Origin of the sequence: Mycobacterium angelicum (assembly GCF_002086155.1) — a bacterium.
In the GTDB taxonomy this organism is placed as follows: domain Bacteria; phylum Actinomycetota; class Actinomycetes; order Mycobacteriales; family Mycobacteriaceae; genus Mycobacterium; species Mycobacterium angelicum.
This window is the reverse complement of the sequence record NZ_MVHE01000045.1, coordinates 1-43,852: the sequence shown is the minus strand read 5'-3', so window position 1 is coordinate 43,852 and position 43,852 is coordinate 1. Positions and strand designations below refer to the sequence as shown.

The 43,852-nt window shown below is 66.6% G+C and carries 42 protein-coding genes and 3 pseudogenes; 21 read left to right on the top strand and 24 right to left on the bottom strand.

Translation table 11 applies throughout. The annotated features are described in order from the left end of the window. Positions 1-846 (bottom strand): PE family protein (locus BST12_RS20900; protein WP_139801811.1); only part of this gene is annotated, 846 nt, incomplete at its 3' end. Between the two features lie 155 nt (positions 847-1,001). On the opposite strand from BST12_RS20900, the gene BST12_RS20895 reads away from it, so the two are divergent. After that, on the top strand, positions 1,002-2,471 hold the full coding sequence (locus BST12_RS20895; protein ID WP_083115033.1) for a flavin-containing monooxygenase: 1,470 nt from the start codon (positions 1,002-1,004) through the stop codon (positions 2,469-2,471). A gap of 7 nt (positions 2,472-2,478) precedes the next feature. Here the strand turns inward: BST12_RS20895 and rraA are convergent, their stop codons facing one another. The 9 genes and pseudogenes from rraA to BST12_RS32145 all read right to left on the bottom strand — a co-directional run bounded on the left by rraA (position 2,479) and on the right by BST12_RS32145 (position 7,938). After that, a complete protein-coding gene (rraA, locus tag BST12_RS20890) occupies positions 2,479-2,964 on the bottom strand; it encodes a ribonuclease E activity regulator RraA (protein ID WP_083115032.1) in 486 nt (161 codons plus the stop codon). Between the two features lie 3 nt (positions 2,965-2,967). Beyond that, on the bottom strand, positions 2,968-3,399 hold the full coding sequence (locus BST12_RS34965) for an Rv3852 family protein (protein WP_083115031.1): 432 nt from the start codon (positions 3,397-3,399) through the stop codon (positions 2,968-2,970). 91 nt (positions 3,400-3,490) lie between these two features. Then, positions 3,491-3,706 (bottom strand): hypothetical protein, encoded by a 216-nt coding sequence (locus BST12_RS20880; protein ID WP_083115030.1) that lies wholly within the window; start codon positions 3,704-3,706, stop codon positions 3,491-3,493. Further along, the gene (locus BST12_RS20875; RefSeq protein ID WP_083115029.1) at positions 3,703-4,371 is read right to left on the bottom strand and encodes a DUF6474 family protein; all 669 of its coding nucleotides are present in this window, start codon (positions 4,369-4,371) and stop codon (positions 3,703-3,705) included. The genes BST12_RS20880 and BST12_RS20875 overlap by 4 nt, the downstream gene beginning before the upstream one ends. Before the next feature lie 103 nt (positions 4,372-4,474). Further along, positions 4,475-4,873 carry a transcriptional regulator gene (locus BST12_RS20870; RefSeq protein WP_083115040.1) on the bottom strand — a complete coding sequence of 133 codons (399 nt, stop codon included), beginning with the start codon at positions 4,871-4,873 and terminating at the stop codon, positions 4,475-4,477. A 496-nt stretch (positions 4,874-5,369) separates the two neighbouring features. Further along, positions 5,370-6,041: pseudogene (locus BST12_RS20865) on the bottom strand (TMEM165/GDT1 family protein); the annotation flags it as partial. A gap of 227 nt (positions 6,042-6,268) precedes the next feature. Beyond that, the gene (locus tag BST12_RS20860) at positions 6,269-6,802 is read right to left on the bottom strand and encodes a peptidase (RefSeq protein WP_083115027.1); all 534 of its coding nucleotides are present in this window, start codon (positions 6,800-6,802) and stop codon (positions 6,269-6,271) included. A 197-nt stretch (positions 6,803-6,999) separates the two neighbouring features. After that, positions 7,000-7,623: a superoxide dismutase gene (locus BST12_RS20855; RefSeq protein WP_083115026.1), complete on the bottom strand. Its 624-nt coding sequence runs from the start codon at positions 7,621-7,623 to the stop codon at positions 7,000-7,002. Positions 7,624-7,782: 159 nt separating this feature from the next. Beyond that, positions 7,783-7,938, bottom strand: coding sequence for a hypothetical protein (locus BST12_RS32145; RefSeq protein ID WP_170062171.1), 156 nt, complete (start codon positions 7,936-7,938; stop codon positions 7,783-7,785). 517 nt (positions 7,939-8,455) lie between these two features. Between BST12_RS32145 and BST12_RS20845 the strand changes: the two genes are divergently transcribed. Further along, entirely contained in the window at positions 8,456-9,496 is a 1,041-nt protein-coding gene (locus tag BST12_RS20845) for a DUF4328 domain-containing protein (protein WP_083115024.1), read from the top strand. 5 nt (positions 9,497-9,501) lie between these two features. Beyond that, positions 9,502-10,326 (top strand): glycerophosphodiester phosphodiesterase, encoded by an 825-nt coding sequence (locus BST12_RS20840; RefSeq protein WP_083115039.1) that lies wholly within the window; start codon positions 9,502-9,504, stop codon positions 10,324-10,326. Between the two features lie 6 nt (positions 10,327-10,332). Here the strand turns inward: BST12_RS20840 and BST12_RS20835 are convergent, their stop codons facing one another. The 3 genes from BST12_RS20835 to BST12_RS20825 form a co-directional block, all read right to left on the bottom strand. Further along, the gene (locus BST12_RS20835) at positions 10,333-10,878 is read right to left on the bottom strand and encodes a ferritin (RefSeq protein WP_083115023.1); all 546 of its coding nucleotides are present in this window, start codon (positions 10,876-10,878) and stop codon (positions 10,333-10,335) included. 112 nt (positions 10,879-10,990) lie between these two features. Next, positions 10,991-12,196: an LCP family protein gene (locus tag BST12_RS32930; RefSeq protein WP_083115022.1), complete on the bottom strand. Its 1,206-nt coding sequence runs from the start codon at positions 12,194-12,196 to the stop codon at positions 10,991-10,993. A 30-nt stretch (positions 12,197-12,226) separates the two neighbouring features. Further along, the gene (locus BST12_RS20825) at positions 12,227-13,012 is read right to left on the bottom strand and encodes a DUF2470 domain-containing protein (protein WP_083115038.1); all 786 of its coding nucleotides are present in this window, start codon (positions 13,010-13,012) and stop codon (positions 12,227-12,229) included. Positions 13,013-13,104: 92 nt separating this feature from the next. On the opposite strand from BST12_RS20825, the gene pheA reads away from it, so the two are divergent. Continuing rightward, entirely contained in the window at positions 13,105-14,046 is a 942-nt protein-coding gene (gene pheA, locus BST12_RS20820; RefSeq protein ID WP_083115021.1) for a prephenate dehydratase, read from the top strand. After that, a complete protein-coding gene (locus tag BST12_RS20815) occupies positions 14,043-14,732 on the top strand; it encodes a histidine phosphatase family protein (protein WP_083115020.1) in 690 nt (229 codons plus the stop codon). The genes pheA and BST12_RS20815 overlap by 4 nt, the downstream gene beginning before the upstream one ends. 185 nt (positions 14,733-14,917) lie before the next feature. On the opposite strand, the pseudogene BST12_RS20805 reads toward BST12_RS20815, so the two are convergent. Both BST12_RS20805 and BST12_RS20800 read right to left on the bottom strand, forming a co-directional pair. Beyond that, a pseudogene (locus BST12_RS20805) lies at positions 14,918-15,337 on the bottom strand (metallopeptidase family protein). A 4-nt stretch (positions 15,338-15,341) separates the two neighbouring features. Then, positions 15,342-16,706: a septum formation family protein gene (locus tag BST12_RS20800; RefSeq protein ID WP_139801809.1), complete on the bottom strand. Its 1,365-nt coding sequence runs from the start codon at positions 16,704-16,706 to the stop codon at positions 15,342-15,344. A 109-nt stretch (positions 16,707-16,815) separates the two neighbouring features. Between BST12_RS20800 and serS the strand changes: the two genes are divergently transcribed. Then, positions 16,816-18,075, top strand: a complete 1,260-nt coding sequence (gene serS / locus BST12_RS20795; RefSeq protein ID WP_083115016.1) for a serine--tRNA ligase — start codon at positions 16,816-16,818, stop codon at positions 18,073-18,075. Here serS and BST12_RS20790 read toward each other — a convergent pair. Next, positions 18,072-18,859: pseudogene (locus tag BST12_RS20790) on the bottom strand (AraC family transcriptional regulator). The gene serS and the pseudogene BST12_RS20790 sit on opposite strands and share 4 nt — an antisense overlap. Positions 18,860-18,914: 55 nt before the next feature. Here BST12_RS20790 and BST12_RS20785 point away from each other — a divergent pair. Next, a complete protein-coding gene (locus BST12_RS20785; RefSeq protein WP_083115014.1) occupies positions 18,915-19,490 on the top strand; it encodes a class I SAM-dependent methyltransferase in 576 nt (191 codons plus the stop codon). On the opposite strand, the gene BST12_RS20780 is transcribed toward BST12_RS20785, so the two are convergent. Then, positions 19,487-19,969: a DUF2834 domain-containing protein gene (locus BST12_RS20780; RefSeq protein WP_083115013.1), complete on the bottom strand. Its 483-nt coding sequence runs from the start codon at positions 19,967-19,969 to the stop codon at positions 19,487-19,489. The two genes, BST12_RS20785 and BST12_RS20780, sit on opposite strands and share 4 nt — an antisense overlap. A 70-nt stretch (positions 19,970-20,039) precedes the next feature. Here BST12_RS20780 and BST12_RS20775 point away from each other — a divergent pair, with 70 nt between their 5' ends. Further along, positions 20,040-20,666, top strand: a complete 627-nt coding sequence (locus BST12_RS20775; RefSeq protein WP_083115012.1) for a TetR/AcrR family transcriptional regulator — start codon at positions 20,040-20,042, stop codon at positions 20,664-20,666. A 35-nt stretch (positions 20,667-20,701) separates the two neighbouring features. Further along, positions 20,702-22,258 (top strand): phytoene desaturase family protein, encoded by a 1,557-nt coding sequence (locus BST12_RS20770; RefSeq protein ID WP_083115011.1) that lies wholly within the window; start codon positions 20,702-20,704, stop codon positions 22,256-22,258. Positions 22,259-22,330: 72 nt separating this feature from the next. Here BST12_RS20770 and BST12_RS20765 read toward each other — a convergent pair whose 3' ends face one another. The 3 genes from BST12_RS20765 to BST12_RS20755 are packed head-to-tail and all read right to left on the bottom strand — an operon-like array spanning position 22,331 to position 24,997. Further along, positions 22,331-22,669 (bottom strand): hypothetical protein, encoded by a 339-nt coding sequence (locus BST12_RS20765; RefSeq protein WP_083115010.1) that lies wholly within the window; start codon positions 22,667-22,669, stop codon positions 22,331-22,333. Next, entirely contained in the window at positions 22,666-24,225 is a 1,560-nt protein-coding gene (locus BST12_RS20760; protein ID WP_083115009.1) for an MBL fold metallo-hydrolase, read from the bottom strand. Before BST12_RS20760 ends, BST12_RS20765 begins: the two co-directional genes overlap by 4 nt. A gap of 37 nt (positions 24,226-24,262) precedes the next feature. Continuing rightward, positions 24,263-24,997 carry a phosphotransferase gene (locus BST12_RS20755; protein ID WP_083115008.1) on the bottom strand — a complete coding sequence of 245 codons (735 nt, stop codon included), beginning with the start codon at positions 24,995-24,997 and terminating at the stop codon, positions 24,263-24,265. 87 nt (positions 24,998-25,084) lie between these two features. Between BST12_RS20755 and BST12_RS20750 the strand changes: the two genes are divergently transcribed. The 7 genes from BST12_RS20750 (at position 25,085) to BST12_RS20720 (ending at position 30,704) form a co-directional block, all read left to right on the top strand. After that, on the top strand, positions 25,085-25,864 hold the full coding sequence (locus BST12_RS20750) for a lysophospholipid acyltransferase family protein (protein ID WP_083115007.1): 780 nt from the start codon (positions 25,085-25,087) through the stop codon (positions 25,862-25,864). 3 nt (positions 25,865-25,867) lie between these two features. After that, positions 25,868-26,623, top strand: coding sequence for a lysophospholipid acyltransferase family protein (locus BST12_RS20745; protein ID WP_083115006.1), 756 nt, complete (start codon positions 25,868-25,870; stop codon positions 26,621-26,623). Between the two features lie 20 nt (positions 26,624-26,643). Next, entirely contained in the window at positions 26,644-27,438 is a 795-nt protein-coding gene (locus BST12_RS20740) for a lysophospholipid acyltransferase family protein (RefSeq protein ID WP_083115005.1), read from the top strand. Beyond that, a complete protein-coding gene (locus BST12_RS20735) occupies positions 27,431-28,267 on the top strand; it encodes a Cof-type HAD-IIB family hydrolase (RefSeq protein ID WP_083115004.1) in 837 nt (278 codons plus the stop codon). Before BST12_RS20740 ends, BST12_RS20735 begins: the two co-directional genes overlap by 8 nt. 67 nt (positions 28,268-28,334) lie before the next feature. Continuing rightward, positions 28,335-29,009: a hypothetical protein gene (locus tag BST12_RS20730; protein ID WP_245850461.1), complete on the top strand. Its 675-nt coding sequence runs from the start codon at positions 28,335-28,337 to the stop codon at positions 29,007-29,009. After that, on the top strand, positions 29,006-30,172 hold the full coding sequence (locus BST12_RS20725; RefSeq protein ID WP_083115003.1) for a glutathionylspermidine synthase family protein: 1,167 nt from the start codon (positions 29,006-29,008) through the stop codon (positions 30,170-30,172). Before BST12_RS20730 ends, BST12_RS20725 begins: the two co-directional genes overlap by 4 nt. 73 nt (positions 30,173-30,245) lie before the next feature. Next, the gene (locus BST12_RS20720; protein ID WP_083115002.1) at positions 30,246-30,704 is read left to right on the top strand and encodes a DUF350 domain-containing protein; all 459 of its coding nucleotides are present in this window, start codon (positions 30,246-30,248) and stop codon (positions 30,702-30,704) included. A gap of 12 nt (positions 30,705-30,716) precedes the next feature. On the opposite strand, the gene BST12_RS20715 is transcribed toward BST12_RS20720, so the two are convergent. From BST12_RS20715 to BST12_RS20695, 4 genes are all read right to left on the bottom strand, one after another. Continuing rightward, a complete protein-coding gene (locus BST12_RS20715; RefSeq protein WP_083115001.1) occupies positions 30,717-32,231 on the bottom strand; it encodes a PE family protein in 1,515 nt (504 codons plus the stop codon). A gap of 121 nt (positions 32,232-32,352) precedes the next feature. After that, positions 32,353-34,275: a spermine/spermidine synthase domain-containing protein gene (locus BST12_RS33590; protein ID WP_170062168.1), complete on the bottom strand. Its 1,923-nt coding sequence runs from the start codon at positions 34,273-34,275 to the stop codon at positions 32,353-32,355. A 21-nt stretch (positions 34,276-34,296) separates the two neighbouring features. Beyond that, positions 34,297-35,928 carry an LGFP repeat-containing protein gene (locus tag BST12_RS20700; RefSeq protein WP_211281318.1) on the bottom strand — a complete coding sequence of 544 codons (1,632 nt, stop codon included), beginning with the start codon at positions 35,926-35,928 and terminating at the stop codon, positions 34,297-34,299. Between the two features lie 166 nt (positions 35,929-36,094). Next, positions 36,095-37,072, bottom strand: a complete 978-nt coding sequence (locus BST12_RS20695) for a hypothetical protein (RefSeq protein WP_139801808.1) — start codon at positions 37,070-37,072, stop codon at positions 36,095-36,097. Between the two features lie 219 nt (positions 37,073-37,291). On the opposite strand from BST12_RS20695, the gene glf reads away from it, so the two are divergent. The 5 genes from glf to aftB all read left to right on the top strand — a co-directional run. Beyond that, entirely contained in the window at positions 37,292-38,500 is a 1,209-nt protein-coding gene (gene glf / locus BST12_RS20690; protein WP_083114998.1) for a UDP-galactopyranose mutase, read from the top strand. 47 nt (positions 38,501-38,547) lie between these two features. Continuing rightward, positions 38,548-40,443 carry a glycosyltransferase gene (locus BST12_RS20685; protein ID WP_083115035.1) on the top strand — a complete coding sequence of 632 codons (1,896 nt, stop codon included), beginning with the start codon at positions 38,548-38,550 and terminating at the stop codon, positions 40,441-40,443. Next, on the top strand, positions 40,436-40,969 hold the full coding sequence (locus BST12_RS20680) for a phosphatase PAP2 family protein (protein ID WP_083114997.1): 534 nt from the start codon (positions 40,436-40,438) through the stop codon (positions 40,967-40,969). The genes BST12_RS20685 and BST12_RS20680 overlap by 8 nt, the downstream gene beginning before the upstream one ends. Beyond that, entirely contained in the window at positions 40,969-41,883 is a 915-nt protein-coding gene (locus BST12_RS20675; RefSeq protein ID WP_083114996.1) for a decaprenyl-phosphate phosphoribosyltransferase, read from the top strand. The genes BST12_RS20680 and BST12_RS20675 overlap by 1 nt, the downstream gene beginning before the upstream one ends. Then, positions 41,870-43,852: terminal beta-(1->2)-arabinofuranosyltransferase (gene aftB / locus BST12_RS20670; protein WP_372511053.1), on the top strand; the 1,983-nt coding region annotated here is incomplete at its 3' end. The genes BST12_RS20675 and aftB, both read left to right, overlap by 14 nt.

The following is a 43,852-nucleotide window of genomic DNA, read 5'->3' as shown; positions in this document are numbered from 1 at the left end:
GCCGGCCCCTCCGCTGGCACCGAACCCGCCGCCACCGCCGGTGCCGCCGTGATTGCCGAAGAATCCGGCGGCGCCGCCGGTACCGCCGCCGCCGCCGCTAGCCGCAGCGTTTCGGGCGTACCCGCCGGTGCCGCCCGCGCCGCCGTTGCCGAACAGCCCGCCGGCCCCGCCGGCCCCGCCCGCACCGGCCGTCACCGTAGATGCGGCGCCGCTCGTCCCGCCGATTCCGCCGGCGCCGCCAGTGCCGAACAACGCGCCGCCGGCCCCGCCGGCTCCGCCGGCTCCCGCCGTGCCGGTGGTCGATTCCCCGCCGGCTCCACCCGCGCCGCCGTTGCCGAACAGACCGGCAGCTCCGCCGGTTCCGCCACGTTGGCCGTCGGCGCCGGACGCCCCGGATCCGCCCGCACCGCCGTTGCCCCACAACCAGCCGCCCGAGGTGCCATTGCCGCCGGTGCCGGGAGCTCCGTTGGCGCCATTGCCGGTCAATGGCCGCCCGGTCAGCGCCTGTACCTGCCCGTTGATCACGTTGAGCAGTTGTTGCGCCGGGTTGTTCGCGGCCGCTGCGTTAACGGCCTCCGCCGCGGCATACGCCGCCGAGCCGGCCGTCAAGCCGTGTTGGAATTCGGCGTGGAAGGCCGCGGCCTGTCTGCTGAGCGCCTGATATCCCTGACCGTGGGCGGAGAACAATGCGGCGACGGCCGCCGAGATCTCATCCTCGGCCGCGGCCGTTAGCCGGGTTGTTTGCGCCGCCGCGACGGCATTTGCTGCGCTCAGCGCCGAACCGAGGCCAGCCAGATCGGTTGCCGCGGTTCCGAGCGAGTCCGGCACTGCGATTAGGAACGACATCTCACCCACCTCCTGCAATTGCGGCGGACTATAACGTGGTGATCGAACCGCAGTGACCAGGTTGGCGATATCCATTTACTTGGCTGTCAATTGTCGGAAGCGACGTATTCGACATACCGTTGGCGAATTCGACACACTGTTGATAGCTTGGTGCCATGACTGAGCACCTTGACGTCGTCATCGTGGGCGCCGGCATTTCGGGGGTGAGTGCGGCCTGGCATTTGCAGGACCGCTGCCCGACCAAGAGCTACGCCATCCTGGAAAAGCGCCAGGCCATGGGCGGCACCTGGGATCTGTTCCGCTACCCGGGCATTCGCTCGGACTCCGACATGTACACGCTCGGCTTCCGCTTCCGCCCCTGGACGGACCGCCAGGCCATCGCCGACGGTAAGCCGATCCTCGACTACGTCAAGAGCACCGCGGAAATGTATGGCATCGACCAGCACATCCGGCTCAACCAGAAGGTGCTCAGCGCTGATTGGTCGAGCAGGGACAATCGCTGGACCGTGCAGATCGAAAGCGACGGCGTGCCGAGTTCGATCACTTGCTCATTCCTCTTTCTGTGCAGCGGCTACTACAACTACGAGGAGGGCTACTCGCCCAAGTTCCCCGGTGCCGAGGATTTCAGCGGCCCGATCATCCACCCCCAGCACTGGCCGGAGGATTTGGACTACGCCGGCAAGCGGGTGGTTGTCATCGGCAGCGGAGCTACCTCGGTCACTCTTGTTCCGGCCCTGGCGAATTCGGGTGCGGAACATGTCACCATGTTGCAGCGCTCGCCCACCTACATCGTGTCCCAGCCAGAAGAGGACACCATTGCCGAGCGGCTCAATCGGTGGTTTCCGCAGAAGATGGCGTACACGGCCGTCAGGTGGAAAAACGTACTGCGTCAGCAGGCTGTGTATGGGGCATGTCAGAAGTGGCCGCGCCGGATGCGAAAGATGTTCATGGGCCTGGTGCAGCGCCAGCTTCCCGAGGACTTCGATGTGCGCAAACACTTTGGGCCGCACTATAACCCGTGGGAGCAACGGTTGTGCCTGGTGCCCAACGGCGATCTGTTCCGGGCCATCCGGCACGGCAAGGTCGACGTGGTCACCGACACCATCGACCGGTTCACCGCGACCGGAATCCGGCTGAACTCGGGCCGGGAGCTGCCGGCCGACATCATCATCACCGCAACGGGTTTGAACCTACAGCTGTTCGGTGGCGCGAGCGCGACCGTCGACGGCCAGCCGGTGGACCTGACCAAGACCATGGCCTACAAGGGCATGATGCTGTCCGGGATTCCGAACATGGCCTACACCGTCGGCTACACCAATGCGTCGTGGACCTTGAAGGCCGACCTGGTTTCGGAGTTCGTCTGCCGTCTGCTCAATTACATGGACGACAAGGGTTTTGACACCGTGACAGTGGAGAATCCGCCCGCGGATGTCGACGAGCGCCCGTTCATGGAGTTCACCCCGGGATATGTGTTGCGCTCGCTCGACGAACTGCCCAAGCAGGGTTCGCGCACCCCATGGCGTCTGAACCAGAACTACCTGCGCGACATCCACCTCATCCGGCGCGGCAAGATCGACGACGAGGGTCTGCGGTTCGCCAAAAAGCCTGTCCCAGTGGGAGTTTAGGGGCAGTTCAGGACCCTGTAGCGACGACGACAACGCCGTCGTCGTCGCTGTAGGCGATGTCGCCGGGAACGAATGTCACACCGCCCAAGGTGATTTCGACGTCGCGTTCGCCGGCGCCGGTCTTGGTGCTCTTACGCGGGTTGGTGCCCAGCGCCTTGATGCCGATATCGATGCCGCGCAGTGCGGCGGAGTCGCGGACCGCGCCGTTCACCACCAGCCCGGCCCAGCCGTTGGAGCGGGCCAACTCGGCGATCACATCACCGACCAATGCCGAGTGCAGGGAGCCGGCACCGTCGATGACAAGCACGCCGCCCGCGCCGGGCTCCGACAGTATGGACTTCAATAATGCGTTGTCCTGGAAGCAGCGCACGGTGCTGATCGGACCGGCGAATTCGGTGCGGCCGCCAAACTGCCGGAATTGCAGGTCGCAGCTGCGCACGTCCGGTCCGATGTCGTCGACGAGATCGGCCGTCGGCCGAAATGACAAGGTCATCGATCAGCGGCGCCGCAATTGGCGGACCAGCAGCAGAGCCAGCAGGCTGAGCGCGAGGGCGACTGCCAGCGGCACCGGAGACTGCAGCGGCGACGGTGCCGATGCTTCGCGGGGGAGTGGGTTGTTGGCGTGGTCCACCGTCGACTTGGCTTGTGCCGCTGCATCTTTGGCGGCAGCGGCCAGCTGACCGTTGGTTTCGGCTCGATGCGCTACGCCGAGCACTTCGTCGGCCAGATTCGGAGGCGCGGGTTCAGCCGCCTTGGCCGGTGCCTTCTTGGCCGGTGCCTTTTTCGCGGGCGCCTTCTTGGCGGGCGCCTTCTTTGCGGGTGCTTTTTTCGCGGGCGCTTTGGCGGCCTTCTTAGCGGGTGCCTTCTTAGCCGGGGGTGGCGGTGTGCCTTCGGGTTCGCTGTCGGGTCGATCCTGCGGGTCTGCCATGCGGCCGCTCCTTTGCAGCTTTGTCGTGTTTGTCGTCGCGCACTAGGTCGCTGAACACTCGGGTCCCATCATGCCAGCCCAGCCGGCTGCGCTAAGGCTTGCGCCGCATGGCCCACAGCGCACCCGCGCCGACGGCGATGATCGTGGCCAGCGCGAACGGCCAGACCGGGACATCGTCGCCCTCGTTCGGGGGCGCCCCGACGGGTGTAGCACCGTGGGCCCACACCGGCTGCGCCGTAACGGTAGACATCACCGTCAGCGCGGTCACCGCCACGGCCAGCCACACGATCGGTAAGAGGCGCCTCATGACAGTCCGAGACGGGCCATCAGGTCGCCCTCGACACCGTCCAATTGCGACGAGATCGCCGCGTGGGCGGTGCGCCGCCGAGCGGCCGGCATGTGCTCTGCGGCGGTGATAGCCGCCGATAAATCGGAGAGCCGATCGCTGACCGCCGCCACGAATTGTTTGGTCTCGGCGTCCTTGGGCTTCTTGTCCTGCACCGTCCGCAGCGACTGCTCACATCCGGCGATCCGGGCCGACAGTCGCGCGCCGTGTCCCGAGAACTGACCGACCTGAGCCAGCGGGATGCCGAGTTGGTCGGCCCGACGCTGATCCATCACCCCGCGGGCGGCGATAGCCGCGCGGTATATCACCGGCGTCAGTATCGGCGCGAGCAGCCGCGAGACCGTCAGCGTGCGACGAATTCGGGTGGGGGACAACAACTTACCTTCGCGCACCGCCTTCAGTTCGGTCTCGGCGGCCTTCAATGCCGCGCGGTCGCTGTCGCGTTGGGCTTTGAGTTGCGCCTTGAGGGTCTTGTCCTGGGCCTTTCGGGTGGCCTTTTGGGCGGCTTTGAAGCGGCGCGCCTCGTTCTTGGCCGACAGCTTGGCTTCGAGCTTGGCGCGGCTCTTGAGAGCCCGGGCCTCGGCGCGACGGGTCGCGCGGCTCTTTCGCTTGCGGAACAGGCCCATTGCCGGCCGCCTCCCGGTATCTCGTGAACTATCGCGTGTGCGCGAGCGCTGGGCCAACCCTAATCGGAGCGGGGCGACCCCGGCAGATGGGGCTAAGACGGGATTAGGCGTCGAGCCGCTCCGCACGGCGCAACTCATCGATCCGGTCCACGACTTCCTGCTGTGCCTGGGCGGACAATCCCTGGGCCCGGACCGCGATGCGGCGGATGCCATCCTCACGGCTGGTGGCCAGCCACTGCAGTTCCTTGTCGAGCTTTTCGTAGTAGTCGTCGTCGGTGAAGTAGGCGGGCTTGATCCGGAAGAAGTTGGCGAGGGCGGCCATGGTCGCTGTGGACGGGTTCGTTCGGTTGCCGGAGCGTAGCTGCGACAGGTAGGGAGCCGACATCGTGATGCCCTCCGCCTTGAGCGCCGCGATGACCTCCGCGGAGGTGTGCGGCCCTCTCCCCGGTGGATACACCGTGTCAAACAGGCGGTTAAGGCGAGCAGCGAACGTCGTGCTCATCGATATGACCTCCACTGGGCGGTAGAGCGAACACTTGTCTAGTTGTATTTGCTGATCATGGTAGCGACAGTTATGTCGACAACCAAGTGCAAACCTACCCGCATTTGGTACCCGCGTGCCGGGCGGACGGCCGAGACCCCCCCGACGAGCATCCAAACGATTCGGCCAGGTGTCCACAAAATGAACGGATTTCACAGGTTATCCGCAGAATACACGTCGAGAACGCGCGCGACGACGGGCCCTGGCGGTCGGCGCGGAAACACCGCGACGGCCGGTGCGAGCCGCACGCACACGACCTCGGGCAACCAGCCGACGGCGCCGATTCGCCGTCAGACTCCTTTGCTGTCTACCTTTGCTCGGCCCATCTCCGATGACCTGCGGTGCGCTCCGGAACTCACCGGGACGGCGCCCGGGCGGCCGCCCGGCGAACCCGGAAGGTTCGGCCGCCACCGGTCAGCCCTCAGGCGGCATCCGGTGATCTCCCGGCGGCGAGCACCGCCTCGCGCCGGCCCCGGCGAGTTTGCGCCACCTTCACCGCGACGCTCGCTGCAACCGCGGCCAGTGCGACCGCGGCGGTCACCGCGACGGCAACCCAACGCCACCCGAGCGCGTTGTCGAACAGCATCCACAGTCCGAATTCCAGGAACAGCAGACTGGCCAGGACGTGCAGCAGGTGCTCGGGGAGCCGCTGGTGCAGCAGCAGTCCGGCCGCAATCGCGAGCCCGTCGGCCAGGATCATGCCCAAGGTGGTGCCGATCCATACGCCCACCCAGTCGTGATCGCTGGCCAAAGTGACCGTCGCCAACGTCGTCTTGTCGCTGAGTTCGGCCAGCATGAACGAGGAAACCACGGTGAGCAGCGCGAATCTGGGTTGACGGGGGGCCGAGACGTCCTCGTCGCCCGCCGCCCCCTCCCGCCACGTCCAGACCGCGAAGACCAGAAAAGCGAAGGCGGATACAAACGCCATCGGTCGGGCCGGCAGGGCGGTGCCCAGAAAGTGTCCGATCGCCACCGATACTCCGTGCACCGTGACAGAAGCGATCGTCACCCCGGTCAGCACCACCCACCAGCGATAGCGCAGCGCGTAGGTCATGGTGAGCAATTGCGACCTGTCGCCGAGTTCGGCGAGGAATACCACTCCGAGGCTCAGGAGTGTGGCGGCGAGCATAGGGACGACCTTTCGACGCGAATCCGACGACATCAGTCGCCGAACATCGGTCGAAGGTCTCACCCACCGTTGCAATAAACGGTTCGCCGGCCGGGCTTTCGCCAGTATGTCGACACGACAATTGGGGGCTACTCCCCTTCGCTAACGACACCAGGCTAGCGGCCGTATCGGGTGCGCGCCAGGAACCGGCGAAGTTCGGGTAGCCGTATTAATCGGTTTGAATTTCCTTATGCGGCAAGCAGCATCGCCAGAATCGCGGTGTCGGGATGGCTGATCGGATCAACACCGACCCGGCTCACCATCGACGTGATGGTGCCGTCGGCTTCGGCTTCGACCCACGCGGCCCGGTGCTCCAACCCCAGGTAGGGCAGTCCCGGCAGCAGGACACAGCCCGAGGCGGCGCCGGTGCATTCCGGCAGGGACGGCATCGTCTCGGAAGGCGGATGCAGCATCAGCAGTGCCGGCGGTTGGTGTTCAGCGAAATATCCTGGCTTGATTGCGGTTTCGCCGAAGACCGTGCCCTCGGCCAGGACCAGGCCGACGGTGCCCGGCTCGGGTTCGTCGGGCAGCTCCTCGCGGGCACCGAAAACGGTTGTGGTGGAGAGTAATCCCGGTAACGACGCGACGCGCACCGCGACCATTAAAAGCTGGGCCCACTCTTTAGTGGAATCGGGCCACCTTCCGGAGATGACAAACCCTTTCAGCGCACCACGAGCATGAAATGGAGCGACACCTATAGGCCCACTTGATGCAGTATCCATCTCGCTCCTCCGCGAATGCCTCCGTCCGAAATACCGACACTGGTAACGCGAATGATTAAGCATGCGCGCGGTTTCGGCGCCTTGCAACTCGACACGGCTACTAGTGTTCGTATTCACAAAATGCCCGGAAAAAGACCCGGTTAAACGCAAGGGCGCCGCGCGATCTCGCGCGGCGCCCAAGCCCTGATGCTGTGGAGTCAGCCGAAAATGAGGCCCGAGGTCTTCGTGGTTGCGGCCTCGTAGCGCGATTGCACGTCCGCCCAGTTGACGACATTCCAAAACGCCTTGACGTAATCCGCCTTGACATTTTTGTACTGCAGATAAAAGGCGTGTTCCCACATGTCCACCTGCAGCAGGGGAATGATGCCGAGTGGGACGTTGGCCTGCTGGTCGTAAAGCTGGAAAGTCAGCAACTTACCGCCGAGGGTGTCATAACCGAGCACCGCCCAGCCGGAGCCCTGTAAACCATTGGCCGCCGCGCTGAACTGCGCGCGGAATTTGTCGAACGACCCGAAAGTGTCGTCAATGGCGGCGGCCAGATCGCCGGTCGGCTTGTCGCCGCCGTTGGGTGACAAGTTCTTCCACCAGATCGAGTGATTGACGTGGCCACCCAGATGGAACGCGAGGTTCTTCTCATTCAGGAAGATGGCGGAGTGGTCGTCCTTGGCGCGGGCCTCTTCCAGCTTGGCAATGGCGTCGTTGACGCCCTTGACATAGGCCGCGTGGTGCTTGCTGTGGTGGATTTCGTTGATCTGACCGGAAATGTGCGGTTCCAGCGCTGCGTAATCCCAGTCCAAGTCGGGCAGGGTGTATTCAGCCACGGCATTCCTTCCTTCGATGATCGATGATGATCGTCTGACGCGTCATTCGCGGGGTTCCGCCGCACGGCGGCCTGACGTCTTCAACCCTGCTCCATGAGTGCGCGCGCCGCAAGGACGACCACGATGGGTTACCGGCCGCGAGTACCCCGTCGGCGCGATTTAAGACAACGCGATGACGGCGAGAACCGCCAATAATGCCAGCGCGATCAGCGCGGCACGCAGGGCGGCGATCACGTAGGCGTGGTTCCACGCAGGCGAACCGGAGCCCGGGTCCGACGGTGTCGTCGACCCTGGACCGTACGAATGCGTGGCCATGAAGCGCCTTTCGCCTGCACATTCACCTCAGTGAGGTGAGTCACAATCAAGCCTAGTGCCGCAGATCATATCGCCAAGTCGCGGGGTTGGGAAACCGAGCGGAATCGGACGCCCGGCCGGGCCCGATTGGGTTGCTTAGCGCGACAATCCATTTCGCTCGGAGTAGCCGCGGGGCTGTCGATTGACAGGTGTCGTAATCGCGTTGTTATCCACAGTCGGGGTCTAACCGGGCCGATAGATGCGGGTGCCAACGAAGCGAACCCGGCCGGCGCGTTGTGGATAAAGCTGTGGAAACTGTGGATAGCCGAAGTAGCTGTGCGGCCCTCCGCCGGTTCGCCGGCGGCCGCCGCGCTGGCTCGATGACAAACCGTCCCGGGTACAGCGCTCGATGCCGTGATGTCGCATGCGGTATCGCACTTGCAATTGGGGTATGCCGACCCGTCGTGGTGTTCGCGTGGCCGGTGTGACTCGATGCCTTGCGGCGGCGGCGCATCGTCGCCCCGGTTAGGCTGGTCCGGTGATCCAGGTGTGCTCCCAGTGCGGCACTCGGTGGAACGTGCGCGAACGGCAGCGCCAGTGGTGTCCGCGCTGCCGCGGCGCGCTGATGGCCCCCCTGGCGGATGTACCCCAGGCCGACCCGCGCTGGCGCACTCCAGCTACCCCGCAGCAGCCGACGGCTCCCGCCATTCGGATCACCGCGCCTCGTCTGCCGCCGGGTTTTCGCTGGATAGCCGTGCGGCCCGGCGCCGCGCCGCCAGTGCGCTCGGGGCGGCGCTCGCGTGGACCCACTCCCCGATATGCGGTCATACCCCGGTGGGGGCTGGGCGATCGGGTCGACCAGGCCGGGCCGGCCGCGGCGAACGCAGCACCCCCGAAGTCAGGTCCATCGGCCGTGACTGTACGCACCATGTTGTTCGCCACCTTGCTGACGCTGTGCGTGGCGGCACTGGTGTTCGTGATCCGGTACGTGCTGCTGATCATCAACCGCAGCATCTTGCTGCATTCATGGGTGGCCGCCGCGTCGGTCTGGCTGGGATACCTGGTCAGTGTGGCGGCGCTGGTGGCGGTGGGCGCCAGCGCGGTGCTGCTGATCCAATGGCTGATCGCCCGACGGGCCGCCGCTTTGCACCACGCCGGCCTGCCCGAGCCGCGTTCCGTCCGGTCGTTGTGGGCCGGCTGCCTGGTGCCGCTGGCCAACCTGTTCTGGGCACCGGTATACGTGATCGAACTGGCGAGCATCGAGGACCACTACCGCCGGCTGCGGCGACCGATCTTGGTGTGGTGGCTGGTGTGGGTTCTGAGCAACGCGATCTCGATCTTCGCCATCGCGACCAGCTGGGTTTCCGACGCCCAGGGAATCGCCAACAACACCGTGACGATGGTGCTGGCGTATCTGTGCGCGGCGGCTACCATTGCCGCCCTCACGCGGGTCTTCGAGGGCTTCGAGCTCAAACCGGTCGAACGCCCGGCGCATCGCTGGCTCGTGGTTGCCGACGACCGGCCAGCCCCGGCATCCGCCGGTGCGGTTGAGCTGGAGGGGCAGGAACCGGCAGCATAGTGAACATGACGCCGGCCGACGAGGTGCTCACCGGGCATCCGTTTGTGGTTGCTCACCGCGGGGCCTCCGCCGCGCGGCCGGAACATACGCTGGCCGCCTACGACCTGGCCCTCAAAGAGGGCGCCGACGGTGTGGAATGCGATGTACGGCTGACCCGCGACGGTCACCTGGTGTGTGTGCACGACCGCCGCCTGGACCGGACCTCGACGGGCGCCGGTTTGGTCAGCACGATGACGCTGGCGCAATTGAGCGAGCTGGAATACGGGGCGTGGCACGACAGCTGGCGTCCGGACGGCGCGCACGGCGACACCAGTCTGCTCACCCTGGACGCGCTGGTTTCGCTGGTCCTGGATTGGCACCGGCCGGTGAAGATCTTCATCGAGACGAAGCACCCGGTCCGGTACGGCTCGCTGGTGGAGAGCAAGCTGCTGGCCCTGCTGCACCGCTACGGTATCGCCGCGCCGGCGTCCGCCGGCCTGTCCCGTGCGGTGGTCATGTCCTTCTCGGCGGCCGCGGTGTGGCGGATCCGGCGGGCTGCGCCGCTGCTGCCCACCGTGCTACTGGGCAAGAACGCCCGTTACCTGGCCAGCACGGCGGCGACGGCGGTGGGGGCCACCGCCGTCGGGCCGTGGATGCCGTCGTTGCGCGAATATCCACAACTCGTCGACCGCGCCGCCGCCCAGGGCCGGGCGGTGTATTGCTGGGACGTCGACGAATACGAAGACATCGATTTCTGCCGTGAGGTCGGGGTGGCGTGGATCGCCACTAACCACCCCGGCCGCACCAAGGCCTGGCTGGAAGACGCGCGCGCGGACGAGAGCAGCGGCTAGTCCGATTTACAGCTGTCCGCCGGCGGCGTGCGGCGCGCCTGAGGTAGCCGGCGCCTTGCCCACCTCGCGAGCAACGAAGTTCTCCAGCTCGAACAGGTTGGTCCCGGCCCGATCGGCGACGCGCACCAGCGTGGACATCAGCGCCACCTCTTCGACCTGCTCCTGCAGGAACCACTGCATGAATTGTTCGCCTAGGAAGTCATTCTCGTCGCGGGCCACCGCGGCCAGCCGGCTCACCTGTTCGGTTACCGTGCGTTCCTGGTCCAGCGCCAGCGCCAGCGCATCCCGGGGCCGGCCGAAGTGGTTGCGCACCGCGTCGACGCCCGGAATCTCGACCCGCACATCGCGGTCGAGCAGATGTTGCACGAGCATCATCGCGTGATTTCGTTCCTCGACCGCCTGGCCGTAAAAGTGTTTCGCTAATTGTGGCAGGTCTTCGCCATCGAAATAAACTGCTATTGCCACGTATTGTTGGGCCGCGGTGAATTCGTTGAATATTTGCTCTTGAATTAATGCGTGAAATTTCGTTCTAGGTCCGTCGTATTCAGTCATGAAACGCAGGCTAGCCCAGGTAGAAGCCGGTCTGCAACGAAGGTAGGACTTAGTCAGGAAAGCGTTTCCTAACAAGCCGGGCGGTAAATTAGCCCAGGTTTCCCTAAGTCATTTATGGCTGGCCGTCGAGCGCGGCGGAGGGCACCGGGTTATCGGAATTCAGCGCGTCGAACAACTCGCGGGCCGCGTCGTGGTTCCACACCACGACCGCCCCGGAGTCGCCATCGGTGAACTCACCGATCGGCACGGTCAGCGAAACCGGGTGCCCGTGCAGTGCCCAGCCGAGGCGGGCCAGATCCCACGCATGGTCACCCTGGTCGACGGTCAATGCGCCGGCGGCCGCACGCGGCACGGTGTACCAGCGCCATGGATTGAGCCACATCGCCGGGGCCGCGGCGCGGTGCAGCAACGCCGACATGAGCTGGCGCTGGTTGATCATCCGGTCCAGATCCGCTCGCGGCGTGGCCCGCGTCCGGACGAATCCCAGCGCACTGCGGCCATCCAGCTGCTGGCAGCCGGCGGGCAGATTGATGCCGGCCAGCGGATCGCTGATCGGCTCCGACGGGCACATGGTCACCCCGCCCAGCGCGTCGACCAGGACGGCGAATCCGCTGAAACCCACCTCGGCGTAGTGATCCAGACGCAGGCCGGTGGCCTGTTCGACCGTCTGCGCCAGCAACGGCGCGCCGCCCATCGCAAACGCGGCGTTGATCTTGTCGCGGCCATGACCGGGAATCGGCACATAGGAATCGCGCGGGATCGACACCAACGTCGGTGGGGTGCTGGAGCCCAAATCCGGTATGTGCACCAGCAGGATGGTGTCGGTGCGACCGTCGCCGATGTCGCCACCGGTGGCCAGTTCCTGTTGCTCCTCGGCGGTCAGGCCCTGGCGGCTATCGGAGCCGACCAGCAGCCAATTCGTGCCTCGGCCCGCCGCCGGCCGGTCCCGGTAGCCGGTGAGTACCGGCTCGCGATGCAGTGAGGTGTCCAGCCACAGCGCCTCACCGAGGATGCCGGCGCTGATCAAGAGCGCGACGATCAACAGACTCAGCACCAGGATCCGTCCCCAGCGGCGCTTGCGGCGCTTCTTCCGGGCAACCGGACGCGGCGGCGGTGCCATCCGGCGGGGCGCTGAGGGCGCCGGTGCCGGGGGGACTGCCGGCGGCGCCGGCGGTGTGCGGGAATGCAGGGCACGCCGCGGCACTGTCTGCTCGGCGGCCGGCGGCGGGGTGGTCTCGCGGCGAATTACCTGCGAGGGTTCCGGGCCCGGTGGGGTCGGGTGTCGGGGTCGCCGAAAATCCGGTGACTCGTCGTTCACCTGGATAACGTACGTGCCCGGACGGGCCGGTTACTTGCGGGCGCGCAGACCGTTGACGAACGGGCACCCCATCAGCACCCGGATGGCTTGGCCGAGTCCGTTCATGTCGTCGACGGGCTTGTGAAACGGCAGCCGGATGTCGCGGTCGCCGTCGTTGCCTTCGACCCGGAAGCGCATGCCGTACCGGTCGAGACCAAGGGGCCGGACCTGCCCGTGTCGCAACGCGGCCGGCAGCCGGGACACCAGCCGCGCCACGACATCGTTGTGCATGGTGGCCAGGTGCCACAGCAGCGTCGACTCGATCTCGCAGAACGGATCGGGACGGGCCCTGAGCAGATCATCGACGGTGACCGGCTCGGCGCCGGTCGCGTCGGTCACCACCACCGAAGCGATCTCCAGCCGCAGCAGTGTGTATCGCGCGTCGTCTTCGCCCTCGCGCGGGCTGGACTTCGGCGTCTCGACTTGCAGCAGAACAGGATTGGGATCTTCGGTCGCGATCAGGTCGAGCAGCTTGGGCACCGTTCCGGCCGGAATTCGGTGCAGCCGGCCGCGGACCCATACCAGCGACCGGACCGGCTCCCGCACCGGCAGCGGCGCGTAGTCGGTCAGTTCCAGCACCGCCTGAGACCCGCACTCCATGGCCTCGGCGCGCTCGGCCGGCACCATCACGGCAAACGTCCCGTCGTACAGCAAGTGGTGCAGAGGCGTGGCTATCGGCTCCGCGCCCTCCACCGCCAACAGGGCACCGCCGGCCCGGGCGCAGGCGCTGCGGATGCGCTCGGCGGTCGTCGGCGTCGGACTTGTGACCGGCAGCACAATCACCTCCAGTGGATTAGGTAAGCCTAAGTTAACTTAGATCGTCAGGAGTGGCAAGGACCGATCGCCGTCGCGCCGTTAGGGTTGTCAGCGTGGCCCGCATCGCGTACCTCGGTCCGGCAGGAACGTTCACCGAGGCAGCGCTGCTCGAAATGACGTCTGCCGGACTGGTGCCCGGGCACGATCCGGTGAGCCTGGAGCGCTTGCCGGTGGAGAGCACGCCGGCCGCGCTGGACGCCGTCCGGGACGGGACGGCGGACTACGCGTGCGTGCCGATCGAGAACTCGATCGACGGGTCGCTGGCGCCGACTCTGGACAGCCTGGCCATTGGCGCGCCCCTGCAAGTGTTCGCGGAGACGACGCTGGATGTGGCCTTCAGCATCGTTGTCCGGCCCGGCCGCAGCGCCGGTGACGTGCGCACGGTCGCGGCCTTCCCGGTGGCCGCGGCCCAGGTGCGGCGCTGGCTCATGGCCAATTTGCCCGGTGCCGAGTTGCACCCGGCCTATTCCAATGCCGACGCCGCGCGTCAGGTCGCCGACGGTCATGTCGATGCGGCGGTGACGTCGCCGCTGGCTGCCGCGCATTATGCGCTTGCCGGCCTGGCCGACGGTGTTGTCGACGAGTCCAGCGCGCGCACCCGCTTCGTCCTGATCGGCTTGCCGGCGCCGACGCCGGCGCGCACCGGGGCAGATCGCACGTCGGCGATATTGCGCATCGACAACGTGCCCGGCGCCCTGCTGGATGCGCTCACCGAGTTCGGTATGCGCGGCATCGATCTGACCCGGATCGAATCGCGGCCCACCCGTACCGAATTGGGCACGTACATGTTCTTCGTGGACTGCATCGGCCACATCGACGACTACGCCGTCGCCGAGGCACTCATGGCGCTGCACCGTCGTTGTGCCGATGTGAGGTATCTGGGTTCCTGGCCGACCGGACAAGCTGGTGGCCTGGAGCCGCCGCCCCCGGACGAGGCTTTGCACTGGCTGGCGGGGTTGCGGGCCGGACAGCGAGTTACGGAGACGGGGGAATGAGCGGTCGTTTGGTGCTGCTGAGGCACGGCCAGTCGTATGGAAATGTCGAGCGGCGATTGGACACATTGCCGCCGGGGGCGGCGTTGACCCCGTTGGGTCACGATCAGGCCAGGGTGTTCGCCCAGGGCTGTTCCAGCCGGCCGGCCATGCTGGCGCACTCGGTGGCCACCCGGGCTTCGCAGACCGCCGCGGTGATCGCCGCTGAGCTCGATCTGCCGCCCATCGAATTCGCCGGCATCCACGAGGTACAGGTCGGCGAGCTGGAGAACCGCAGCGACGACGAGGCGGTCGCCGAATTCAACGCGATCTACGAGCGGTGGCATCACGGTGAGCTGGACGTGTCGCTGCCCGGCGGCGAGACGGCCAACGAAGTCCTGGACCGTTATGTGCCGGTGCTCACCGACCTGCGGATGCGATACCTGGACAACGCCGACTGGGACGGCGACATCGTGGTGGTCAGCCACGGCGCCGCGATCCGGCTTGCGTCGGCGGTGCTGGCCGGGGTGGACAGCAGCTTCGTCCTGGACAACCACCTGGAAAACGCGGAGTCGGTGGTGCTGAGCCCGATCACCGACGGGCGATGGAGCTGTGTGCGCTGGGGCACCCGGACACCGCCGTTCTACCCCGAACCGGGGGCTACCCCCGTGGCGGACGCGGTGGCGTCAAGCACCGACCCGATGGGCTGACCACCGGGTGGCCTCAACGTCGGCGCATCTGCAGCCGATGGCATTGCAGTCGATGACGAAGGTATGCGCGAACAACTCCGGGGCGACGCAATCCGCCTCGGTGCACTCAGGACGTCCCTCGATGTGGCAAATGATGGTGCCGTGGCAGTGCTCTAAGCCTGCCAGGCAGTCGCGGCAGGGGGTATTCATATGCCGTTCATAGCATTAGTCCCCGACAAATGCGGGATGCCGCGCCTGTTCCGGCCGGCGCAATATCAGCCCCAACCCAGTTCGTCCAGCCTGTCGTCGTCGATCCCGAAGTGGTGGGCGATCTCATGGACCACGGTGATCGCCACCTGATCGACCACCTCGTCATCTGATTCACAGACGTCCAGCAACGCGTCGCGATAGATCGTGATGGCGTCCGGCAGCGCCCCGGCGTAGTCGGAATCACGCTCGGTCAACGCCACGCCCTCATAGAGGCCGAGCAGGTCGTCGTCCTCGGGATGGCGGTCGGCGACCAGCACCACAACGTTGTCCATTGCCGCGGCCAGCTGGGGCGGGATCAGGTCGAGTGCATCGGAGACCAGCTCGTCGAACCGCTGCGGGTCCATCCGAACGGCCACGGCGCTAGCCCGCGGGCGCCGGCTCGGCGGGTGCCTGGCCTTCTGGCGCCGGCGCCGGTGCTGGTGCTGGTGCTGGGGCGCCGCCGTCGGCCGGCGGCGGGTTCTCCGCCGGCGGCTGGGCGGCCGGCGCCTGGGTGGCCGGGGCCTGGGGGGCCGGGGATGCCGGCGCCCGCGACGGCGTGACCACCGGCTGCTGGTTGGGCAGGTGCTGGTTGCCCGGGGGAGTGGTGGGGACCTGCTGCGCCGGCGCCTGGGGCACCTGTGGGGGCAACTGGACCGGAATCGGCGGCAACGTAAGCCGCTCCTCGGGGATGTCCGGCGGCGGGACGGGCGGCTGGCCGTTGATCAGCAGCTGTCCCTTGGCGCTGCCAACCAGCGTGGCCCAGCCACCGTTGCCCAGGGTCGCGCCGATGCTGCAGGCGACTTCGCGGCTGCCGGCCGACCAGCTGGGCAGCGAAAGTGTGGGGTAGATCAGGGTCAGCGTGGTGGTTCGCAACTTCAGCGGCGCCAGGTACGCGTCGGTCATCCTCGTGCAGGAGTCCTTGATGAACCCGTCCTGTTCCTGTTCGGCTGGCAGGGCGTTGGGGAATTTCTCGGCCAGGTTGACCGTGCCGGTTACCTCCATGGCGTGCGGCGCCGCGCAGTCGACAGGAACGTCGACCGGTTGATTGGTGGTCGGGTCGATACCCAGGCAGGTGCCGGCCGGCCACACCTTGGACTGGTCGATGTCGGCGACCTTGCCCTTGAAGGCGAGCTGCTGGTTGTTCGGGCCGGGCAGCTGCAGGCCACACAGCATGCGGCGTTCGCCGGCCTGGCGCCAGGCGCGGTCGCCTGACCACAGCATGCTGACGGTGAACTTGCTGTTCGGATCGAACTTCGGTCCCAGGTAGCGGCGCACAGCGGGATCGCACTGCTCCTGGCTGATCTGCTGGATACGTGCCGGCGAGGGCGGAGCGGCGTTGGGGCCGTACTCCGAGCCGGGGAAGGTCCGCATGTCGATGGATTCGGCGACTTCGAAGCGGTGGTCGTCACTGCAGTTGACGATGGTCGCCGATTCCGGGGTGCCGTCCGGCCAGTTCAGGCAGTTGCCGCTGGTGGCGCGGTTGAAGGCGGCGTTGCTCTTGGCGCCGGTGCTGGGCACCGGATTGCTGTCGATGTAGCCGGCCAGCCGGCCCGGTCCGGTGCCGACGGCAGGCAGCGCGGTCACCAGCCCGGCGATCAGTAGGCCACCCAGGGCGGTAAGCAGCAGGCCGCGCCGCGTCGCCGAGGCCTGCAGCCCGCGCGGCCAGCGCAGCTTGCCAGCCGGCTGTGTTGCCCCCTCGGTTTCGGGGTCGGCCGGTAGCAGTTCCGTCTCGGGCGCATCCAACATCGGCTCCATTCTGACAGGCGCTACACAGGGGCGTTACGAATGTTGCCGATGTGAGACCAGGTGCGGGTGCTGTGCCGTGACGGCGCCGTCAAAAAGTAGTCTGGCGCCCGTGATCGACCTCAAGCTGCTCCGGGAAGACCCCGACGCCGTCCGCCGTTCTCAGCTCAGCCGTGGTGAAGACCCGGCCTTGGTCGACGCGCTGTTGGCGGCCGACGCCGCGCGCCGCGCCGCGATATCGTCGGCCGACACGTTGCGCGCCGAGCAGAAGACCGCCAGTAAGAGCGTGGGCGCCGCGTCTGCCGAGCAGCGACCGGCGCTGCTGGCGCGGGCCAAAGAACTCGCCGAGCAGGTCAAGGCCGCCGAAGCGGGCCAGGCCGAAGCGGAGGCCGCGCTTACGGCGGCGCACATGGCGATCTCCAATGTGGTCATCGACGGGGTCCCGGCCGGCGGTGAGGACGACTACGCGGTGCTCGATCTCGTCGGTGAGCCCGCCGCGCTGGACCACCCGAAGGACCATCTGGAACTCGGCGAGTCGCTGGGTCTGATCGACATGACGCGCGGCGCGAAGGTGTCCGGTTCGCGCTTCTACTTTCTGACCGGCCGGGGTGCGTTGCTGCAGCTGGGCCTGTTGCAGCTGGCGCTGGGGGTGGCCGTCGACAACGGCTTCACGCCGATGATCCCGCCGGTGCTGGTGCGTCCCGAAATCATGGCCGGCACCGGGTTCCTGGGTGCGCACGCCGACGAGGTGTACCGGGTGGAGGGCGACGACCTCTATTTGGTCGGTACTTCCGAAGTGCCTTTGGCCGGCTATCACTCCGGCGAAATCCTCGATCTGTCCGGTGGGCCGCTGCGCTACGCGGGCTGGTCGTCATGTTTCCGGCGCGAAGCCGGCAGCTACGGCAAGGACACCCGCGGCATCATCCGGGTGCATCAGTTCGACAAGGTCGAGGCCTTCGTCTATTGCGAGCCCAGTGACGCCGAAGCCGAGCACCAGCGGCTGCTGGGCTGGCAGCGCGAGATGCTGGCGCGCATCGAAGTGCCGTATCGCGTGATCGACGTGGCCGCGGGCGATCTGGGCTCGTCGGCCGCGCGCAAGTTCGACTGCGAGGCCTGGGTTCCGACGCAGGGCGCCTACCGCGAGCTGACCTCGACGTCGAACTGCACCACGTTTCAGGCGCGCCGGCTGGCGACGCGCTACCGCGACGCAGGAGGCAAACCGCAGATCGCGGCCACGCTGAACGGCACGCTGGGCACCACCCGCTGGCTGGTCGCGATCCTGGAAAACCACCAGCAGCCCGACGGCAGCGTCAGGGTTCCGAGCGCGCTGGTTCCATTCGTCGGTGCCGAGGTGCTGGAGCCGGTTGGTTAGTGGCGATCGCGAGCGCGGCGGAGCCGGGCGAAGCGGGTCGTCACCATCGGGCAGCGGCGTGACCCGGCGTGTGCCCGAAGGCGCGCCGGTAGGTGTCGATGAAGGCGCTCGGGCTGGACCAGCCGCATTGCGCGGCCACCGAAGTGACGTCACGTCGCTCGGCGAGCAACATCAGCGCGTGTTGCAGACGCAGCTGAGTGCGCCATTGCGGGAACGTCATCGCCATCTCGTCGCTGAACAGCCTGCTCAGGGTGCGCTGGCTGACCCCGATTCGGTCGCCGATCTGTTGCAATGTCAACGGCTCGGTCAGGTTGTCGGCAATCAATGCGCACGCTTGGCGTAGCCGGCCATCGGCCGGCGTGGGAATCCAGAACGGCTCCCGGATGCTGGTTGTTCGCAGTTGATCGTGCAGCACGGCCAGCATCCGGTGGTGCTCGTCGCTGTCGGTTGCCTCGGCCTGCGAACACGCGATGATGAGCTCGCGCACCAACGGCGTGATGGCAAGGACCGCCGGTCCGGTGGGGCCCTCTCGGTAACGCCCCGGATCCAGTGCCACGCCGTGGAATTGAGTGTGGCCGTGGAACCTGTGTTCGTGCCAATACCCCGCCGGTATCCAGATCGCGCGATTGGCCGGCGTGATCCAGGTGCCCGCGGGCGTGGTGACCGAGACAGCGCCGGCGGAGGGGTAGACGATCTGGTGCAGCGGATGACGGTGCCGCTCGATCCGGGCGCCCGGAGCCAGCGTCAGCGCCGTCGTGGCCACATGTTGGCTGCTTTCTGACATATAGCGGCAGAATATCGGAAGCCTGCCGCCGTGGTGGCCGCTTACTGTCTGCGGTATGGCTATGAATCTCCTCCACCGCCGCCGCTGCAGCTCGGCGGGATGGGCCACCATGGTGGCCGACCAACTGCTGCCCTGGGCCTTGCGTCACGTCGAATTGGGCTCGCGCACACTGGAAATCGGGCCGGGCTACGGCGCCACGCTGCGGGCGCTGCTGGACCGGACCGATGCGCTGACGGCCGTCGAAGTCGACAGTTCGATGGCTGATCGCTTGAACCAGTTGTACGGGCAGCAAGCGCGCATCATCCACGGCGACGGCACCAACACCGGATTGCCCGACGACCACTTCTCGTCGGTGGTGTGCTTCACGATGCTGCACCATGTGCCCACCGCCGAACTACAGGACCGGCTGTTCGCCGAAGCGTTCCGGGTGCTGCAACCGGGCGGCGTCTTCGCTGGCAGCGACGGTGTGCCGAGACTGCCGTTTCGGCTGATCCACATCGCCGACACCTACAACCCGATCGCCCCGGGCGACTTCCCCAGCCGGCTGGCAACCGCGGGATTCACCGACATCCACCTCGACGTCGCCGGCGGCAGGCAACGATGGCGGGCCACCAAACCCGTTGCCGTTTAGGCGTTTATCGTCTCGCGTGAACGTTCGTGGCGATGCTGGCGTTCGATGGTGGCGAAGTAGAAGGCGAACGCGAAGGCAAAGCTGGTGAATAGGCTGGACACGAAATACAACCAGGGCCGCCGCAGCCCGCGCCGGTAGCCGTCCACGATCGAAAACAGCGGCAGCAGAATGACATTCGCAATGGTGTAGTCCTGGCTGGCCGAGCCGGCGGCCGGGTTGGTGAACATCAGCCGGATGTAGTCCGACCAGCTGCCGGGCCCCCAGATCGGGTTGGTCGAGCCGTGCGCGTATTCCTGCACGAAGCGGATGTTGAAGTACCAGCCCAGCGCGATCGACGCGATGCCGACGGCGTAGTAGACGTATTCCAGCGGCGAGAACCACGGCCCGTCGGCCGGCCTGGCATACACCTGCGGGTTCGACGCGACGATCCAGGCGATGACGGCGATGCCCAGTACTGCATGGGCGATGAGCGAGACCATGGGCGAAGTTTCGCGCGCGAGCCGGAGTTTTGTCAATATTGACATAACTTGTACTGGTACCTTGACTGCCATGGTCAGGCCGGCGCAGACGGCGCGCAGCGAACGCACCCGGGAGGCGCTGCGCCAGGCCGCGATCGTGCGGTTCCTGGCCCAGGGGGTCGAGGACACCTCGGCCGAACAGATCGCGGCCGACGCCGGCGTCTCGCTGCGCACCTTTTACCGCCACTTCAGCTCCAAGCACGATTTGCTGTTTGCCGACTACACCGGTCTGCACTGGTTCCGCGCGGCCCTGGACGCCAGGCCGGCCGACGAGCCCGTCATCGATTCGGTGCAGGCCGCCATCTTCGCGTTCCCGTATGACGTTGAGGCCGTGACTAAAATCGCTGCGTTACGGGGCGGCGAGCTGGACCAGGGCCGCATCGTCCGCCACATCCGCGACGTGCAGGCCGACCTCGCCGAAGCCATCGAGGCGCAACTGCACCAGCGTAGCTGTGCGGCCAGCCTCGCACCGGACGCGCGACTGCGTATCACGGTGATCGGCCGCTGCATTGCCGCCGCGGTGTTCGGTGCCATGGAGGCCTGGATGGTCGGCGACGACCGATCGCTCGGTGAGCTGGCCAGGATGTCGCACGTGGCGCTGGAGTCGTTGCGGGCCGGCCTCAGCGACAGCTGGACGAGCCGCCAAGTTTCGTCATAATTGACAAAACTTTGAGGTCGTGCCAGCCTCCGAACATGGCCGATTACGACGCGATCGTCATAGGTGCCGGACACAACGGGTTGACCGCGGCGGTGCTGTTGCAGCGGGCGGGACTGCGAACCCTGTGCCTGGACGGCAAGCTGTACGCCGGGGGTATGGCCTCGACTGTGGAGCTGTTCGACGGCTATCAGTTCGAGATCGCCGGCTCGGTGCAATTCCCGACTTCTGCGGAGGTGATCGACGAGCTGGGCCTGGATACCCTGCCGACCGTCGACCTGGACGTGATGGCGGTGGCGCTGCGTGGCGTCGGCGACGACCCGCTGGTCCAGTACACCGACCCGATGAAGATGTTCAGCCACCTCAACGAGGTGCACGGGGCCGACGCCGTCACCGGGATGGCCGGGCTACTGACCTGGAGCCAAGCGCCGACCCGGGCGCTGGGCAGGTTCGAGGCCGGGACCCTGCCCAAGACCTTCGACGAGATGTATGCCTGCGCCACAAATGAATTCGAGCGCTCGGCGATCGACGACATGCTGTTCGGTTCGGTGACCGACGTGCTGGACCGCTACTTTCCCGATCGTGAGAAGCATGGCGCGCTGCGCGGCTCGATGACCGTGCTGGCGGTCAACACGCTGTACCGCGGGCCGGCGACGCCGGGCAGTGCCGCCGCGCTGGCCTTCGGGCTGGGCATGCCCGAGGGCGATTTCGTGCAGATGAAGAAGTTGCGTGGCGGCATCGGCGCGCTTACCGCGCATCTGGCCCAACTGCTGGAAAGCGGCGGCGGCGAAATCCGGCTGCGGGCCAAGGTGACCGAGATCCTCGTCGCCGACGGGCGGGTGACCGGTGTGCGCACCGAACCCGGCGACACCTTGAGCGCCCCGATCGTCGTCTCGGCGATCGCGCCGGACGCCACGCTCAACGACCTGATCGATCCCGCGGCGCTGCCGTCGGAAATCCGGGACCGCTATGCGCGCATCGACCACCGCGGCAGCTACCTGCAGATGCACTTCGCGCTGGAGGAAGCCCCGGACTTCGCCCCGCCGTACGAGTCCCTCAACGACCCGAGCATGCAGGCGTCGATCGGCATCTTCTGTACCCCCGAGGAAGTCCAGCAGCAGTGGGAGGACTGCCGGCGCGGAATCGTGCCGGCCGATCCGACGGTGGTGTTGCAGATCCCGTCGGTGCACGACCCGGACCTGGCTCCGCCCGGCAAGCACGCCGCGTCGGCGTTCGCGCTGTGGTTTCCGATCGAAGGCGGGGCCGATTATGGCGAGGCGAAAGTCGAGATGGGACAACGGGTTATCGACAAGATCACCCGGCTGGCCCCGAACTTCGAGAAAAGCATCATCCGGCACACCACCTTCACCCCGAAGCACATGGGCGTGATGTTCGGGGCGCCCGGCGGCGATTACTGCCACGGGCTGTTGCACTCGGATCAGATCGGGCAAAATCGGCCCGGCCCGAAAGGCTTTATCGGCCAGCCGATCCCGATTCAGGGACTGTACTTGGGCAGTGCGGGATGCCACGGCGGGCCGGGTATCACGTTCACGCCGGGCTACAACGCCGGTCTGGCGGCGCTGCAAGACCGCTAGCCCTTCGCCGAATGTGCGCTCAGCGCGAAAAGACGCGCCGGATTTGACAGCCGGTGCACGCTCGACGCGGGTCTAATCGCGCTTGGTGAGCAGATCGTCGAGCAGCGCGATGAAATCGTCCGGACGCGCCGGGGTACACGCGGGCACCGGTCGCACGCCGGGCACGTCGAGGGTGATCAGCGTCGACTTGAGCGGACGGTACACGTCCAGCGGCAACCAGCGGCGCAGGTCCAGATCCGGGCTGCCCCAGATGTTGAAGCGCGCCATGATCAGACCCAGCGATTCGGCCTTGTACCCTTTCACCTGGTCGAGTGCGATGACCTTCGACGTGCCGGACGGAAAGTGGTAGCGCCGCAACGTGATCGCTTGGCGATCGAGCTGGATCACCCCGTCGTCGTAGAACTGCATCATGCGTCTGAACTCCGCGAACTCCTGAGTTGATGGCCCCGGGTGGTAAGGCACCGGCCGTCGTCCAGCCGCCACTGCCACCCGTGCAGGTTGCAGGTCAACGTATTGCCTTCTACCACGCCGAATTTCGACAGATCTGCCTTCAGGTGCGGGCAGCGGCGCTGAATCTCCCAGCCGTCCAGCGTGATCGAGGCGGAGTCGTCATGCGTTTCGGCGAACCAGCCGTCGGCGTAGGCGATCCGTTCATCGGTCAGGCACTTGAAGAAGGTGTACAGATATTCGTTGTACCCGCCGACCCGCCACGCCGTGAACCGGGTGGACAAGAATATGGTGTTGACCCAGTCCGGCTCCTGATCGCGCAGCACGGTGCGCACCAGCTCCGGCGCCACGGCGAACCCGTAGCGCACCTTCTCGTCGGGAATGCGTTCACGCACAGAACGTTTCGGGAAGTCCAGGATCACCGTCTCCGGCCCGATCACCAGCTCGACCGGATACCCGATGCCGTCGCAGATCTCGTTGCTCTGCAGCATGATCGGCTCGAACAGGGCGCGCAGCGGTTCCAGCAGCGCATCGCCGGTGGCGGGGGCCCAGGCCGCCTTCTCCGCGGCCAGCACCGGGGCCATCCGGTCGGCGTACTCGGCGATGTAGTCGGCCTTGCCGGTGGTGAAGATCGCCTCGACCTGGTCGACGGGTATCGGATGCTGCAGCGAATTCAGTTCGGAGCCGGTGAAATCGGCGGTCGACCCGGGGATCATCAGCAGCCCGCGGTCGTGGCCATGCGTGCGCATCTGGTCGAGGAACACCATCTGATCGGGGAAGATGTTGGCCGGGTCGCTGCGGTCGTCGTTGAGGTGACGCAGTTCGGCGTCCAGAAAGCACGGCGGCCCGGCCGACGGCACCACCCACGTCGCCCCCACCTGGGCGATGTACTGGCGGGCCCGGTCCATCCCTCGCTGTCGCTTCTGCGTGGCGAACGCCTCCTTGGCGCGCGCGGGCATGTCGTAGACCATGGGGTACCAGATCGCGCCGGAGTACTGCAGCATGTGGACGTCGATGTGGCCGAACTCCGACGCCAGCATGTCCAGATCGATTGGCCGGGCGTCGTTCATGTTGAAAGCCGTTGTCTGCCCGTCGAAAACGACCAGTGCCGAGTCGCCGATCGGGCCGTCGGCCGGGGCGCGCAGCGCGACGATCATGATGTCCAGCTCGCCGCCCGGACCGGTCAGCCGGTGCTTGACTGAGTCGGTGGTCTCGAAGAATCGGTGAAACCCTAGCTTCTCCAATTCATTTCGCAGATCGGGCACCGGAAAGTCGGGCAGCAGAACCACTGCGTCCTTGTTCACGTGCGCATCGAGCAGCTTGGCGTCGAAGTGGTCCTTGTGCAGGTGCGAGACGTACAGATAGTCGCAGCGGCCCAAGGCGTCCCAGTCCAGCGTGCTGTTGTCGGGAAACGGGAACCAGGATGCGAAGTAAGCCGGGTTGACCCAGGGGTCACACAGAATGCTGCCCGCCTGGGTCTGGATCAGAAAGCCGGCGTGGCCGACGCTTGTGACCTGCACATATACCTTTCAAGAGTCAGTTCGAGTGGTCTTGAGCTTAGCTTGAGTCCAGATCTTCGGCTTGCCACAGCCGCCGGTAGTAGTCGATGCGCAGTGGATCCGGATCCACGCCGTAGGCCGCGAAGAACTCCGCTTCCCAGCTTCGGCCGGGGTAGTTCCAGCTCAGCGACAAGGTGGCTACCGCCAGGTCGGCCCACCGATCGGCCACGCCGAGATCGCCGAAGTCGACGTGTCCGCAGCAGCGCCCGTCATCGCCGATCAGGGTGTTGGGCGAACATGCATCGCCGTGGCAGACCACCAGCCGATCGACCGGCGGCGGCTCGTCCAGACCGGCGCGCTGGGCCGGGGTCAACAGCGCCAGCCGGCCCGGCACCGACCAGTCGAACGGGCACGACTGCACGGGCAGCCGATCGTGCAGGGTGCGCAACCCCGCGCCGATCGCCGGCACCGCCGCCTGCGGCGCCGCCGTCCAGCGCGGGTGCACCGCACAGAGCCCGGCCAGGCCACGTGTCCGCAGCCACGTCCAATCCCCGTCGGCACCGACGTCGAGCACTTCCGGCGCCGCCAGGTACGGCGCCGCCCAGCGCAGGCGGCGCGCCTCGTCGGCGAAGTCGGCCGAGCCCGCGCGGGCCACCTTGATGTACTCGGCGCCCGAGTCGACCCGGAAGGTGATACCGCCCAGCTCGTTGATCCAGACGGCGTGCACGGGTCTGACGCCGGCGAGCCGTCGCACGACAGCGGGCACCTGGGGCGGTGACGGCGGGAAAGTCAAAGCTCACCTTTCTGGTCTGGCCGGAATTTGGCCCGGGTTTTAACCACTTCAGCAAACTGGCAGCTGGGAGCACTAGGCTGAACAGCTGTGGAACCGGTATACGGGACGGTCATTCAGCTTGCCCGCTTGATGTGGCGCATTCAGGGATTACGGATCACCGTGACCGGTGTGGACAACATTCCGGCCAGCGGCGGTGGTGTCGTCGCCATCAACCACACCGGCTATCTGGACTTCACCTTCGGCGGTTTGCCAGCCTACAAGCAGGGCCTGGGCCGCAAGGTGCGGTTCATGGCCAAGCAGGAGGTGTTCGACCACAAGATCACCGGTCCGATCATGCGGTCGCTGCGACACATCCCGGTGGACCGGCAAAGCGGCGCGGCCTCCTATGACGCGGCGGTGACCATGCTGAAGGCCGGTGAGCTGGTCGGGGTGTACCCCGAGGCCACGATCAGCCGCAGTTTCGAGATCAAGGAGTTCAAGACCGGAGCGGCCCGGATGGCCGTCGACGCCAGGGTGCCGATCATTCCGCACATCGTGTGGGGGGCGCAGCGGATCTGGACCAAGGGCTACCCCAAGAAGATCGTTCGCCCGAAGGTGCCGATCTCGATCGTCGTCGGCGAGCCGATCGAGCCGACGCTGCCCACGCCCGAACTGAGCGGGCTGCTGCACTCGCGGATGCAGCATTTGCTGATCCAGGCGCAAGAGCAGTACGGACCGCATCCCGCGGGTGAGTTCTGGGTGCCGCACCGGCTGGGTGGCGGCGCCCCTTCGCTGGCCGAGGCAAGCCGCATGGATGCCCAGGAGGCGGCCGAGAAGGCCGCCCGCCGCGCGCAAGGTACTCACCCCGCCGGGGCGCCGGAGCAGTGATCGATGGCCGAGCCCACCTACCGCGCCTGCGAAATCCTGGCCAAGCTCTTGGTCTGGGCCAGTGGAACCCGGATCTCCTACCTCGGCGAGGAGAACATCCCCGAGCAGGGCGGGGCCGTGATCGCCATCAACCACACCAGCTATGTCGACTGGTTGCCGGCCGCGCTGGCAATGAACCGGCGGCGGCGCCGGCTGCGATTCATGATCAAAGCCGAGATGCAGAAGGTGAAGATCGTCAACTTCTTGATCAAGCAGAACGGAGCGATTCCGGTAGACCGCAGCTCCGGGCACGGAGCCTATGCCGCCGCGGTGGATGCGTTGCGCCACGGCGAGGTGGTCGCCGTCTACCCCGAGGCCACCATCAGCCGCAGCTTCGAGCTCAAGGAGTTCAAGTCGGGTGCCGCCCGGATGGCCGTGGAGGCCGACGTCCCGATCGTCCCGTTGATTGTGTGGGGCTCCCAGCGGATCTGGACCAAGGGCCATCCAAAACAGCTGGGGCGCAAGAAGATACCAATCGTCGTGACGGCCGGTCCGCTGATCCACGCCACCGCGGATATCGCGGCGACCGACGAGGTGCTGCGCGAAGCGATGACCACATTGCTGCACAAGGTGCAGCAGGACTATCCCCATCCCGCGGGGGCTTACTGGCTGCCGCGGCGCCTCGGCGGCAGTGCCCCGACGCTCGACGAGGCAGCACAAATGGACGCTGAAGACGCCGCGGCGAAAGCCGCGAACCGGAACCCGCATCAGTCCGGGTAGGCGGAAGGAGTATCTACACGATGGCAGAGCCGTTTTTCCGATTCATGGAATTCTTCGTTCCGTCGGTAGTCGCGCTGAACGGAAACAAGATCACCTACCGGGGCCTGGAGAACATCCCAGCCCGTGGTGGCGCTCTGATCGCGTTGAACCACACCAGTTATGTGGACTGGATTCCCGCATCCCTTGCCGCCAAAGAACGGCGGCGCCGGTTGCGGTTCATGATCAAGGCCGAAATGCAGGACGTGAAAGCCGTCAACTACGTCATCAAGCACACCCAGCTGATTCCGGTGGACCGCACGATGGGAGCTGAGGCGTTCGCGGTGGCCGTGCAGCGGCTCAGGGAAGGCGAACTCGTCGGGCTGCACCCCGAGGCGACTATCAGCCGCAGCTACGAACTGAGGGACTTCAAGACCGGGGCGGCCCGCATGGCGATCGAGGCCCAGGTGCCCATCATTCCCATGATTGTGTGGGGCGCCCACCGGATCTGGCCGAAGGATCATCCAAAGAACTTGTTCCGCAACAAGATTCCGATCGCGGTGTCGATTGGGACGCCGATGTGGCCGCAGGGCGACGTCGAGCAGTTCAATAGCGCGCTGCGCCAAGTCATGAACACGATGCTCTACCGGGTACAGGAGGAATATCCGCATCCGGAAGGGGAGTACTGGGTACCGCGGCGGCTGGGCGGTGGTGCGCCGACGCCCGACGAGTCGAAGGAGTTCCGGTTGGCCGAATTGGCCCAGCGGATGCAAAAGCAGGGATACGACGGCGTGACGGCGCGGCGCCCGGAGGAAGGCAGACGACGCCTCGGTGACTGAGTCGACCGTCAGCCCAACGCCGCCGGCCCTCATCGCGTGCGATGTCGACGGCACCTTGTTCGACGACGACGAGAGCCTTACCCCGCGCACTCGGGATGCGGTCCGGGCAGCGGTTGCCGGCGGTGCGCAATTCATCCTGGCCACCGGCCGTCCGCCGCGCTGGATCCGGCCGGTCGTGGAGGCGCTCGGTTTCGCGCCGATGGCGGTGTGCGCCAACGGCGCGGTGATCTACAACCCCGCGACCGACCGGGTGGTGTCGGTGCGCACCCTGGGCGTCGACGCCCTGGCCCGGCTGGCCCAGGTTGCCCTGCGCGTCATCCCGAACGCGGGGCTGGCGGTCGAGCGGATCGGCGAACGTGCGCACGACACGGTGACGCCGCAGTTCGTCAGTTCACCGGGTTACGAGCACGCTTGGCTGAACCCCGACAACACCGAGGTGTCGATCGAGGACCTGCTCAGCACGCCGGCGATCAAGCTACTGATCCGCAGCGCCGGTTCCCGCAGCGCGGACATGGCGGCTGAACTGGTCAAATACGTCAACAGCGAGGGCGATCTGACCTACTCCACCAACAACGGTCTGGTGGAGATCGTGCCGCGGGGCATCAGCAAGGCAACCGGTATCGCGGAGATCGCCGGGCCGCTGGGGATCGCCGACGCGCAGGTGGTGGCATTCGGCGACATGCCCAACGATGTGCCGATGTTGCTGCGGGCCGGGCTGGGCGTCGCGATGGGCAACGCCCATCCCGACGCCCTGGCCGCCGCCAATGAGGTGACCGCTCCCAACAACGAGGACGGCGTCGCGCGGGTGCTGGAGCGGTGGTGGTCTTAGCCGCACACGGGGTCGCGATGTGGGACACTGCCCGCGTGCCTGCGTTTAGCCGACCGGAGGACCGCTAGTGGGTTCGGAAGAAGATCCACCGGTAACCGGCGCGCCCGGGGATGGTGAGGCGAGTACTGGCGAGCCCGAGTCCCGGGCCGTGTTCGAGGACGAGCGGGACGAGCAGGGCGAGCGGGACAAGCCGGACAAGCAGGGGGAGCCGCCCAAGAAGCGGTCCGGCACCGTCAAGTATCAGGACGCCGCGACGACAAAGCCGCGGCCGCCCACCCCCGCCGAGTTGCGCGCGCGCCAGAAGTTCGAAGACAAGCAGCGCGAGCTCGAAGAGGCGCGGCAGGAGGCAGAAGCCAAGCGCCGCAAGCAGAAACGGGTTCTGATGGGCGCCGCCGCCGGCGTCGGGATAGTGGGTCTGGTGGCCGGCCTCGGCTATTGGCTGCTGACGCCGGACACCGTCACCGCCCAGTGCGTCCAAGAGGATCCGAACGGTCAGCCGGTCATCGTCCCGGACAGCTATTGCACCGGCCACACCGCGGGCCTCAACGGCTTCTTCTTCTACGGCGGGCATCAATACCGCTATTACTACGGCAGCTCGGGGTCCGTCGGCTCACGGCCGATCGGCGGTTCCACCACCGCACCCAAGGGCGCGACGGTCAAGACGAAGTCGGGTACCACGATTTCGCGCGGCGGCCTCGGCGGTAGCGGCGGCAAGGGCGGCGGCGGGAGCGGCGGCTCGTGAAACGCGGCAGGATAGCGCCGCGGCCGAATTGGCAGTCGATAGTCGAATCGCAGGGATTGGTATACGGGACACCGGCGCGCGATGCCCGCGGCGCGGACCGGCCGTACTGGGACGAGTCGGTGTACTACGAATTCGAGATGGACGAGATCCTGGCCATCGAAGCCGACGTCGAGCTGCTGCACTCGATGTGTCTGAACGCCGTCGAACAGGTCGTCTTGATGGAGCGGTACGCGGATTTCGGTCTGCCCGAATGGAGTTGGCCGTTCATCGCCGAATCGTGGCGCCGCTCCGACCCGCATGTATACGGCCGCTTCGACATTCGCTATGACGGGCGACGGCCCGCGGTGCTGCTGGAGTACAACGCCGATACGCCCACCACGTTGTTGGAAGCCGCGATCCTGCAATGGTATTGGCTCAAAGACAAGTTCCCCGGCGACGATCAGTGGAATTCGCTGCACGAGCAGCTGGTCGAACGGTGGAAGGTGGTCGGCGATCTGCTGCCCAGCAACCAGCTGCACTTCGCCTGGTCGGGCGTGGAAGCCACTGGTGAGGACCAGATTACGACGACGTACATGCAGGAGACCGCGGCCGAGGCGGGATTTGAGACCATCGGGCTGACGATCGAGGACATCGGTTGGGACTCCGCGCTGGAGCGGTTCGTCGATCTGGAGGAAGACCGGATCGACGCGATCTTCAAGCTGCACCCGTGGGAGTGGGTGCTCGACGACCAGTTCGGCCGGAATGTGGTGTCCAGCCTGCCGCAGACGATGTGGATCGAGCCGCTGTGGAAGACGCTGCTGTCCAACAAGGCGATCCTGGCCGTGCTGTGGGAGATGTATCCGGGTCATCCAAACCTGTTGCCGGCCTACATCGATGACCCGCACGAGCTCACCGAATACGTTCGCAAACCCAAGTTGGGCCGGGAGGGTGCCAACGTCACCGTCGTGGGCGCCGGAATGGAGACGGCCACCGGCGGCGTCTACGGCGAGGAGGGCTTCGTCTACCAATTGCTCGATCCGCTACCGGAATTCGACGGCATGCGGCCGGCACTGGGGGCGTGGATCGTCGGCGATTCGTCGGCCGGCCTGGGCATCCGCGAGACCGCCGGCCTGATCACCGACGACGGCGCGGCCTTCGTCCCACACCGGATCCCGCAGCAGTGACTTCCCCCGAAACGACTTCCACCGACACGACTTCCCCTGACATGACTTCCCCTGAAACGAACGGAGATCTTCGATGACGACAACCATTGTGGCGGCAGCTCATTCGGACTATTGGAGCTACCTAGGCCGGGGATCCGGGGCCATCGTTCTCTACTCCATCCTCGGTTTGGTGTTGATGATCATCGGGTTCTACGCCATCGACCTGACCACCCCGGGCCCGCTGCGCAGGATGGTGAACGCGGGTAAGCCGAATGCGATCATCGTGGCCGCCGCCGGAATGGTGAGCATGGCGCTCATCGTGGTGCTGGCGATCTACTCCTCGATGGGGAACCTCAGCGAGGGGCTGCTGTCGTCGGCGGTGTTCGGGCTCATCGGGATTGCCGCGCAGGTGGTGATGATGCGGATCGCAGCGCTGGTGATCGGTATCGACATTCAAGCGTTGTTCGCCTCCGACGAGTACAGCTACGACTCGCTGATGGTGGCCGCCGCGCAGTTCGCGCTCGGCATCGTGGTGGCGGTCGCGATTCTGTAGGCCTGGCGTAGGTTACGCCGCGGGTGTGATTGCCAGGGCGAGCTGTTGGGGAACGTAATTGATCAGCAGCGGAGCCAGTCCCATGAATGGTGTGCCGAAGATGGTTGCGCCGAACGGGACACCGGGAATGGGAATCTGGCTATTCGTGTCCACCGTTGCCGTGAGGTTGGCTGGAGGCACCAGAATCCCGTCGAAGGGCAAGTGCAGCGTCACCAATATCTGCGTCGGCAAAGGTGGCGCGAGAAACGACGGCAGACCCGATGGCACCGATATCAGCACATCTTTGGTGACGTGGCCATTGAGGAAGCTGTCGGCGACGACGGCCGGAGCATCACCGATTGCGCCCAGCGCTCCGGCGAAATTACCGGCCGCCAGGGCTTGCTGAACCGCGGTGGCGCTGGTGGCCAGCCCGGTCAGGGTGGTGATCGGCGGCCCCAGTGCCGAATAGGTGAGGACTTCGGGCAACGCGAAGAAGCCGCTCAGCGATCCGGTGGCGCTGGGAGTTAGCACGTCGATCGATAACGTGGCGACCGCCGTGATATTCGGGTTGGTAAGCGTATTGAGCACATTGGTGAAGTTCTGGGAGATCTGTCTCGGAACCGATCCCGCGGGCATCAGGTTGGTGATGTACTGCGCGTCTTGGCCGAAAACGCCGATGGCGGTGAAGAAATCGGGCAGCGGGCCAAGCGCCACCGGATACGCCGTGGCCGTTATGTCGACGACTGGGAAACCATTCACGGCAACCGTGTAGTTGCTGGTGTTGAACCCGGTGACCAATAGATTGGCCAGGGCCGTCCCCGCATCTTCCACCGCGCCGTAATAGTCGCCCGCGAGAAGCGCTTGGAAGGCCACCTGAAGGCCCGAGCCGAAAGCGGGCAGCCCGGCGACGATGCCGGTCGCCGCACTGTTGAGTGCGGTGAAGAAGGTTTGGGCGAAGCCGATCTGGGTGCTGATGAACTGTTGTGTGTAATACGCCCACGGGAACGTCGAAAGTTCTTGGACGCCGGCCTGGATGGTGGCCGGCAAGTTGGCCAGTGCGGTGGGGATGTTCTGGATGGAACTGGCGATCTCGGCGCCGAGCTGCTGCCAGTACCGCTTCTGGTTGGCCAGGACCTGGCTCAATAACGGGAAGGGGTGCGCGGCCCAGGTGCGCCCGAGGGCCTGCAGATTGGTGGCGGTGTTGACGAAGAGGCGTTCGTACGCGCCGCCGGACGCGGCCGGCGCGCTCAGCAGATTCTGTTCGGCGTTGGCGATCTCGGCGCTCAGGTACGCCGCGGCACCACCGTTCAACAGGCCGACGAACTCGCCGTGAAAAGCCGCCGTCTGCGCGCTGACGGCTTGAAATTCGTTGCCGAAGCTGCCGAACAGCCGCGAGATCGCCAGCGACACCTCGTCGGCGGCCGCGGGCGCGACCCCGGTCGTCGACCCTGCCGCCGCCCAAGTTGCCTCTTCGACCGCCGAGCCGACCGCGGCCAGATTCCCAGCCGCTGTCGTTATTAGCTCCGGCGTGGTGACCACGTACGACATGGCCGTCCCTCCCGACTGGCTTCCTGGCGATCGGTGTGATCAGAAAGACCAATCGAGCGTAATCCCATCCGACCCCGGTTTGCTCCGGATTTGGCGTGTCGCATTCTCCGGCCTACGCCCGCTAGCCGCGCAGCGCCTTTGGCGGGACCGTGGCCGCGGCGAGCGTGTGGGCGTCGATGGTGCGCGGCTGGTAGGCCAGCGTCGCCAAGCGGGCCGACATCGACGCGACCGGGCTGTCGCCGACGGGACCGCTCAGGCCTGTCAGGCCTGTCAGGAACGCCCACTCGTGCTCGTCGCTGCCGAAATAGACCACGGTGTCGAATATTTCGTGAAAACGCTGCCAGGACGAACGCAGCGACTCGTTGCGCCACAGTGTCGGGCAGCCGGCCTGGCCGGCGACGACCCGCGCAATCTTGTGACAGCGCTGCAGAAACTCGGCGTCGTAGAGCCGGTTGTGCTGTGCGGGGTCGGATCGCTCGTCGGGCAGGTCGATCACGGCCAGGTCGTAAGTCATGGACGATTGGCTGACAAAGTCCCAGCCGTCGTGGTAATGGACATGAACCGGGCCCAAACCTCGTTCGGCCCTGAGCAATTCGTCCATCGCGTAGCCGTAGGGCAAGTGCTCGGCACACAACCGAACGGCGTCACGGTCGATGTCGACGTGATCGACATGCGTTGCCCCGGCGGCTACCGCCAGCTGGCTAACCACGCCTTCGCCCGACCCGATGACCAGCACCCGCTCGACGTTGCCGGCCAGCAGCAGCGCCGGCACCAGCAGTGCCTCGTGATAGACGAGCTGACTGAATTCGGTGCTCTGCCGTTCGCCGTCGCTGAACAACGCCACGCCCTGTTCGGTCCGGCCGATCATCAGCTCCTGGTACGGAGTGCGCACGTCGCAGATGACTTCGGTGACGCGCCAGTGCCGGGTAAGTCCCGGCGCCAGCGGCTCAACAATCACCGCGCCAGTGGTCGCAACGTCGAAATACGTTGGCAGCGGCGGGAATCCGTTGAACGCGGTAGCGGCGTAGCTTGCGGTGTAGGCGCCGGCGTCGTCGAACTCGACCCGGTCGCCGGGCCGCAGGGTGACCGGCAGCGGATAGCTTTGGTAGGGCACGTCGTCGCCGTCGCAGGTCGGACCGGCGATCACGGCTTCGGCCACCGGGTCGCCGTCGCGGTCGGTGCGCAGCCGGTATCGGATGTACTCGTTTTCGGTTTCGGCCAGACCGCTGTAGCGGCCGATGTCGAGATACACCCAGCGGCGGCCATCGGTCCCGGTTCGAACGGAGACCACTTCGCTTCCGATGGTGCCGGCAGAGCCCACGATCAGCCGGCCGGGCTCGACCACGAGTCGGGGATGCGTGGCGCCGAAGTGACGGTCCAGCGCCGAGCGGATCACGTCGGCGATGGCCTCGAGTTTCGGTGCGCCGGCCGCATACGCGATCGGGAACCCGCCACCGACATTGAGCGTGGTGAGATCGCCGATGGCGTCGAATATCGGTGCGACACAGCGGATCCCGAGCTCCCAGGCCGCCGAGTGGAGCTGTTGCGAGCCGACGTGAAAGCAGACGCCTTCGGGTCGCAGCCCCAGTTGCCGGGCCCGGTTCAGCAGGCCGGTCGCGTCGGCGGGCGGACAGCCGAACTTGTGCCCGAACGGCGTCACCGACGACGGAAACCCCGGCGCCACACGGCATTCCACGCCCGCCCCAGGAGCGTGCTCGGCCATGGCGGCCGCATCGTGTTCGGTATCGGAGGCAAACCGCCGCACTCCCCGTGCATACGCGGCAGCCACCGCGGAGGGCTTCTTGATGGTGTTGCCGAACGTCAGCAGCGCTCCGGCAATACCGGCGGCCTGGCACGAGTCGATCTCACCGACCGAGGCGACGTCGAATGCGGCCCCTTCGGCGGCCAGCAACCGCAATACCGGTTCGGCCGGATTTGCCTTCACCGCATAGCGGATCTGCGCTTCCGGCAAGCAGGCGCGCAGGGCGCGGAAGTTGTCGCGAACGCGACCGAGATCCATCCGCAGATACGGTGTGTCGGCCACACGGGGCAGAGTAACCCGACGTCAGTTGGGCGGATGCGTGGGCAGCGAGAAGTGTTCGGGCGGCACCGTCGGCCCACTGGCCGTCTGGGTGGACAGCGGCGTCCTGATCCCGTCGACGACTTCGGTGATGTTGCCGGTGAGCCGCTCGAAGTTCAATGTGCCGTGCTGGAAGTTCTGCGCGATATACAGCGGCTCTTGGATTTCCGCGCTGGTCGGCAACCCGAGCGGGCCGCGTTCATAGCTCAGCGAGGCCCAGGCGTCGTAGATCGCGCCGGTGACCGGCTGGGCACCCGCCGCCGGCGACCAGTACATCGCGCCCTTGGCGAAGGTTGCATACCGCGCCCCGTTGTCGGCGTCCAGCTCCGGTGACGTCGGTGCACCCAGCACGCTGTTCATCCCGCCCAGTGCCTGCCAGTGCTCGTAGATCGCGCCACCTTCCAGCGCCTTGATCAGTTCCTCGGGCGGGTCGTTGAAATGCGATGCGATGTCCCGGATTTCGTCCATCAGCGCATAGGCGGCATTGCCCGGGCAGTCGGTGTTCCCGACGTCGCGATGGGTGAAGATGGTCGGCAGCTTCGCTATGGCGGCGGCCGGGAAGTTGGTGTACGAACCGCCCGCGGACTCCAGTTCCACGCTGCCCTTGGGGTCGACGTCGTCCATGCCCAGCCGCCAGCCGAGCAGGCGGCCGACGGTGCGCAGCTGAATCGGTGTGGGCGGTACGTCGTCGAAATTGCCCAGCATCGCCACACCCCAGGTATCGCGGTTGAAGCCGCCGGTGTGGAAGCCTTCGACCGGCTTGGTGAGCCCGCCCGCGCTGCCCTCGAACACCTGGCCGTACTTGTCGACCAGTGCGTTGTAGGCGATGTCGCACCAGCCCAGCGTTTTGCTGTGGTAGGTGTAGATGGCCTTGACGATCCCGGCCGATTCCAGCGGCGAATAGTCATTGCTGCCCGCGGTGTGGTGCACGACCCCGGCCCGAACTCTGTTGTCGTACTGAGGTTTACCGCATCGCAGCGACTCGTCGGCGCCCCACTCCGCCCGGCTGATGATGGGCGGCGCCTGGCCCGGCATGGTGACTCCGGCCGGCGGGTTCCAGTGGGTTTCGGCCGGCGCCTGGGGTGGCGAGATGAGAATCGCTGAAATGTTCTGCCCGAAGGGCTGTTCCTTGGTGGCGGGACGGTAGCCGAGGCCGGCCTCGGCGGGCTTGTCGCCGGGCGGGGCCATGGTCACCGGCGCATCCATCGGCCGGGTGACCGCGATCTGGACCGACGTGGTGGTGCCGACGAAAACCGGATCGGTACTGCGCGGGCCGCCGGACTGCCCGGAAGTGCCGGGGTCGGGTGCGGCGGTTTCATGCTCCGTCTGATACCAGGGACCCCACGACCCGTCCGGGCGCTTGGCGCGCACCCGCGTCGAGGTGCCGGCCAGGTCGCCGGTCAGGGCGACCAGCGAGAACGGGGTGTCCTGGCTGAGCTCGCGGACCGTCACGCCGCCGCCGAGACCAACCAGCGGCTGCTCGACGAGTTGGGTGTCGCGGGCCGGCTTGGTCTGCTGGCTGCTCTCCGGAGGACGGTGCAGCACCCACGCGACGATCACCACCGTCACCGCGATGGCGGTGAGCAACATGGTGGGTGCGCGACTGCGGGACGGCACCAGCCGATGTTACGTGTGTGTCTAATGTTTCTAATGTGGCGACACGGCTAAATGCCGGAAAACCTGTCGACGACACCGCAGAGGGTCGGTTGCTGGGTGGGTTGCCGGGTGTCGGGCCCAGTGCCGCTCTGCGGTGTCGTCAGGTGGCAGGTTTTCGAAAGTCTCGCTAGGTGACCGGTATCAGCGCCGGGGCGGCCGCCGCCGCGGCCGGTGCTGCCGCCGCCGGTACGCCGGGCACTGCCGGCACCGCCGGCACTCCCGGCACGGCCGGCACTGCCCCCGCCGCTGCACCTGCGGCTGCCGGTAAAGCGGCCGCGGGAGCGCCCGGCACCCCCGGCAGGGCGGGCGTGGCGCCGGCCGCACCCGCGCCGCCGTTCTGCACGCCCTGCATGATCGCCGGCATCACCAGGCCCTTGAGCAGGTCGATGGCCTGCGCGGCGCCCAGCTGGTTGGCCGCCTGCATCAGGTCGTTGACCAGGCCGCCACCCCCGCTGCTGCCGCCGGTGCCGGTGGCCGCCGGGCTGACCGGCGACAAGCCGGTGCCGCCGCCCAGCGACGGATCGCCCAGGATCGGGTAGGTGCCGTCCGCGCCCGGGTCGAGCCCGGCCGGGGAGGTGATCGGAATCTCTCCAGTGCCGGCGGCCGGGCTGAGCCCGGTCGGGCTGGTCAGCCCCGGCGCCAAGCCGGTCGGGCTGGTCAGACCGGGGTTGGTCAGTGCGGGGTTGGCTCCGGCGCCCGTCGTCGGCGACAGCGTGGTACCGGGCAGGGCCAGGGATCCTGGAGTCGACGGCGTCAGACCGGGACTGGTCAAGCCGGGGCTCGTCAGACCGGGACTGGCCCCCAGGCCGGGGGAGGTGCCCAGGCCGGGCGTAGCCCCTAGCCCGGTGCCCCCGGTGCTGGTACCGCTCAGGGCCGGCACGGGTGGAATGTTGACCCCGAACTGCGACAACCCCTGCGTCAACGCACCAATCAGCTCATTGGGCAGGTCGGCGATGCTGGCCGCCTGCTTGAATTCGTGGTGTTCGGTCGGCTTGGGGCTTGCGGTCGATTCGTAGACAAGAAAGTAAGCACACGGACTCGCGACTGCCAGGGCGGCGACCGCGCTCATGGCTGTCGAAAGCTTGCGTCGGCGTCGGTTCGGCACGGAAGTCTCCTCAATCTGGACTATTCAGGTATGGAGTGCTGCCTCGTGCTTTCCGAGCATCAACCCCACATGGTCGATGGTACGAGTGAGGTTCGTGTGACTAGAGTGGTTATATCGAATCGTGAGGCAATCGCTACCTTGAGAGCTGCTGAAGTGTGATGTTCGACTAACCGCGCGAAATCGGGATTTGGCAGCAAGGTCAGATACCCTAGGCAACCGATGATCTCCCGTTTCGACGCCGCCCGTTTCGACCTGTTTGTTGTCGGCTCCGGATTTTTCGGCCTGACGATCGCCGAGCGCGTGGCCACCCAGCTCGACAAGCGCGTGCTCGTCGTCGACAGGCGTCCGCATATCGGTGGCAACGCCTATTCCGAACCGGAGCCGCAAACCGGGATCGAGGTCCACAAGTACGGCGCGCACTTGTTCCACACGTCTAATAAGAAGGTGTGGGACTACGTCCGCCAGTTCACCGACTTCACCGACTACCGGCACCGCGTCTTCGCCATGCACAACGGGCAGGCCTACCAATTCCCGATGGGGCTGGGCCTGGTTTCGCAATTCTTCGGTAAGTACTTCACGCCGGACCAGGCGCGCCAGCTGATCGCCGAACAGGCGGCCGAAATCAAGACCGAGGACGCGCAGAACCTCGAAGAGAAGGCCATTTCGCTGATCGGCCGGCCGCTCTACGAAGCGTTCGTCAAGGGCTACACCGCCAAGCAGTGGCAGACCGACCCCGCCGAGCTGCCGGCCGCCGTCATCAGCCGGCTTCCGGTGCGCTACACCTTCGACAACAGGTACTTCAGCGACACTTACGAGGGTCTGCCGGTGGACGGCTATACGGCGTGGCTGAAGAACATGGCCCTCGACGACCGCATCGAAGTCCGGCTGGACACCGACTGGTTCGACGTGCGCGACGAGCTGCGGGCAGCCAGTCCGGAGGCTCCGGTTGTTTATACCGGCCCGCTGGACCGCTACTTCGACTACGCCGAGGGGCGGCTGGGCTGGCGCACCCTCGACTTCGAGGTGGAAGTGCTGCCGATCGGCGACTTTCAGGGCACCCCGGTGATGAACTACAACGACCTCGACGTGCCCTACACGCGTATCCACGAGTTCCGTCACTTCCACCTCGAGCGCGACTACCCGACGGACAAGACGGTGATCATGCGGGAGTACTCCCGCTTCGCCGAAGACGACGACGAGCCTTACTATCCGATCAATACCGAGGCCGACCGCGCCCTGTTGGCCGCCTACCGGGCCAGGGCGAAGTCCGAGACCGCGTCAGCGAAAGTGCTTTTCGGCGGGCGCTTGGGCACCTACCAATACCTGGATATGCATATGGCCATTGCCAGCGCTTTGAACATGTACGAGAACGTCCTCGCACCGCATTTGCGCGACGGCACGCCCTTAATAGAGGAAACCCTCGCATGACCGCCGGCGACGATGCAGTGGGGAGCGATGAGAAGGAGCGGCGCGAAATGAAGGCCGTGAGCCTGCTTTCCCGGATCATCCTGCCGCGCCCGGGCGAACCCCTCGACGTGCGCAAGCTGTACCTGGAGGAGTCGACCACCAACTCGCGTCGCGCCCACGCGACCAGCCGTACCTCGCTGCAGATCGGCAAAGAGTCCGAGGTGTCCTTCGCCACCTACTTCAATGCGTTCCCGGCCAGCTACTGGCGGCGCTGGTCGATCTGCAAGTCGGTGGTGCTGCGCGTCGAGCTGGCCGGATCCGGGCGCGTCGACGTCTACCGGACCAAGGCCACCGGAGCCCGGATCTTCATCGAGGGCCGCGAATTCGCCGGCAGCGACGACACCCCGGAGACGCTGGAGATCGAGGTTGGGCTGCAGCCCTTCGAAGACGGCGGCTGGATCTGGTTCGACATCACCACCGACTCCGCGGTCACCCTGGTCAGCGGCGGCTGGTACGCAACCACACCCGCGCCGGGAAGGGCCAACATCGCCGTCGGCATCCCGACCTTCAATCGCCCCGCGGACTGTGCCAATGCACTGCGGGAACTGACGGCCGACCCGTTGGTGGACGAGGTGATCGGCGCGGTGATCGTGCCCGACCAAGGGACCCGCAAAGTCCGCGACCACCCGGACTTCCCCGCCGCCGCCCAGCGTCTGGGTGGCCGGCTTTCCATCCACGACCAGCCCAACCTGGGCGGATCCGGTGGCTACAGCCGGGTGATGTACGAGGCGCTGAAGAACACCGACTGCCAGCAGATCCTGTTCATGGACGACGACATCCGCATCGAGCCGGACTCGATCCTGCGGGTGCTGGCCATGCACCGCTTCGCCAAGTCGCCGATGCTGGTCGGCGGCCAAATGCTCAACCTGCAGGAGCCGTCACACCTGCACATCATGGGTGAAGTCGTCAATCGCGCGAACTTCATGTGGACCGCTGCGCCGCATGCCGAATACGACCATGACTTCGCCGAGTACCCGCTGAACGACAACGAAGACAAGAGCAAGCTGCTGCACCGGCGCATCGACGTCGACTACAACGGCTGGTGGACGTGCATGATCCCGCGGCAGGTCGCCGAGGAGCTGGGCCAGCCGCTGCCGCTGTTCATCAAGTGGGACGACGCCGACTACGGGCTGCGCGCCGCCGAGCACGGCTACCCGACCGTCACCCTGCCCGGCGCCGCGATCTGGCACATGGCCTGGAGCGACAAGGACGACGCCATCGACTGGCAGGCCTACTTCCACCTGCGCAACCGGCTGGTGGTCGCTGCCATGCACTGGAACGGTGACGTCACCGGGCTGGTCCGCAGCCACCTCAAGGCGACGCTGAAACACCTTGCCTGCCTTGAGTATTCGACGGTGGCAATCCAGAACAAGGCCATCGACGACTTCCTGGCCGGCCCCGAGCACATCTTCTCCATCCTGGAATCGGCGCTGCCGGAAGTGCATCGCATCCGCAGGGAGTATCCCGACGCGGTCGTGCTGCCCGCGGCCAGCGAGCTGCCGCCGCCCCTGCACAAGAACCAGGTGAACAAGCCGCCGGTGAACCCGGTGGTGATCGGCTACCGGCTGGCCCGCGGCATCCTGCACAACCTCAAGCAGGCCGACCCGGGCCACCACGTGCGCCCGGAGTTCAATGTCCCGACCCAAGACGCACGCTGGTTCCGGTTGTGCACGGTCGACGGCGTCACCGTCACCACCGCCGACGGCTGCGGTGTGGTCTACCGGCAGCGTGATCGGGCCAAGATGTTCTCGCTGCTGACGCAGTCGCTGCGCCGGCAGCGTCAGCTGGCGCGCCGCTTCGATGAGATGCGCCGGGTCTACCGCGAGGCGCTGCCCGTGCTGTCCAGCAAGCAGAAGTGGGAGACGGCGCTGCTGCCGGCAAGCAACGAGCCCGAGCATGCCTGAAACCTCCCCGGAAGGGGCGCCGCGCGGCGAAGTCGCTGCAATGGTGGCCGTTCAATCCGCGCTGGGTGACCGTCGCGGCGTGCTGACCGCGGCGCGCGGGCTGTCCTACTTCGGCGAACACAGCCTCGGCTGGCTGGTGGTGTCGCTGCTGGGTGCCCTCCTGGTGCCGCGCCGGCGCCGCGACTGGGCAGTGGCCGGCGTCGGCAGTTTTGCGGCACACGCCGCAGCCGTGCTGATCAAGCGAGTGGTACGACGCCGGCGACCCCACCATCCGGCGGTCACGGTGAACGTCAGCGTGCCCAGCGCGCTGAGTTTCCCGTCGGCGCATGCCACCTCGACGACCGCCGCCGCCATCCTGATCGGCCGGGCGGCCGGACTGCCGGTGCTGCCGGCGGTACTGGTGCCGCCGATGGCGCTGTCCCGGATACTCGCCGGTGTGCACTATCCCAGCGACGTTGCGGTGGGTGTTCTGCTCGGTGCCGTCGTCGCTCGCGTCGCGATCCGGCTGGAAGGTGGTGTGACCTGATGAGCGACGACGTGGCAGCCGTGACCGGGCCGCCGGCGAACCTGGTCGCCGGGGTGATCAAGGCGATCCGCCCGCGGCAGTGGGTGAAGAACGTGCTGGTGCTGGCCGCGCCGATGGCCGCGGCGGGACGCGGTGTCCGCTACGACTACACCGAGGTGGCGACCAAGGCGGGCGTGGCGTTCGTGGTATTCAGCCTGGCCGCCTCGGCGGTGTACCTGATCAACGACGTGCGCGATGTCGAGGCCGACCGCGAACACCCCACCAAGAGATTCCGGCCGATAGCAGCCGGTGTGGTGCCCGAATGGCTCGCCTACGCCCTGGCGACGGCGCTGGGCGCGGCGTCCCTGGTCATTGCCTGGCTGCTCACGCCGAACCTGGCCGTGGTGATGATCGTCTACCTCGCCATGCAGCTGGGGTACTGCTTCGGGCTCAAACACCAAGCGGTGATCGACATCTGCATCGTGTCGTCGGCCTACTTGATCCGCGCCATCGCCGGCGGCGCGGCCACCGACATCCCGTTGTCCCAATGGTTCCTGCTGACGGCGGCGTTCGGATCGCTGTTCATGGTGGCCGGCAAACGCTACGCCGAGCTGCAGCTGGCTGAACGCACCGGCGCGGCGATCCGCAAGTCGCTGGAAAGCTACACCAGCACCTATCTGCGGTTCGTCTGGACGCTGTCGGCCACTGCGGTGGTGATGAGCTACGGCCTGTGGGCATTCGAGCGGGACCGGTTCTCCGCATCCTGGTTCACCGTGTCGATGGTCCCGTTCACCATCGCGATCCTGCGTTATGCCGTGGACGTCGACGGCGGACTGGCGGGGGAGCCGGAAGACATCGCCCTACGGGACCGGGTGTTGCAGCTGCTGGCACTGGCGTGGATCGGAACTGTTGGTGCCGCTGTTGCTTTCGGCTAGCGAGAGGTTCAAGGCTCTGCAAGTCGCCGCATTGTCGCGCCGGCCTGCGGCGCGGCGGGCCAGCCGGCCGGTGTTTCCCTTCGATCCGGTGGTCCGGGTCAGTCTGTGGGTCAGCGTCGCCGTCGTCGCGGTGCTGTTCGGCTGGGGTGCCTGGCAGCGTCGCTGGATCGCCGACGACGGGCTGATCGTGCTGCGCACGGTGCGCAATCTGCTGGCCGGCAACGGGCCGGTGTTCAACATGGGCGAGCGGGTCGAGGCGAACACCTCGACGGTGTGGACCTACCTGCTGTACGTGTGCAGCTGGATCGGCGGCCCGATGCGCCTGGAGTATGTGGCGCTGGCGGTGGCGTTGACGCTTTCGGTGCTGGGCGTGGTGTTCCTCATGCTGGGCGCGGGCCGGTTGTATGCGCCCAGCCTGCGGGGCCGCCGGGCCATCATGCTGCCCGCCGGAGCGCTGGTCTACATCGCGGTCCCGCCGGCGCGTGACTTCGCCACATCCGGTCTGGAGAGCGGGCTGGTGCTGGCCTATCTGGGTTTGCTGTGGTGGATGATGGTCTGCTGGTCTCAGGCACTGCGGGTCCGCCCGGACAGCCGGTGGTTCCTCGGTGTGCTGGCGTTTGTCGCCGGGTGCAGCGTGCTGGTACGGCCGGAGCTGGCGCTGATCGGCGGCGGCGCGCTGATCATGATGCTGATCGCCGCCCGCACCTGGCAGCGACGGGTGCTGATCGTGGTGGCCGGGGGTTTTCTGCCGGTCGCCTATCAGATCTTCCGGATGGGCTATTACGGGCTGCTGGTGCCGGGTACCGCCCTGGCAAAGGACGCCGCCGGGGACAAGTGGACGCAGGGCGCCATCTATCTGGCCAACTTCAACCGGCCATACCTGCTGTGGATTCCGGTCCTGTTGTTGGTGCCGCTGGGCGTGCTGCTCGTGCTGGGACGGCGCCGGCCGTCGTTCCTGCGCCCGGTCGCGGCACCCAATTACGGCCGGGTGGCCCGGGCCGTGCAAAGCCCGACCGCCGTGGTGGCCTTCATCCTGGTCAGCGGCACGTTGCAGGCTCTGTACTGGATCCGCCAGGGCGGCGACTTCATGCACGGCCGGGTCCTGCTGGCGCCGCTCTTCTGTTTGCTGGCGCCGGTCGCGGTAATTCCGGTGCTGGTGCCCGACGGCAAGGACTTCTCCCGGGAAACCGGTTACTGGCTGGCCGGTGCCGTCAGCCTGCTGTGGCTTGGGATCGCGGGCTGGTCGCTGTGGGCGGCAAACTCGCCGGGGATGGGTGACGACGCCACCCACGTCACCTACTCCGGGATCGTCGACGAGCGGCGCTTCTATGCGCAAGCCACCGGACGCGCGCACCCGCTGACCGCCGCGGACTACCTCGACTACCCGCGGATGGCCGCCGTCCTGGTGGCACTCAACAACACCCCCGACGGCGCGTTGCTGCTGCCGTCCGGCAACTACACCCAGTGGGATCTGGTGCCGATGATCCAGCCGCCGCCGCCGGCCCCCGCTGGCCAGAAGCCGTACGTCACCGGCGAACACGCGGTGTTCTTCACCAACCTGGGCATGCTCGGCATGAACGTGGGTCTTGACGTGCGAGTCATCGACCAGATCGGGCTGGCCAATCCGCTGGCGCAACATACCGACCGGCTCAAGCACGGCCGGATCGGCCACGACAAGAACCTGTTCCCGGACTGGGTGATCGCCGACGGCCCCTGGGTCAAGTGGTATCCGGGCATTCCCGCCTACCTGGACCAGGCCTGGGTGGCTCAGGCGGAGGCGGCGCTGCAGTGCCCGGCCACCAGTGCGGTGCTCAATTCGGTGCGGGCGCCGATGACATGGCACCGGTTCGTGTCCAACGTGGTGCATTCCTTCGAATTCACCCGCTACCGCATCGATCGCGTCCCGCTTTACGAGCTCGTCCGGTGCGGGCTCGAGGTGCCGCGAACACCCCCCGCCCCGCCCCGCGAG

Excerpts from the sequence above, each read along its gene's own strand:
- BST12_RS20740 (WP_083115005.1), top strand. The coding sequence starts at position 26,644 with ATGGCAGAGCCGTTTTTCCGATTCATGGAATTCTTCGTTCCGTCGGTA.
- BST12_RS34965 (WP_083115031.1), bottom strand. The coding sequence starts at position 3,399 with ATGGCAGACCCGCAGGATCGACCCGACAGCGAACCCGAAGGCACACCG.
- BST12_RS20840 (WP_083115039.1), top strand. The coding sequence starts at position 9,502 with ATGACGCCGGCCGACGAGGTGCTCACCGGGCATCCGTTTGTGGTTGCT.
- BST12_RS20895 (WP_083115033.1), top strand. The coding sequence starts at position 1,002 with ATGACTGAGCACCTTGACGTCGTCATCGTGGGCGCCGGCATTTCGGGG.
- BST12_RS20835 (WP_083115023.1), bottom strand. The coding sequence starts at position 10,878 with ATGACTGAATACGACGGACCTAGAACGAAATTTCACGCATTAATTCAA.
- BST12_RS20775 (WP_083115012.1), top strand. The coding sequence starts at position 20,040 with ATGGTCAGGCCGGCGCAGACGGCGCGCAGCGAACGCACCCGGGAGGCG.
- BST12_RS20680 (WP_083114997.1), top strand. The coding sequence starts at position 40,436 with ATGCCTGAAACCTCCCCGGAAGGGGCGCCGCGCGGCGAAGTCGCTGCA.
- BST12_RS20780 (WP_083115013.1), bottom strand. The coding sequence starts at position 19,969 with ATGGTCTCGCTCATCGCCCATGCAGTACTGGGCATCGCCGTCATCGCC.
- rraA (WP_083115032.1), bottom strand. The coding sequence starts at position 2,964 with ATGACCTTGTCATTTCGGCCGACGGCCGATCTCGTCGACGACATCGGA.
- BST12_RS20745 (WP_083115006.1), top strand. The coding sequence starts at position 25,868 with ATGGCCGAGCCCACCTACCGCGCCTGCGAAATCCTGGCCAAGCTCTTG.
- BST12_RS20785 (WP_083115014.1), top strand. The coding sequence starts at position 18,915 with ATGGCTATGAATCTCCTCCACCGCCGCCGCTGCAGCTCGGCGGGATGG.
- BST12_RS20870 (WP_083115040.1), bottom strand. The coding sequence starts at position 4,873 with ATGAGCACGACGTTCGCTGCTCGCCTTAACCGCCTGTTTGACACGGTG.
- BST12_RS20715 (WP_083115001.1), bottom strand. The coding sequence starts at position 32,231 with ATGTCGTACGTGGTCACCACGCCGGAGCTAATAACGACAGCGGCTGGG.
- BST12_RS20685 (WP_083115035.1), top strand. The coding sequence starts at position 38,548 with ATGAAGGCCGTGAGCCTGCTTTCCCGGATCATCCTGCCGCGCCCGGGC.
- BST12_RS20815 (WP_083115020.1), top strand. The coding sequence starts at position 14,043 with ATGAGCGGTCGTTTGGTGCTGCTGAGGCACGGCCAGTCGTATGGAAAT.
- glf (WP_083114998.1), top strand. The coding sequence starts at position 37,292 with ATGATCTCCCGTTTCGACGCCGCCCGTTTCGACCTGTTTGTTGTCGGC.
- BST12_RS20875 (WP_083115029.1), bottom strand. The coding sequence starts at position 4,371 with ATGGGCCTGTTCCGCAAGCGAAAGAGCCGCGCGACCCGTCGCGCCGAG.
- BST12_RS20770 (WP_083115011.1), top strand. The coding sequence starts at position 20,702 with ATGGCCGATTACGACGCGATCGTCATAGGTGCCGGACACAACGGGTTG.
- BST12_RS20860 (WP_083115027.1), bottom strand. The coding sequence starts at position 6,802 with ATGGATACTGCATCAAGTGGGCCTATAGGTGTCGCTCCATTTCATGCT.
- BST12_RS20800 (WP_139801809.1), bottom strand. The coding sequence starts at position 16,706 with ATGTTGGATGCGCCCGAGACGGAACTGCTACCGGCCGACCCCGAAACC.
- BST12_RS20720 (WP_083115002.1), top strand. The coding sequence starts at position 30,246 with ATGACGACAACCATTGTGGCGGCAGCTCATTCGGACTATTGGAGCTAC.
- BST12_RS32145 (WP_170062171.1), bottom strand. The coding sequence starts at position 7,938 with ATGGCCACGCATTCGTACGGTCCAGGGTCGACGACACCGTCGGACCCG.
- BST12_RS20675 (WP_083114996.1), top strand. The coding sequence starts at position 40,969 with ATGAGCGACGACGTGGCAGCCGTGACCGGGCCGCCGGCGAACCTGGTC.
- BST12_RS20765 (WP_083115010.1), bottom strand. The coding sequence starts at position 22,669 with ATGATGCAGTTCTACGACGACGGGGTGATCCAGCTCGATCGCCAAGCG.
- BST12_RS20880 (WP_083115030.1), bottom strand. The coding sequence starts at position 3,706 with ATGAGGCGCCTCTTACCGATCGTGTGGCTGGCCGTGGCGGTGACCGCG.